53 protein-coding genes (2 of these 53 running past the window's edge) are annotated in these 54,928 nt (G+C 66.7%); 30 read left to right on the top strand and 23 right to left on the bottom strand.

The genetic code is table 11. The annotated features are described in order from the left end of the window. From QM470_RS04295 to QM470_RS04275, 5 genes are all read left to right on the top strand, one after another. Positions 1–261, top strand: the final stretch of a protein-coding gene (locus tag QM470_RS04295; protein WP_272971893.1) for an ABC transporter permease. The gene continues 660 nt to the left of window position 1, outside the view; only the last 261 of its 921 coding nucleotides appear in the window; its start codon lies off the left edge, out of view; it ends in the stop codon at positions 259–261. A gap of 47 nt (positions 262–308) precedes the next feature. Next, entirely contained in the window at positions 309–1,460 is a 1,152-nt protein-coding gene (locus QM470_RS04290; RefSeq protein ID WP_283338329.1) for a BMP family ABC transporter substrate-binding protein, read from the top strand. A 289-nt stretch (positions 1,461–1,749) separates the two neighbouring features. Further along, positions 1,750–2,898, top strand: a complete 1,149-nt coding sequence (locus tag QM470_RS04285) for a BMP family ABC transporter substrate-binding protein (RefSeq protein ID WP_283338328.1) — start codon at positions 1,750–1,752, stop codon at positions 2,896–2,898. 106 nt (positions 2,899–3,004) lie between these two features. Then, a complete protein-coding gene (locus QM470_RS04280; RefSeq protein WP_272971895.1) occupies positions 3,005–3,988 on the top strand; it encodes an aromatic ring-hydroxylating dioxygenase subunit alpha in 984 nt (327 codons plus the stop codon). A gap of 202 nt (positions 3,989–4,190) precedes the next feature. After that, a complete protein-coding gene (locus tag QM470_RS04275) occupies positions 4,191–5,240 on the top strand; it encodes an adenosine deaminase (RefSeq protein WP_066536625.1) in 1,050 nt (349 codons plus the stop codon). A 50-nt stretch (positions 5,241–5,290) separates the two neighbouring features. On the opposite strand, the gene QM470_RS04270 is transcribed toward QM470_RS04275, so the two are convergent. Then, complete coding sequence (locus QM470_RS04270; RefSeq protein ID WP_283338327.1) at positions 5,291–5,746, bottom strand: HIT family protein; 456 nt, start codon at positions 5,744–5,746, stop codon at positions 5,291–5,293. 259 nt (positions 5,747–6,005) lie between these two features. Between QM470_RS04270 and QM470_RS04265 the strand changes: the two genes are divergently transcribed. The 3 genes from QM470_RS04265 (at position 6,006) to dcd (ending at position 9,296) form a co-directional block, all read left to right on the top strand. Further along, positions 6,006–7,136: a BMP family ABC transporter substrate-binding protein gene (locus QM470_RS04265; protein WP_283338326.1), complete on the top strand. Its 1,131-nt coding sequence runs from the start codon at positions 6,006–6,008 to the stop codon at positions 7,134–7,136. A 236-nt stretch (positions 7,137–7,372) separates the two neighbouring features. Next, on the top strand, positions 7,373–8,665 hold the full coding sequence (gene guaD, locus QM470_RS04260; RefSeq protein WP_280013669.1) for a guanine deaminase: 1,293 nt from the start codon (positions 7,373–7,375) through the stop codon (positions 8,663–8,665). A gap of 64 nt (positions 8,666–8,729) precedes the next feature. Next, on the top strand, positions 8,730–9,296 hold the full coding sequence (gene dcd, locus QM470_RS04255) for a dCTP deaminase (RefSeq protein ID WP_066536613.1): 567 nt from the start codon (positions 8,730–8,732) through the stop codon (positions 9,294–9,296). Positions 9,297–9,395: 99 nt separating this feature from the next. Here dcd and QM470_RS04250 read toward each other — a convergent pair whose 3' ends face one another. Then, positions 9,396–11,216, bottom strand: a complete 1,821-nt coding sequence (locus tag QM470_RS04250) for a sensor domain-containing diguanylate cyclase (RefSeq protein ID WP_283338325.1) — start codon at positions 11,214–11,216, stop codon at positions 9,396–9,398. A gap of 2 nt (positions 11,217–11,218) precedes the next feature. After that, positions 11,219–12,211 carry a delta(1)-pyrroline-2-carboxylate reductase family protein gene (locus tag QM470_RS04245; protein WP_502846801.1) on the bottom strand — a complete coding sequence of 331 codons (993 nt, stop codon included), beginning with the start codon at positions 12,209–12,211 and terminating at the stop codon, positions 11,219–11,221. Between the two features lie 170 nt (positions 12,212–12,381). Between QM470_RS04245 and QM470_RS04240 the strand changes: the two genes are divergently transcribed. The 3 genes from QM470_RS04240 to QM470_RS04230 all read left to right on the top strand — a co-directional run bounded on the left by QM470_RS04240 (position 12,382) and on the right by QM470_RS04230 (position 15,220). Continuing rightward, positions 12,382–12,612 (top strand): hypothetical protein, encoded by a 231-nt coding sequence (locus QM470_RS04240; protein WP_218333680.1) that lies wholly within the window; start codon positions 12,382–12,384, stop codon positions 12,610–12,612. A 56-nt stretch (positions 12,613–12,668) separates the two neighbouring features. After that, positions 12,669–13,553, top strand: a complete 885-nt coding sequence (gene ypfJ, locus QM470_RS04235) for a KPN_02809 family neutral zinc metallopeptidase (RefSeq protein WP_283338323.1) — start codon at positions 12,669–12,671, stop codon at positions 13,551–13,553. A 182-nt stretch (positions 13,554–13,735) separates the two neighbouring features. Beyond that, positions 13,736–15,220: a DEAD/DEAH box helicase gene (locus QM470_RS04230; protein WP_283338322.1), complete on the top strand. Its 1,485-nt coding sequence runs from the start codon at positions 13,736–13,738 to the stop codon at positions 15,218–15,220. A gap of 141 nt (positions 15,221–15,361) precedes the next feature. Here QM470_RS04230 and QM470_RS04225 read toward each other — a convergent pair whose 3' ends face one another. Then, positions 15,362–16,207, bottom strand: coding sequence for a symmetrical bis(5'-nucleosyl)-tetraphosphatase (locus QM470_RS04225; protein ID WP_283338321.1), 846 nt, complete (start codon positions 16,205–16,207; stop codon positions 15,362–15,364). A gap of 326 nt (positions 16,208–16,533) precedes the next feature. Between QM470_RS04225 and QM470_RS04220 the strand changes: the two genes are divergently transcribed. Next, entirely contained in the window at positions 16,534–16,824 is a 291-nt protein-coding gene (locus QM470_RS04220; protein ID WP_280013674.1) for an H-NS histone family protein, read from the top strand. A gap of 293 nt (positions 16,825–17,117) precedes the next feature. Further along, positions 17,118–18,326 (top strand): FAD-dependent monooxygenase, encoded by a 1,209-nt coding sequence (locus QM470_RS04215; RefSeq protein WP_283338320.1) that lies wholly within the window; start codon positions 17,118–17,120, stop codon positions 18,324–18,326. A 194-nt stretch (positions 18,327–18,520) separates the two neighbouring features. Here QM470_RS04215 and QM470_RS04210 read toward each other — a convergent pair whose 3' ends face one another. Then, positions 18,521–19,717, bottom strand: coding sequence for an MFS transporter (locus QM470_RS04210; protein WP_283338565.1), 1,197 nt, complete (start codon positions 19,715–19,717; stop codon positions 18,521–18,523). Between the two features lie 198 nt (positions 19,718–19,915). After that, on the bottom strand, positions 19,916–20,800 hold the full coding sequence (gene kynA / locus QM470_RS04205) for a tryptophan 2,3-dioxygenase (protein WP_283338319.1): 885 nt from the start codon (positions 20,798–20,800) through the stop codon (positions 19,916–19,918). A 131-nt stretch (positions 20,801–20,931) separates the two neighbouring features. Here kynA and QM470_RS04200 point away from each other — a divergent pair, with 131 nt between their 5' ends. Both QM470_RS04200 and QM470_RS04195 read left to right on the top strand, forming a co-directional pair. Further along, positions 20,932–21,834 (top strand): methylated-DNA--[protein]-cysteine S-methyltransferase, encoded by a 903-nt coding sequence (locus QM470_RS04200; protein ID WP_283338318.1) that lies wholly within the window; start codon positions 20,932–20,934, stop codon positions 21,832–21,834. A 47-nt stretch (positions 21,835–21,881) separates the two neighbouring features. Next, positions 21,882–22,913 carry a DNA-3-methyladenine glycosylase 2 gene (locus tag QM470_RS04195; protein ID WP_283338317.1) on the top strand — a complete coding sequence of 344 codons (1,032 nt, stop codon included), beginning with the start codon at positions 21,882–21,884 and terminating at the stop codon, positions 22,911–22,913. 22 nt (positions 22,914–22,935) lie between these two features. On the opposite strand, the gene QM470_RS04190 is transcribed toward QM470_RS04195, so the two are convergent. The 6 genes from QM470_RS04190 to QM470_RS04165 form a co-directional block, all read right to left on the bottom strand. Beyond that, positions 22,936–23,577: a 3'-5' exonuclease gene (locus QM470_RS04190; RefSeq protein ID WP_283338316.1), complete on the bottom strand. Its 642-nt coding sequence runs from the start codon at positions 23,575–23,577 to the stop codon at positions 22,936–22,938. Positions 23,578–23,581: 4 nt separating this feature from the next. After that, the gene (gene kynU, locus QM470_RS04185) at positions 23,582–24,886 is read right to left on the bottom strand and encodes a kynureninase (RefSeq protein ID WP_283338315.1); all 1,305 of its coding nucleotides are present in this window, start codon (positions 24,884–24,886) and stop codon (positions 23,582–23,584) included. 85 nt (positions 24,887–24,971) lie between these two features. Further along, a complete protein-coding gene (gene kynB, locus QM470_RS04180; RefSeq protein WP_283338314.1) occupies positions 24,972–25,613 on the bottom strand; it encodes an arylformamidase in 642 nt (213 codons plus the stop codon). Positions 25,614–25,692: 79 nt separating this feature from the next. Next, positions 25,693–27,057, bottom strand: coding sequence for an amino acid permease (locus QM470_RS04175; protein WP_283338313.1), 1,365 nt, complete (start codon positions 27,055–27,057; stop codon positions 25,693–25,695). A gap of 124 nt (positions 27,058–27,181) precedes the next feature. Beyond that, positions 27,182–27,979: an AraC family transcriptional regulator gene (locus QM470_RS04170; protein WP_283338312.1), complete on the bottom strand. Its 798-nt coding sequence runs from the start codon at positions 27,977–27,979 to the stop codon at positions 27,182–27,184. A gap of 10 nt (positions 27,980–27,989) precedes the next feature. Next, positions 27,990–28,634: a LysE family translocator gene (locus QM470_RS04165; RefSeq protein ID WP_283338311.1), complete on the bottom strand. Its 645-nt coding sequence runs from the start codon at positions 28,632–28,634 to the stop codon at positions 27,990–27,992. A gap of 218 nt (positions 28,635–28,852) precedes the next feature. On the opposite strand from QM470_RS04165, the gene QM470_RS04160 reads away from it, so the two are divergent. The 3 genes from QM470_RS04160 to QM470_RS04150 are packed head-to-tail and all read left to right on the top strand — an operon-like array spanning position 28,853 to position 31,327. Next, positions 28,853–29,143, top strand: a complete 291-nt coding sequence (locus QM470_RS04160) for a FeoA family protein (protein WP_066536565.1) — start codon at positions 28,853–28,855, stop codon at positions 29,141–29,143. Then, the gene (feoB, locus tag QM470_RS04155) at positions 29,140–31,116 is read left to right on the top strand and encodes a ferrous iron transport protein B (RefSeq protein WP_283338310.1); all 1,977 of its coding nucleotides are present in this window, start codon (positions 29,140–29,142) and stop codon (positions 31,114–31,116) included. The genes QM470_RS04160 and feoB overlap by 4 nt, the downstream gene beginning before the upstream one ends. 13 nt (positions 31,117–31,129) lie before the next feature. After that, on the top strand, positions 31,130–31,327 hold the full coding sequence (locus tag QM470_RS04150; protein WP_283338309.1) for a hypothetical protein: 198 nt from the start codon (positions 31,130–31,132) through the stop codon (positions 31,325–31,327). Positions 31,328–31,390: 63 nt separating this feature from the next. Here QM470_RS04150 and QM470_RS04145 read toward each other — a convergent pair whose 3' ends face one another. The 5 genes from QM470_RS04145 to QM470_RS04125 all read right to left on the bottom strand — a co-directional run bounded on the left by QM470_RS04145 (position 31,391) and on the right by QM470_RS04125 (position 34,854). Further along, positions 31,391–31,711, bottom strand: a complete 321-nt coding sequence (locus tag QM470_RS04145) for a YkgJ family cysteine cluster protein (RefSeq protein WP_066536558.1) — start codon at positions 31,709–31,711, stop codon at positions 31,391–31,393. 228 nt (positions 31,712–31,939) lie between these two features. Next, positions 31,940–32,305 (bottom strand): YkgJ family cysteine cluster protein, encoded by a 366-nt coding sequence (locus QM470_RS04140; protein WP_066536555.1) that lies wholly within the window; start codon positions 32,303–32,305, stop codon positions 31,940–31,942. A 111-nt stretch (positions 32,306–32,416) separates the two neighbouring features. After that, the gene (locus QM470_RS04135; RefSeq protein WP_283338308.1) at positions 32,417–32,677 is read right to left on the bottom strand and encodes a hypothetical protein; all 261 of its coding nucleotides are present in this window, start codon (positions 32,675–32,677) and stop codon (positions 32,417–32,419) included. A 37-nt stretch (positions 32,678–32,714) separates the two neighbouring features. Continuing rightward, entirely contained in the window at positions 32,715–33,638 is a 924-nt protein-coding gene (gene argF / locus QM470_RS04130) for an ornithine carbamoyltransferase (protein WP_280014005.1), read from the bottom strand. A 19-nt stretch (positions 33,639–33,657) separates the two neighbouring features. After that, positions 33,658–34,854, bottom strand: a complete 1,197-nt coding sequence (locus QM470_RS04125) for an aspartate aminotransferase family protein (protein WP_283338307.1) — start codon at positions 34,852–34,854, stop codon at positions 33,658–33,660. 278 nt (positions 34,855–35,132) lie between these two features. On the opposite strand from QM470_RS04125, the gene QM470_RS04120 reads away from it, so the two are divergent. Next, the gene (locus QM470_RS04120) at positions 35,133–35,450 is read left to right on the top strand and encodes a DUF3579 domain-containing protein (protein ID WP_066536546.1); all 318 of its coding nucleotides are present in this window, start codon (positions 35,133–35,135) and stop codon (positions 35,448–35,450) included. Positions 35,451–35,703: 253 nt separating this feature from the next. On the opposite strand, the gene rpsT is transcribed toward QM470_RS04120, so the two are convergent. Beyond that, positions 35,704–35,994 carry a 30S ribosomal protein S20 gene (gene rpsT / locus QM470_RS04115; RefSeq protein ID WP_066536543.1) on the bottom strand — a complete coding sequence of 97 codons (291 nt, stop codon included), beginning with the start codon at positions 35,992–35,994 and terminating at the stop codon, positions 35,704–35,706. Between the two features lie 181 nt (positions 35,995–36,175). On the opposite strand from rpsT, the gene murJ reads away from it, so the two are divergent. After that, positions 36,176–37,735 (top strand): murein biosynthesis integral membrane protein MurJ, encoded by a 1,560-nt coding sequence (murJ, locus tag QM470_RS04110; RefSeq protein ID WP_283338306.1) that lies wholly within the window; start codon positions 36,176–36,178, stop codon positions 37,733–37,735. Between the two features lie 30 nt (positions 37,736–37,765). Next, positions 37,766–38,614 carry a SirB1 family protein gene (locus tag QM470_RS04105; RefSeq protein ID WP_066536540.1) on the top strand — a complete coding sequence of 283 codons (849 nt, stop codon included), beginning with the start codon at positions 37,766–37,768 and terminating at the stop codon, positions 38,612–38,614. Positions 38,615–38,886: 272 nt separating this feature from the next. Here QM470_RS04105 and QM470_RS04100 read toward each other — a convergent pair whose 3' ends face one another. Further along, positions 38,887–39,954 carry an AI-2E family transporter gene (locus QM470_RS04100; RefSeq protein ID WP_066536538.1) on the bottom strand — a complete coding sequence of 356 codons (1,068 nt, stop codon included), beginning with the start codon at positions 39,952–39,954 and terminating at the stop codon, positions 38,887–38,889. 33 nt (positions 39,955–39,987) lie between these two features. Next, positions 39,988–41,040: a phosphoribosylformylglycinamidine cyclo-ligase gene (gene purM / locus QM470_RS04095; protein ID WP_283338305.1), complete on the bottom strand. Its 1,053-nt coding sequence runs from the start codon at positions 41,038–41,040 to the stop codon at positions 39,988–39,990. A 334-nt stretch (positions 41,041–41,374) separates the two neighbouring features. Here purM and hda point away from each other — a divergent pair, with 334 nt between their 5' ends. From hda to QM470_RS04070, 5 genes are all read left to right on the top strand, one after another. Further along, positions 41,375–42,076, top strand: a complete 702-nt coding sequence (gene hda, locus QM470_RS04090; RefSeq protein ID WP_066537343.1) for a DnaA regulatory inactivator Hda — start codon at positions 41,375–41,377, stop codon at positions 42,074–42,076. A 42-nt stretch (positions 42,077–42,118) separates the two neighbouring features. Beyond that, positions 42,119–42,820: an HAD family hydrolase gene (locus QM470_RS04085; protein ID WP_283338304.1), complete on the top strand. Its 702-nt coding sequence runs from the start codon at positions 42,119–42,121 to the stop codon at positions 42,818–42,820. Further along, entirely contained in the window at positions 42,817–44,403 is a 1,587-nt protein-coding gene (pcnB, locus tag QM470_RS04080) for a polynucleotide adenylyltransferase PcnB (RefSeq protein WP_283338303.1), read from the top strand. The genes QM470_RS04085 and pcnB overlap by 4 nt, the downstream gene beginning before the upstream one ends. 2 nt (positions 44,404–44,405) lie before the next feature. Further along, positions 44,406–44,945: a 2-amino-4-hydroxy-6-hydroxymethyldihydropteridine diphosphokinase gene (gene folK, locus QM470_RS04075; RefSeq protein WP_283338302.1), complete on the top strand. Its 540-nt coding sequence runs from the start codon at positions 44,406–44,408 to the stop codon at positions 44,943–44,945. 369 nt (positions 44,946–45,314) lie between these two features. Continuing rightward, the gene (locus tag QM470_RS04070; protein WP_283338301.1) at positions 45,315–46,640 is read left to right on the top strand and encodes an aspartate aminotransferase family protein; all 1,326 of its coding nucleotides are present in this window, start codon (positions 45,315–45,317) and stop codon (positions 46,638–46,640) included. A 179-nt stretch (positions 46,641–46,819) separates the two neighbouring features. Here the strand turns inward: QM470_RS04070 and QM470_RS04065 are convergent, their stop codons facing one another. Next, positions 46,820–47,800, bottom strand: a complete 981-nt coding sequence (locus QM470_RS04065; RefSeq protein ID WP_218333808.1) for a Bug family tripartite tricarboxylate transporter substrate binding protein — start codon at positions 47,798–47,800, stop codon at positions 46,820–46,822. Positions 47,801–48,035: 235 nt separating this feature from the next. Continuing rightward, on the bottom strand, positions 48,036–49,082 hold the full coding sequence (locus QM470_RS04060; protein WP_283338300.1) for a CDP-6-deoxy-delta-3,4-glucoseen reductase: 1,047 nt from the start codon (positions 49,080–49,082) through the stop codon (positions 48,036–48,038). A 100-nt stretch (positions 49,083–49,182) separates the two neighbouring features. On the opposite strand from QM470_RS04060, the gene QM470_RS04055 reads away from it, so the two are divergent. The 3 genes from QM470_RS04055 to ppk2 all read left to right on the top strand — a co-directional run bounded on the left by QM470_RS04055 (position 49,183) and on the right by ppk2 (position 53,374). Next, positions 49,183–50,145, top strand: coding sequence for an SDR family oxidoreductase (locus QM470_RS04055; RefSeq protein WP_283338299.1), 963 nt, complete (start codon positions 49,183–49,185; stop codon positions 50,143–50,145). 474 nt (positions 50,146–50,619) lie between these two features. Continuing rightward, positions 50,620–51,699 (top strand): branched-chain amino acid ABC transporter substrate-binding protein, encoded by a 1,080-nt coding sequence (locus tag QM470_RS04050; protein ID WP_502846800.1) that lies wholly within the window; start codon positions 50,620–50,622, stop codon positions 51,697–51,699. A gap of 565 nt (positions 51,700–52,264) precedes the next feature. Continuing rightward, positions 52,265–53,374: a polyphosphate kinase 2 gene (gene ppk2, locus QM470_RS04045; RefSeq protein ID WP_280013481.1), complete on the top strand. Its 1,110-nt coding sequence runs from the start codon at positions 52,265–52,267 to the stop codon at positions 53,372–53,374. Between the two features lie 118 nt (positions 53,375–53,492). Here the strand turns inward: ppk2 and QM470_RS04040 are convergent, their stop codons facing one another. Next, positions 53,493–54,434 (bottom strand): LysR family transcriptional regulator, encoded by a 942-nt coding sequence (locus tag QM470_RS04040; RefSeq protein ID WP_283338297.1) that lies wholly within the window; start codon positions 54,432–54,434, stop codon positions 53,493–53,495. Positions 54,435–54,552: 118 nt separating this feature from the next. Here QM470_RS04040 and QM470_RS04035 point away from each other — a divergent pair, with 118 nt between their 5' ends. After that, positions 54,553–54,928, top strand: the 5' portion of a protein-coding gene (locus QM470_RS04035) for an NAD(P)-dependent oxidoreductase (RefSeq protein ID WP_283338296.1). 287 nt of this gene lie beyond the right edge of the window; the window shows 376 of its 663 coding nt (coding positions 1–376); its start codon is at positions 54,553–54,555; the stop codon falls past the right edge of the window.

Here is a 54,928-nt window from a genome sequence, read left to right as displayed (position 1 = left end):
CGTGGCTGGATTGCCCTTGCGCTGACCACCTTCGCCACCTGGCGACCGGCCCGCGTGCTGCTGGGCGCCTACCTGTTCGGCGGCGTGACCATGCTGCAGTTCCACCTGCAGGCCACGGGCGTGCAGGTGGCCAGCCAGCTGCTGTCCATGCTGCCTTATCTGGCCACCATCGTGGTGCTGGTTATCATCTCGCGCAATCCGGCCTGGATCCGCGCCAATATGCCGGCTTCCCTCGGCAAGCCGTTCTATCCCGGCTCCTGAGGCCAGATTCCCCTTTTTCACAGAACTCCCACCAGAGGAACACTCGCATGAACGCACTGCGCAAGCGCACTTTGCTCAAGATGATCGGCCTGTCGGCCGTGTCCGTGGCGGCCCTGACGGCCTGCGGCAAGAAGGAAGAAGCACCGGCTCCGGCCGCTGTCCCTGCTGCCCAGGCACCTGCGGCCGACAAGCTGAAGGTCGGTTTCATGTACGTCAGCCCCATCGGCGATGGCGGCTGGACCTTCCAGCACGAGCTGGCGCGCAAGGCGATTCAGGAGAAGTTCGGCGACAAGATCGAAACCTCCATGGTGGAAAGCGTGCCCGAGTCGGCCGACGCCGAGCGCGTGATGCGTGACATGGCCGGCCAGGGCAACAAGCTGGTCTTTGCAACCAGCTTCGGCTACCAGGAATTCGTGCAGAAGGCCGCCGCCGATCTGAAGGACGTGAAGTTCGAGCACGCCACCGGCTACAAGCAGGCCGACAACGTGGCCGTGTACGACAGCAAGACCTTCGAAGGTGCCTACCTGGCCGGTCTGGTGGCCGGTGCCATGACCAAGACCAAGACCGTGGGTGTGGTGGCTTCTGTGCCCATCCCCGAAGTGGTGCGCAACATCAACAGCTTTGTGCTGGGCGCCCAGGCCATCGATCCCTCGATCAAGGCCAAGGTGGTGTGGGTGAACGAATGGTTCAGCCCCCCCAAGGAATCGGAAGCCGCCACCAGCCTGCTCAACGGCGGTGTGGACGTGATGTACCAGAACACCAATTCGCCCGCCGTGCTCAAGACCGCCGAAGAGCGCGGTGCCTATGCCTTCGGCAAGGACGGCGACATGAGCGCCTTCGCGCCCAAGGCCCACCTGGGCTCGGCCGTGATCAACTGGACGCCTTACTACACCAAGGTGGTGGAAGACACGCTGGCCGGCAACTGGCAGGGTGGCAACTACTGGTGGGGCGTCAAGGAAGGCGCCATGGATCTGGTGAAGATCGCCGACCAGGTGCCCCAGGACATCAAGGACAAGGTCGAAAAGGCCAAGGCCGGCATGAAGGACGGCAGCTTCGCCGTCTGGACCGGTCCCATCAAGGACAACACCGGCAAGGAAGTGCTGGCCGCCGGCCAGGTGGCCGATGACGGCTTCCTGCGTGGCATCAACTTCTACGTCAATGGCGTGGAAGGCAAGGTGCCGGGCGCAGGCGGCAAATAAGCACGGGCCCGCAAGCCCCTGATGCAGGCCTCCTTCGGGAGGCCTTTTGCATGCGGTGCGCGGTCGCCGCCGCACGGCACCGCGCCATGGTGCGGTTTTTGCATGTGTAACATGCCCGCCGGACGAACGTCGCCTGCAGCGTTGTGCCACAGGCACAGTGCGGCAAGGCGATGGATCGCAGGCAGAATCTGCGCCGGAACTGTGCAAACATAGTGCACCCCGCCGACCGGCACGGGCACTGTGCGTGCGTGTCGCAAATCACCTCTTTTTTCCTCCAGAAGGAATATTCATGACAGACCTGAAGAAACGCTCTTTGTTCAAGATGGCGGCCATGTCCGCTGTGGCAGCGGCCGTGTTGGCTGGCTGCGGCAAGAAGGAAGAGCCGGCACCGGCCGCTCCCGCAGCCGAACCCGCACCCGCCGCCAAGGCCGAGCCGCTGAAGATCGGTTTCGCCTACGTCGGCCCGGTGGGTGACGGCGGCTGGACGTTCGCGCACGACCAGGCCCGCAAGAAGCTGGAAGCCGAATTCGGCGACAAGATCCAGACCTCCTTCGTGGAAAGCGTGCCCGAAGGTCCGGACGCCGAGCGCGTGCTGCGTGACCTGGCTTCCCAGGGCAACAAGGTGGTCTTCGGCACCACCTTCGGCTACATGGACAGCATCCAGAAGCTGGCCGGCGACTTCAAGGACGTGAAGTGGGAACACGCCACCGGCTACAAGACCGCCGAGAACGTGCGCACCTATGACAGCCGCACCTATGAAGGCGCCTACCTGGCCGGCATCATCGCCGGCTCGATGACCAAGTCCAACACCCTGGGCATCGTGGGCTCGGTGCCCATCCCCGAAGTGATCCGCAACATCAACAGCTTCACGCTGGGCGCGCAGAGCGTGAACCCCAAGGTCAAGACCAAGGTGGTCTGGGTCAATGAATGGTTCAGCCCTCCCAAGGAAACCGAAGCTGCCACCAGCCTGATCAACGGCGGCGCCGACATCCTGTTCCAGAACACCGATTCGCCTGCCGTGCTGAAGACCGCCGAAGAAAAGGGCATCCGTGCCTTTGGCTGGGACTCGGACATGACCGCCTACGGTCCCAAGGCCCACCTGGGTTCGTCCATCATCAACTGGGCGCCTTACTACTCCAAGGCCATCAACGATGTGCTGAACAACACCTGGACCACGGGCAGCAGCTGGTGGGGTGTGAAGGAAGGCGCCATCGATCTGGTGTCCATCGCCGAAGACGTGCCCGCTGAAGCCAAGGCCAAGGTGGAAGAGGTCAAGAAGGGCCTGAAGGAAGGCACGTACGTGATCTGGAAGGGCCCGATCGCTTCCAACGACGGCAAGGAAGTGCTGGCAGCCGACAAGGCCGCCGACGACGCTTTCCTGCAAGGCGTCAACTTCTACGTCAAGGGCGTGGAAGGCAAGGTGCCCGGCGCCAAGTAAAGCGGTATATGCCTGGCGTTATGACGGGTATCAAGCCCGTCAATACTGCTCGGTTATGCAAAGGCTGCCCTCCGGGCAGCCTTTTTGTTTGGAATGATCGCGCCCCATGATGGAAAAAAACCAGTGGCACCCGCTTGCCCTCTCCCACGATGTGATTGATGCTCCCCTGGCCGTGCGGCTGCTGGAGCAGGACCTGGTGCTCTGGCGCGACACCAGCGGTCGCGCCCAGGCCTTTATCGACCGCTGCCCGCACCGCGGCGCACGCCTGTCGCTGGGCCGGGTCAACGAAGGCAACCTGGAGTGCCCCTACCATGGCTGGCAGTTCGCCGACAACGGCCAGTGCGTGAAGGTGCCGGCGGTGCCCGGTTTCACGCCGCCACCGCAGCACTGCGTCAAGTCCTTCAATGTGCAGGAAGCCTATGGCCTGGTCTGGGTGCAGCTGCAAGCACCGGAAGGTGCCGACGTGCCGCTGCCGGTGTTCGAGGCGGAGGCCAACGACCAGCTGCGCAAGCTCAACTGCGGCCCGTACGACGTGGCCGCCAGCGCGCCGCGCATCATCGAGAATTTCCTGGACATGTCGCACTTCGGCTTTGTGCACGAAGGCTGGCTGGGCAGCCGCGATGCCACGGCCATGGCGCCTTACCAGGTGGAGCCCACGCCCACCGGCGTCAAGGCCACCGGCTGCAAGGCCGTGCAGCCCCAGTCGAACCTGCATTCCACCAAGCCGGCCGAAGTGGAATACACCTACGAAGTGACGGCACCCTACACCGCGCTGCTGACCAAGATCCCGGAAGAGGGCAGCAGCAAGCAGGGCTGGCACGAAGCCATCGGCCTGTTCATCTGCCCGGTCACGCCCGACACCAGCCGCGTCTGGTTCCGCCTGGCGGTGGCGGACTTCGAGTCCACCGACGCCCAGTTGCAGCAGTTTCAGCACACCATCTTCACGCAGGACCAGCCGGTGCTGGAGTCGCAGCTGCCCAAGCCGCTGCCGCTGGACCCGCGCGCCGAGCTGCATTCGGCCGCCGACCGCATGTCGTCCGCCTACCGCCGCTATCTGAAAGCCAGTGGCGTCAGCTTTGGCGTGTGCTGACCTCTACCAGGCCCCGGGCCGCTATCGCGGCCTGTGCCATTCCGGGGGAGTGAAGGCCCGGCTGCAGGGCGGTTCCCGGGCAGGATCCGGCGGCGTACAGGCGGCGGTGGCGTACGGTTTTTTGCGCACGGTTCTTGCACCAGGGCCTGGGCGTGCCATATTCGCAGTCTGAGAGCGGCGCGCAGCGCCATAGAGGATTGAAATGCATACTGTGCCCGTCGTGGAAACTTCCCGTCTGCCCCTGTTGCTGCGCGCCATGCCCAAGGCGGAGCTGCACATCCACATCGAGGGCTCGCTCGAGCCCGAGCTGATCTTTGCCCTGGCCGAACGCAATGGCGTGGATCTGCCCTATGCTGACGTGGAGGCGCTGCGTGCCGCCTACGCCTTCACCGATCTGCAGAGCTTTCTGGACATCTACTACGCCGGCGCCAGCGTGCTGCTGCAGGAAGAAGACTTCTACGACATGACCATGGCCTACCTGCGCCGCGCGGTGCAGGACAACGTGGTGCGGGCCGAGATCTTCTTTGACCCGCAGACCCACACCGAGCGCGGCGTGGCCATGGGCACCATCATCCACGGCCTGACGCGGGCCTGCCGCGATGCGCATGCGCAATGGGGCATCAGCGCCGAGCTAATCCTGAGCTTCCTGCGCCATCTGAGCGAGGAGGACGCCATTGCCACGCTGGAAGCGGCCCTGCCGTTCCGCGACCAGTTCATCGGCGTCGGGCTGGACAGCAGCGAGCTGGGCCACCCGCCCGAAAAGTTCACCCGCGTGTTCGCCCGCGCCAAGCAGCTGGGTCTGCGGCTGGTGGCCCATGCCGGAGAAGAAGGGCCGCCCGCCTATGTGTGGGGCGCGCTCAATGCGCTGGCGGTGGAGCGTATCGACCACGGCGTGCAATCGGAAAAAGATGCCGCGCTGATGCAGCACCTGGTCGAACGCGGCATTCCGCTGACCGTGTGCCCGCTGTCCAACCTGAAGCTGTGCGTGGTGGATGACCTGACCCAGCACAATCTGCCGCGCATGCTGGATGCGGGGCTGAAGGTGATGGTCAATTCCGACGATCCGGCCTATTTCGGCGGCTACGTCAACGACAACTATGTGCAGCTGTTCGCCGCCACCGGCATGGGGGCCGAACACGCCTACCAGCTGGCGCGCAACAGCCTGGAAGCCACGTTCGCCAGCCCGCAGCAGCAGGCCGCCTGGGTGCAGCAGCTTGACGCCTGCTTTGCCCGCTTTGCGAACCGCAACTGACACCCTCTGAGGCGCCGCGCCGCGCTCCCGGCGGGCGGCGCCCTGTGTGATCAGCCCGCCTTCTGCGCCGCCAAGGACGTGCGCAGTTTGTCGGCATAGGCCTGCAGTACAGCCATGCCGGGCTCCTTGCGCGGCCAGGTCAGGTGCATGCCGTCGTCCACATGGCGCGGCAGCATGTGCAGGTGGAAGTGGAACACCGTCTGCCCTCCGGCCGCGCCATTGGCCTGGAACAGGGTGATGCCGTCCGGCCCGAAGGCCTGCTCGGCCGCCTGGGCGACGCGCTGGGCGGTCTGCATCACGGCGGCGCATTCGGCGGGCGTCAGCTCCAGCAAGGTGACCGCGTGGCGCTTGGTGGCCACCAGCACATGGCCGGGGTTGACCTGGCCGATGTCCATGAAGGCAATGGTCAGCGCGTCCTCATAGATGGTGGCAGCGGGAATCTCGCCGGCCACCAGCTTGCAGAAGATGCACTGGCCGGGCGGGGAGGTGTCGACAAACATGGGCATGGAACCGTCTCCGAAGACATGACAGCGGGGCGCCGCGCGGCACCGGTGCGAGGCCGGTTGCGCTGCGTTCTATGCGCCCCATGCTACGCATGTGTGGTGCATCGCACCATCGGGGTGAACCGGGCTTGCCAAGCGCCTGCTTCGGGCAATAGCTGTGCTGCGGCAAGGCTTGGGCGATTGGGCCTACAATCCGCGCCTTCGCCCGCTGGACTGCCCCACCGGCTGGCGTTTTCAACTCCGGGCCATGTAGAGGACTACCATGTATAAAAACCTCGCAGCCGCACTCGCGGCCGCTTGCTGTTTGGCCCCTGTCTGGGCTGCATCCCCCCCGACCCCCGCTTCCACTGCCAGCACGCCAGCCAAGGCGGTGCCGCTGCAACGCCCGGTCAAGGCCGCCTTTGTCTATGTGACGCCCGTGCTGGATGCCGGCTGGACCACCCAGCACGATGCCGGCCGCCGCCAGCTGCAGACCCAGCTGGGCGACCAGGTGCAGACCACGGTGGTGGCCGATGTGGCAGAGGGGCCGGATGCCGAGCGTGTCATCCGCGATCTGGCGGCCAATGGCAACGACATCATCTTCACCACCAGCTTCGGCTATATGGAGCCCACGATGCGTGTGGCGCGCGACTTCCCGCAGGTGAAGTTCGAATCTATCACCGGCTACCAGCGTGCCGCCAATGTGGCCACGGCCAATGCGCGCTATTACGAAGGGCGCTACCTGTCGGGCATTGCTGCGGCGCGCCTGAGCCAGACCGGCGTGGCCGGCTTTGTGGCGGGCTTCCCCATTCCCGAAGTGATCCAGGGCATCAACGCTTTTGTGCTGGGCATGCGCAGCGTCAACCCCAAGGCCCAGGTCAAGGTGGTGTGGCTCAATGCCTGGTTCGACCCACCACGCGAACGTGAAGCCGCCATGGCACTGATGAACGAAGGCGCCGACGTGCTGTCCTTCCAGGTGGCATCGACCGCGGTGATGGGCGCTGCCCAGGAGCGCGGCAAGATGGCCATTGCTTTCCACAGCGACATGCGCAAGGCCGGGCCCCAGGCCCAGTTGCTGGCCGTGACCCACCAATGGGGCGGCTACGACACGGCCCGCGTGCGTGCCCTGCAGAAGGGCGAATGGAAAAGCCAGGACACCTGGGGCGGCGTGCGCGAAGGCATGATCCGTGTGGACAGCTTCGGTCCGCGCGTGCCCAAGGACGTGCGCATGGAAGTGCAGCAGCGCCAGGACGAAATGGCCCACGGCAAGCTGCACGCCTTCCGCGCCGGTGCCACACCCATTCGCGACAACCTGGGCCAGGTGCGCATTCCGGCCGGCAGCACGCTGCCGGACGCGGACATTCTGCAGATGAACTGGCTGGCCGAAGGCGTGGTCGGACAGCTGCCGCGCTGAGCCCAGCGGTCCCGCGCCACAGGCCCTGCGATCGTGGGGAGGGGCGGATGACGGCCTCCCCGCAGGCATGGCATATGCTTGGAGCCATTCCCACACCGGAGTGTGTGCGGCGTGCGCGGCAGGGTCTGCAAGGCTGATGGGGCCTGCACGGATTGCTGCGTGTGCACCACAGGCTCCGGTGTGGTGATGGGCGACCCGCTGCACAGGGCAGCGGGTGCCCGTTAAGCTCCCAGCCTATGAAGATCTACCGCAGCGCCTTGCTCCGCTTTGCCTCCGACGGCAGCCCCTTGTACGACAGCGATGGCCTGCTGGCCACCGCTCCCGATGCCCAGGGGCAGGAACGTGTGGTGGCTGCCGGCAGCTGGCAGGCACTGCAGGCGCAGTACACCCAGCAAGCCGGCGCGCAGGTGCAGCACCTGCCCGGCCGGCTGATCGCCCCGGGCTTTGTGGACATGCACATCCACTACCCGCAGACCGATGTGATCGGCGCCCCGGCCGATGGTCTGCTGCCCTGGCTGGAACATTACACTTTTCCCCACGAGGCGCGTTTTCACGATCGTGCTTATGCCGACGGCGTGGCGGAATTCTTTCTGGACGAGCTGCTGCGCAACGGCGTGACCACGGCGCTGACGTTTGCCACCTCCCACCCCAACTCGGTGGATGCCATCATGACCGCCGCTCAGCAGCGCGGCATGCGCATGATTGCCGGCAAGGTGCTGCAGGACCGTCACAGCCCGGACGGCGTGCGTGACGACACCGAGCAGGGGCTGATCGATACCGAAACACTGATCCAGCGCTGGCATGGCGTGGACCGGCTGGGCTATGCCATCACCCCGCGCTTCGCGCCCACCAGCACGCCGGCCCAGCTGCGGGGCGCAGGGGAACTGGCGGCCCGATACCGCGATGTGTGGATCCAGTCCCACGTGTCCGAGAACCTGGACGAGATCCGCTGGGTGCGCGAGCTCTTTCCTGCCGCGCGCAGCTACCTGGGTGTGTACGACGACTTCGGTCTGATGCGCGAACGCGCGGTCTATGCCCACTGCATCTGGCTGGACGATGAAGACCGCGCGCTGCTGCGCGAAAAGCACACGGCGGCGGCTGTCAGCCCCACCAGCAATCTGTTTCTGTCCAGCGGTTACTTCGACTACCAGAAGGCCGATGCAGCGGATTTTCGCTACGGCCTGGCCAGTGATGTGGGCGGCGGCATGAGCTTTTCACCGTTTCGCACCATGCAGGCGGCCTATGTGGTGGGGCGCGAGGGCCATGCCAAGCAGGGTTTCAGCCTCAAGCCCGGCGCCCTGTGGTGGCAGCACACGGCCGGTGCCGCGCAGGCGCTGGGCCTGGGCGGCGTGATCGGCAATCTGCAGCCGGGCTGCGAGGCGGACTTCGTGGTCCTCAACCCGGCCTGCACGCCGCTGCTGGCACGCAAGACGGCCCAGGCCGAGACGCTGGACGAGCTGTTGTTTGCCATGATCGTGCTGGGTGATGACCGCCTGATTGAGCAAACCATTGTTTCTCAAGCAAAATAGCGGAATTGCGCTGGTTGTATAGCCGCATGGCGCTATCAAAAAACAAGCGAACAGGATTTTCCCAATGAGCATCAAGAGCGACAAATGGATCCGCACCATGGCGGAGCAGCACGGCATGATCGAGCCCTTCGAGCCCGGCCAAGTGCGCCAGGTCGACGGCAAGAAGATCATCAGCTACGGCACCAGCAGCTACGGTTACGACATCCGCTGCGCGCGTGAATTCAAGGTCTTCACCAACATCCACAGCACGGTGGTGGACCCCAAGAACTTCGACGAAAAGAGCTTTGTCGATTTCGAAGGCGACTACTGCATCATCCCGCCCAACAGCTTTGCGCTGGCCCGTACGGTGGAGTATTTCCGCATTCCCCGCGATGTGCTGACGGTGTGCCTGGGCAAGAGCACCTATGCCCGCTGCGGCATCATCGTCAACGTGACGCCGTTCGAGCCGGAGTGGGAAGGCTATGTGACGCTGGAGTTCTCCAACACCACGCCGCTGCCCGCCAAGATCTATGCCGGTGAAGGCTGCGCCCAGGTGCTGTTCTTCCAGGGCGACGAGCAGTGCGAGACCAGCTACAAGGACCGCAACGGCAAGTACCAGGGCCAGCATGGCGTGACCCTGCCCAAGGCCTGACGCAGCGGCTGCTGCCCCCATCAAAAAAGCGCGGATCTCCGCGCTTTTTTTATTGGTAGGAACGCTGCGGTGCGTGCATCCAGGTGGATCGGGTCCGTATCAGGGGATGTAGTGCACCAGATTGCGTCCGGCATTCTTGGACTGGTAGAGCGCATCGTCGCTGCGGCGTAGCAAGGCGGTGTCGTTGTCTTCGGTGCCGTTCTGCAGCGTGGGACGCAGCGCGGTGATGCCGGCGCTCAAGGTGAGCCGGCCCACCAGTGGCCACTGGTGCTGTTCGATGGCCGCCAGAATTTCGCGCGCAATGCGCTGGGCGGCTTCGGGCGGGGTGTCGGGCAGCAGCACCACAAATTCCTCGCCCCCAAAGCGGGCGATCACGTCCGAATCACGCAACCGGCTGCGCAGCTGGTTGGCCACGCTTTTGAGCACCAGATCGCCCACTTCGTGGCCGTAGTTGTCGTTGACCTGCTTGAAATGGTCGATATCCAGCGTCGCCAGGCACAGCGGGCGGCCGCTGCGGCGGGCCAGCGCCATCGCAAACTGCACCTGGGCATCGAAGCCGCGGCGGTTGAGCAGGCCGGTCAGGGGGTCGGTGCTGGCCTGGCGGTCCAGCTCGCGGTTGGCGTCATACAGTTCCTGCGTACGCATTTGCACCTCATGCTCCATGGATTCGTTCGCGGCCAGCAGACGCTGTGTCATGGCGTTGAAGGACTGCGACAGCAGCTGGACTTCGCGGTTGCTCTGCAGCTCGGGAATGGGCACCTGGCGTTCCCCGGCGTCGATGCGGCGGGCGGTCTGGGCCAGGGTGTTGAGCTCGCGCACCATGCGGCGGGACAGCCACCACACCAGCCAGGTGGCCATGATGGCGGCCAGCAGACCGGCCCCCATCACGTACAGCATCTGCTGCTGGGCATCGGCATAGGCGCTGGCCACCGGCTGGCGCGCCACCACGTACCAGCCCAGGTCGCTGGGGGCATTGCGGGCGGGCAATTGGGCCACGGCGGTCAGAAAATCGTCGCTCTGGTCGTTCCAGCGCACCACGCTGGCCTGGACGCGGGGCTGGCGGTGGTCCGCCTGCAGCTGTTCCGGGCGCAGGGGCAGGGTCTGGTCGACGGCGATGAAAGGCGATAGCTTGCCGCCCGGGGCAAAGATCAGCTTGCCCTGGCGGTCGAAGATGAACAGCGAGATCTGGTCCTCGCGCGAGAAGGTGGGCAGCAGCTCCTGCACCATCTCGCGTGCCCAGTCCCAGCTGGTGTGCATGCCCAGTACGCCGATCAGCTGCCCATCCACCCGGATGGGGGCCGAGAAATCCACCAGCCGCAGCGGCTCGCCCGAGGCGCTGGGGGGCAGCAGCGGCGCCAGCAGCTTGGCGGGCACCACGTCGGACACATAAGGGCCGGAAGCCCCGGCGGTGAACCAGGTGTTGTCGCTGATGTTGCGGCCCACCAGCTGGTTGCCGGTGGCATGCACCACCGTGCCCTTGGGGTCGGCAACGCCCACCCAGACGCAGTAGGGGCGGGTCAGCCGGATGCGGGCGAACAGGGCATTCACCTCGGCGGAGGTCAGGCCGTTGCGCCACAGGTCGGGGGAGTGGGCCAGTGCCTGCACCAGCCGGCTGTGGTCGAACAAGGCATCGGAGAGCTGCTTGGCGGCACTGCTGGACACCACCTGCAAGGCCGCGCCGGCTTCCCGCTGCATGCGGCTTTTGAGTAGCTCGCCAAAGGCGAAGGACAGCATCAGCACCAGGGCTGCCGTCAGACCGCCAAACACCCAGGCGAGCTGGGTCCGCAGGCTGCGCTTGCGCGAGGCCGACGTCTTGGCGGGCGGGGCCGGCGGCTGCGAACGCGGCGCAAACGGCCCGGCGGGCGGTGCCGTGCCTGCCGGCGGGGTGGTGACCGGAGGTGCCCAATCCGTCTCTTGCATGGTCATGGCTCCTGGAGGGGAGGATCGTCGTTGGCGTGCAATGGCTGGTGGTGCATGCGGGCTGCCAGGCGCGCTGCAGCCAGGTCCCAGCCGCCCCAGCCGCAGCTCTTGAACAGCACCGGGCCGGTGGGGCGGGGCCGGTGCCGCGCCAGGCTCTGGGCCAGCGTGGGAAAGCTTTGCACATCCAGGCCCGCCTGCAGCAGGTCGCCGGCTTCGTGCACGGCCTCGGCCGTGTCGACGATCACCTGGCCTTGCCGGGCGATGTGCTGGCACAGGCTGGGGGCCAGCTCCACCATCTGCGGCGTGAAGGCGCCCACGGCAGCAATGAAGGCGTCGGGCCGGGGGGCGTGCTGCAGCACCACTGCCTGGGCACTGGTGCAGGTGACGATATTCGGGCAGTGGGCCGCCGCCTGGGCCAGGTCGGTGGCCGCATAGGCCTGCAGGCCCAGCGCATGGGCATGGTCCAGCAGCTGGCGCACGCTGTCCAGGCTGCGCGATGCCACCCAGACTTCGCGCGTGCCGGCGCCGGCCGCAAAGGCCTCCAGATGGGACTTGCCCTGCACGCCCGCACCGATGATGAGCAGCGGACCGCTGGGGTTGGGGGCATGGTGCTGGGCGGCCAGCAGCGACACGGCCGCGGTGCGCCGTGCGGTGACGGTGGGCCCGTCGATGATCAGCTGGCGCTGGCCGGTGGCAATGTCAAAAATCGTCACATCGCCCTGGATGGTGGGGCGCGCCGTTGCAGCATTGCCAGGGGTGAAGGTGATGAGCTTGGTCATTGCCACCTGGGCATCACTGGCCGGCATGCAAAACAGGCTGCCGCCCTGCGGCAAAGGCATCACAATGCGGGGCGGCACCTGCACACTGCCGTCCTGCAGCACGGCTTCCAGTTCGGCAGCCAGGGCTTTCCAGGGCAGCAGGGCCTCGGTGGCCTGCGGGGTGAACAGTCCTTGCATGGTGTGCACGGCAGAGGGAGCGGTAGGGGGCACAGACATCACTTGCATGTGGCTTTATACCGTGGGCGTTTGCGATGGGCTAGGTGGTCTGTCCGGGCCTTGTGTCAAGGTGTGGCGTGTTCTCCTACAAAGCCTGGCGCTAAAGTGAGTTCGCACTCTCGCGTTGGCTGCGTAGCATCCAGCGCTTATGGTTTTGTGGGCATGTACATATGGAATCTGGTCAGGAAAAAGGAAGCGCTCACCGTACGGCGGCACGCTGGCAATGGGCGGTGGTGGGTGTGGGCATCGCCACCATTGCGCTCCTGCTGTGGACCTTTGTCGGGACGCTGGACGATCACATGAGCCAGTCCCGAGAAATGAGCCGCAATGCCCAGTGGCATGTGCACGCCCCGGTCGAAGGCGCCCAGGCGGCCGTGTTGCTGCAAGGCGGCGAACCCTGAGCAGGCGTGCTGGCGCGACTTCATAATGGCGCCCCACAGCGCATCAGGAGCAGACCATGAAGTGGGAAGGTAACCGCGAGTCGGACAACGTCGAAGATCGCCGCTCGGACGGCGGCGGTGGGGGAGGCCCCATCTTCGGTGGCCGCAGCATCGGCATTGGCACCATTGTGGTGGCCCTGGTGGGCGGCTGGGTGCTGGGTGTCAACCCGCTGACGATTCTGAGCCTGCTCAGCGGCGGCGGCGGCGGCGGCGGGCAGATCGTGCAGCAGCAGTCGCCTGCACAGGCACCACCGGCCCATGACACCATGGCCCGTTTCGTCTCGACCGTGCTGGCCGATACCGAAGACGTGTGGGCCGACATCTTCCGCCAGGGCGGCAGCCAGTATCGGGATCCCAAGCTGGTGCTGTTCCGGGGCGCCGTGGGCACGGCCTGCGGCACCGGCCAGTCGGCCATGGGCCCGTTCTACTGCCCGGGCGACCAGAAGGTCTATATCGATCTGTCGTTCTACGACCAGCTCAAGAACCAGCTGGGCGCCCCCGGTGACTTTGCCCAGGCCTATGTGATCGCCCATGAGGTGGGTCACCATGTGCAGAACCTGCTGGGGATCAGCGGCAAGGTCGACGAGATGCGCGGCCGCGTCAGCAAGGTGGAATACAACCGGCTGTCCGTGAAGCTGGAGCTGCAGGCCGATTGCCTGGCCGGCGTCTGGGCCCACCATGCCCAGAATGCACGCCAGATCCTGGAGCAGGGCGATGTGGAAGAAGCCATGAATGCGGCGGCCAAGATCGGTGACGACGCGCTGCAGCGTGCCCAGACCGGCCAGGTGGTGCCGGACAGCTTCACCCACGGCACCAGTGCCCAGCGCCAGCGCTGGTTCATGACTGGGCTCAAGAGCGGCAGCGTCAATTCCTGCGACACCTTCTCGGCGGCATCGCTGTAACTGGGGCGCAGCAGGCGCAGGTGTTGGCATGGCGCCACATCTGCGCTATCAAATTCTGCATGGGGCGTACGCCCTCCCGGTGTTCCCGGCGTAAGAGGGTCGGGCGGGTGACCGCTGTCGCAGTCCGGATTTGTAGAGCGCCAACAGCTGTCAATGCGGGCAGTGCGACAATAGCGGTATCCATGACAAGTTCTTTTTCCTCTCTCCTCTTGGCGGAGCCTCTGGCACGCGCTGTGGCCGAAATGGGCTACGAGTCGATGACCCCCATCCAGGCGCAGGCGATCCCCGTGGTCCTGACCGGCAAGGATGTGATGGGTGCAGCCCAGACCGGCACCGGCAAGACAGCGGCTTTTTCGCTGCCCCTGCTGCAGCGGCTGATGCGCCATGAGAACAGCTCGGCATCGCCTGCGCGCCATCCGGTGCGGGCGCTGGTGCTGCTGCCCACGCGCGAGCTGGCCGATCAGGTGGCCCAGCAGATCGCGCTGTACGCCAAGCACACCAAGCTGCGCAGCACCGTGGTGTTCGGCGGCATGGACATGAAGCCCCAGACCCTGGAGCTGAAGAAGGGCGTGGAAGTCCTGGTGGCCACCCCCGGCCGCCTGCTGGACCACATCGAAGCCAAGAACGCCGTGCTCAACCAGGTGGAATACGTGGTGCTGGACGAGGCGGACCGCATGCTCGACATCGGTTTCCTGCCCGATCTGCAGCGCATCCTGTCGCACCTGCCCAAGAACCGCACCACCTTGCTGTTCTCCGCCACGTTCTCGCCCGAGATCAAGCGCCTGGCCGGCAGCTACCTGCAAGACCCGGTGACCATCGAAGTGGCCCGCCCCAACGAAACCGCTTCCACCGTGGAGCAGCGTTTCTACAGCGCCAACGACGACGACAAGCGCCGCACCATCTGTGCCGTGCTCAAGGACCGCGGCATCCGCCAGGCCTTTGTGTTTTCCAACAGCAAGCTGGGCTGCGCCCGCCTGACCCGTGCGCTGGAACGCGACGGTCTGCGCGCTGCCGCCCTGCACGGTGACAAGAGCCAGGACGAACGGCTCAAGGCGCTGGAAGCCTTCAAGGCCGGCGAAGTGGACCTGCTGGTGTGCACCGACGTGGCGGCACGCGGTCTGGACATCAAGGATGTGCCGGCCGTGTTCAACTACGACGTGCCGTTCAATGCCGAAGACTATGTGCACCGTATCGGCCGCACCGGTCGTGCCGGCGCCTCCGGCCTGGCGGTGACCCTGGTATCCAATTCGGACGGCAAGCTGGTGAGCGATATCGAAAAGCTCACCAAGAAGAAGATCGACGTGGAGAACTATCCGCTGCCGTCGTTCCAGCGCCGCGACCGCAGCGAGCGCGAACAGGGCAGCCGCGAAGGCCGGTCGGAGCACAGCCGTGACCATGGTCGCAGCCGCCGTGGCCACGACGAGGGCGATACCGGTTACGGCTCGGCCCATTCCGCCGGCTACCGCCCGGTGGGCCGTGGCATGGCACGCCCGCTGCGCGCCGCCTCGTCCGATCCCTTCTTCGACAAGCCCTACGAGGCCCCGACCGGAACGGCCGCACCGGCGGCCTGGGATGCGGCTTCCGCACCCGTGGCGCCGGGCCGCAGCCCCAGTATCCGTACCAAGCGCAAGGTGGCGGCGCTGTTCAAGCCCGCAGGCAGTTTCTGATGCCGCAGGGCGTTGGAGGCCACTCCAACGCCTTCGCTCTGCGGATACGCCTGCAGAGCCCTTCGCACCACAGTGCCAAGCCAGCAACCCTGCTGGCTTTTTTCATGGGAGCGGGCTGTTTGTGGGGGTCTGTGCAGACGGTCAGCCGGGACGCTGGGCCTGCTCGCAGTCGATCTGGATCAGCTCGCGCACCTGCAGATCATCCTCCACGCGCACGGCGGTCAGCTGCCCGCCCCAGACACAGCCGGTGTCCAGTGCCATCAGCTGCGGCTGGTTGATCAGTCCCAGCGTCGACCAGTGGCCAAAGGCCACCACATGCTGCGCCGTCTGGCGGGCAGGGCAGGTGAACCAGGGCATCAGGCCTTCGGGAGCCTGTGCGGCCGATTCGGTGCTCTCAAAGTCCATGCGGCCTTCGGGCGTGCAAAAGCGGATGCGCGTCAGGGTGTTGACGATGGCGCGCAGGCGGTCGGCGCCGGTCAGGGCCTCATCCCACTGATCGGGCAGGTTGCCATACATCTGCTGCAGAAAGTCCGGCAGCGCCGGGCTGGTCAGCACCTGCTGCACCTCAGCGGACAGGGCCAGTGTCTGCTCCAGCGTCCAGCTGGGCTGCACACCAGCGTGCACCATCAGCACCTGCCTGCCTTGTGCATCGGTCCAGCTGCGCGCCAGCGGCTGCTGGCGCAGCCAGTCCAGCAGGGCCGCGCGGTCGGGCGCCTCCAGCACGCTGGCCAGGGTGTCGCGGCGCGACGATTTGCGCATGCCGTGTGCGGCGGCCAGCAGGTGCAGGTCGTGGTTGCCCAGCACGGGCTGTACGGCGTCGCCCCAGGCCATGCACTGGCGCAGCACGCCGGCGGAGTCGAGCCCCCGGTTGACCAGGTCACCCAGCAGGTACAGGGTATCGCGGCTGGGCGAGAACTCCACCTGCTGCAGCAGGTTCAGAAAGGCGCTGTGACATCCCTGGATGTCACCAATGAAATAACGGGCCAATGCAAACTCCGAAAAAATCGATTCCCTGGGTGCCGGCAGACACAGCGGTCGCCCGGTGCAAGGCATATGGCCGCGATTATCGGCCCACAGCCCATACCCCAGGGCGGGGCATTGTGGCGACAACACAGATATGCAGGCAAAGGAAATCAACTTGCAAGGCGCTTTGTCGGTACCATTTCTCGGAAAACCCGGGTGTTACATTTCTCTTGCAATATGGCTGCACAGAATTTTTATAATATGCACTTGTGGATACTGCGTACCCACAAAAAAACCCAGATTGCGTATTTGTTTTTATAATCCTCCCAATTATTGAAAGGATGCAATCCATGACCTCTTACAAAGAGCTACTGCAGCAGCGCGAACAGCTGGAACAGAAGATTCAAGAAGCACGCAAGAGCGAACTGAGCGACGCAGTTGCCAAGGTGCGCGCCCTGGTGGCCGAATATGGCCTGAGCGCCGACGACGTGTTTCCGCCTGCCAAAGCCAGCCGTGGTGCCGGTCAAGGTGGCAAAGTGGCTCCGAAGTACCGCAACCCCGAAACCGGCCAGACCTGGACCGGCCGTGGCAAGGCGCCCAAGTGGATTGAAAACCAGGATCGCGAAAAGTTCGCTATCTAAGCCTTTATGGCAGACAACAGCCCGCTTTCAGCGGGCTTTGTTTTTTGTGGCTTGAATCTGCTGCGTCGCCGCGGTATTGCGGCATGGTGCTGCTGCGGATAAGCCTGTCCGGTATGCGCGGGGCTTATGCCAGGCCCGCAAAGTGCGGACACAACATATTCCATTTCGGCCAGTGGTAATGCCAGGGTTTCGCCGTATGGCGATTTCAGGGACAGAATCAACGGACTGCGTTGCATCAATTTCTGCGCAGTTCCAACCAACCACCGCCCCAGTCCGGCGGACAATAGCCAGCCATGAGAAAACAGGTCTTGATTGCGGGGGGCGGTATTGGCGGCTTGGCGGCTGCACTGGCCAGCTCCCATGCCGGTTGGGATGTGCGCCTGTTCGAGCGCGCGCCTTTGTTCAGTGAAGTCGGTGCCGGCGTGCAGCTGGGGCCCAATGTGGTGCGCCGGCTCCAGGCCTGGGGCCTGCAGCGTGCCCTGGTGGACGTCGCGGCCATTCCTGCCCGGTTGCGTGTGCGCAGTGCCTTGAGCGGCGCCGAGCTGGCCTGCATGCCACTGGGCGCCGCCATGGTGGAGCGCTACGGTGCCAACTACCTGTCCATCCACCGCGCCGATCTGCACGGGCTGCTGCTGCAGGCCGTGGGGGAGCGTGCCGAGATGCACATCAACGCCGGCCAGGCGGTGGAGTCCGTGGTGCAGACGCCCCAGGTGGTGACCATCACCACCTCCGCCCGCAAGACCGTGGAGGGCGACGCACTGATCGCGGCCGACGGGGTCTGGAGCCGGCTGCGCGCCCAGTTGCTCAACGACGGCAAGGCGCAGCCTACCGGCCACCTGGCCTACCGTGCGGTGGTGCCCCAGGCCCAGCTGCCGGCCGCCATGCGCAGCGACGGCGTGACCACCTGGCTGGGCCCGCACATGCACGTGGTGCAGTACCCGCTGCGCCGTGGCGAGCTGATGAACATCGTGGCCATCATCGAAGGTCCGGCGCCGGCCGACATGGAAACCTGGGACCATGCTGCCAATGCGGTCGATCTGGAAGCCGCACTGGCCCGCTACTGCACGCCGCTGCAGGACCTGATCCGTGCCGTGCCCGCTGCGGGCACGCAGTGGCGGCTGTGGCCGCTGTCCGACCGTGACCCGCTGTCCAGCGCCGACCAGATGGCCCAGGGCCTGGTAGGCCTGCTGGGCGACGCCGCCCATCCCATGCGCCCCTATCTGGCCCAAGGGGCTGGCATGGCCATCGAGGACGCGGCGGAGCTGCAGCGCGCCCTGGCCATGGACGATCTGGACGTGCGCCTGCGCCTGCGCCGCTATGCACTCAACCGCTGGCAGCGTGCGGCCCGGGTCCAGGCCCGTTCGCGCCGCAATGGCCGCATCTTCCATGCCAGCGGGCCCATGCGCTGGGGGCGCGATCTGTCGCTCAGGCTGCTGGGCGCACGCATCATGGACCTGCCCTGGCTGTACCGCGGGGATGGCTCCAGCGCCACCACGCTGTAGCGGAACGCGTCACCCAGCTAACCAGCCCATCCGCTGCAGGAAACCCCGCTGCTGCGTAGCAGCCCCTAGCGCCACACGGTGGCTGGTGGGAACTGTTTTGCGGCGGTGGTGCGGAAACAGTCACCAGTGTGTTCCATCCAGCGCGGGGGCGCTGCCTGCAGGGCGCGCGGGCGCCCGGGGTGTACGGCCCCGGCTCAGGCCTTGCTGGTCTGCAGCAGCGGCGAGCTGGGCAGAAAACGGAAGGCCGTGGATGCCGTGGCCAGCATGGCGGCAATGCTGAACATGACCGCCTGGTAGGGCTCGATGCCGCGCCCCTCGGCCCAGGCCGCCACAATGCCGGTGAGCCACTGCATCAGCGCCACGCCCAGAAACATGGCCATGGTGAACAGCGACAGTGCGCGGCCGGTCAGCTCCGGAGGGTAGGAAGAGCGCACATCCGCGTACTGCAGGATGCTGTAGCCCGACACCAGACCCATCAACAGGATCAGCGCCACATTGGCGGCGGCATGGTGCAAAAAGGCCATCAGCAGAAACAGCGCGGCCATCAGCAGCGAGAAATTGTTCAGCCAGCGGCGGCGGCGGGCCGGCCCGGGGTCCATGCGGCCGAACATGGCCGGGGTGAACAGCGAGATCAGCGACACCAGCAACGCCACGTTGCCGCTTTCCACCAAAGAGAACTGGTAGCGCCCGATGAGCATGGGGCCCAGCCACAGTCCGCGCAAGGTCAGAAAAGCCGCATAGCAGCTCATGCCCAGAATCAGGATGCCCACGGTGTGCGGCAGCTGGAACAGCGCACCCATGCGGCGGAAGGCCTGGCCCCAGCTTTCACGCGTCTGCTGCGCGGTGTGGGCGGAAGCCGGTTCGTGCACGCGCCAGGCAATCAGCAGCCACGACAGCAGCGACAGCACGGCCAGCAGCCCGAAGCCGGTGCGCCAGCCCCAGTGCTGCACCACCCAGGCCAGCGGTGTGCCGGTGAACAGCAGGCCCAGTCCCCCCACGCCCATGCCCAGGCCGGAGAAGAAGGCAAAGCGCTCGCTGGGAAAGTGGCGCGAGATAAACACCGTGCTGGCCAAAAACACCGGCGCGCAGCCCACGCCGATCAGCAACTGCCCCAGCATCAGCCAGCCATAGCTGGGCGCCAGCGCCGACAGCGCTGCACCGACCACGGCCAGCGGAAAGGACAGCAGCACCGTGCGGCGCAGGCCGTACACATCCATGCCGATGCCCATCAGCAGCTGGGCCACCCCGAAGGACAGGCCGAACAGCCCGGCGAAGGCGCCCAGCGACTGGGAAGAAATGCCGAAGTCCGCCTGCAGTCCCGTGGCGATGATGGCGGTGACGGTGCGGTAGGCCTGGCTCAGCGCAAAGGCCGACAGCAGGGACACCAGCATCACCCACAGGCGCTGGTCGGGGGCAGGGCGGGGAGCGGGCAAGGGCGCAGGGGATGCGCTAGAGGCGGTATCGGCAGGCACGGGTGGGGAGTCTCCTGGGACGCAAGCCTAGCGAAATCCGCGCCTGCGTGCTGTCGCGCACAGGCGAAAAACGGGGGGGCAGGCCGCGTGGGCCGCAGCGGCGCCTGCCTGCCCGGGTCACAGCTCGGTGCGCAGGCTCCAGATTTCCGGAAACAGCACCACATCCAGCATCTTTTTCAGATAACTCACGCCGCCGGTGCCGCCCGTGCCGCGCTTGAAGCCGATCACGCGTTCCACCGTGGTGAGGTGGCGAAAACGCCACAGACGGAAGGCGTCTTCGATATCGGCCAGCTTTTCGCCCAGCTGGTACAGGTCCCAGTGCTGCTGCGGGTTGCGGTAGACGGTCAGCCAGGCCTGCTTCACGCCTTCGCTGGCTTCGTAGGGCTGTGTCCAGTCGCGCTGCAGCCGGTCGGCCGGCACGTCCAGGCCTTCGCGTGCCAGCAGTTGCAGGGCCACGTCGTACAGCGAAGGTGCCTGGTAGGCGGCCTGCACCTGTTCCAGCAGATCGCTGCGGTGGGCGTGGGGCTGCAGCATGGCGGCATTCTTGTTGCCCAGCGAAAACTCGATGCTGCGGTACTGGTAGCTCTGAAAGCCGCTGGAGTTGGCCAGGTAGGGGCGCATGGCCGTGTACTCCGGCGGCGTCATGGTCGAGAGCACGGTCCAGGCGTTGACCAGCTGCTCCATGATGCGGCTCACGCGGGCCAGCATCTTGAAGGCCTCGGGCTTGGTGTCGGCCTGCGGACTGGCCAGCGCGGCGATGGCGGCCCGCAGTTCGTGCAGCATCAGCTTCATCCACAGCTCGCTGGTCTGGTGCTGGACGATGAACAGCATTTCATCGTGCGCGGGCGACAGCGGTTTCTGTGCCGTGAGGATCTGGTCCAGCTGCAGGTAGTCGCCGTAGCTCATGTCCCGGCTGAAATCCAGCTGGGCTTTTTCTTCGTGGACGATGGAGGCCGGGCGGCCGCTGCCGTGCATCGGGCAGCCGGAGGATTCGGTGGTCATGGGGCAGTCGCAGTCGTGGGCAATCGGCAAAACAGCGCGCAGCGTAACCGAAAGCGCAGCCTGCAAGAATGTGGAGGCGCGATGGCGCGCCACGCTTTAGAGTGCAGCCATCCCCCGGAAAACCTGTTGCCATGTCTGCCATCCGCCCTGCCGCCGTCTCTTCCGCTGCTGTCAGCGACACCGCTGCCCTGGTGGCGCGCTGCTGCCGCTGGCTGGAAGGCGAGGCCCCGCCCGCGCTGCCTGCACTCGCCCAGCGCGTGGGGCTGAGCCCCTGGCAGTTGCACCGGCTGTTCAAGCAGGCCACGGGGTTGACGCCCAAGGCCTATGCCAAGGCCTACCGCACCCAGGCCGTGCAGGCCGCGCTGCAGCCCGGCCAGTCCAGCTCGGTCACCGATGCGCTCTACGGCAGCGGCTACGCGGCCAGCAGCAGCTTCTACAAGGACGCCCCGCGCATGCTGGGCATGGCGCCGGGGGCTTTCCGCGCCGGCGGCGCGCGCCAGACCATCCGTTTTGCCGTGGGCGAATGTTCGCTGGGCAGCCTGCTGGTGGCCGCCACCGAGCGCGGCGTGTGCTGCGTGCAGCTGGGCAACGATGCCGAGGCCCTGGTGCATGTGCTGCAGGACCGTTTTCCCCAGGCGGAACTGGTCGGAGGGGATGCAGCTTTTGAAGCCACCATGGCCCGGGTGGCGGCGCTGGTGGAGCGGCCGGCACAGGGGCTGGATCTGCCGCTGGATGTGCAGGGCACGGCCTTCCAGCAGCGCGTGTGGCAGGCGCTGCGCGCCATTCCGGCGGGCGACACCGTCAGCTACACCGAGCTGGCCCGGCGCATCGGTCAACCCAGCGCCAGCCGCGCCGTGGCCGGGGCCTGCGCCGCCAATCCGGTGGCGGTGGCCATTCCCTGCCACCGCGTGGTGCGCAATGATGGCAGCATCTCCGGCTACCGCTGGGGCGTGGAGCGCAAGCGCGCGCTGCTGCTGCGCGAAGCGGCCCAGGCTGGGCACGATGTGCGGGTCGCCTTGCCCGGATTGTTCTGAACCTTTTCCAGCAACGCAGCCGCCTGCGGGCCGGGCTGCCACACAAGATGCCTTCCTTATCTGCCCAGAAAATCCCGGTGGCACTGCACCATGTGCAGCCGCTGCCTGCGCTGTACCGGCCGCAGGAAGTGCTGTCCTTCCACCAGCGCGATGCCGAGCAGCTGGCGGAGCAGATCACGCAAGGGGCCGACGGCCTGCCGCGCCTGCGCAAGGGGCTGGACTGGGAAGGCCAGGCGGCCTGGATGGAGCTGGTGTGGGAGGCCGCAGCCCCGTCTGCAGCCCCGTCCACGGCCGGCCCGCTGCAGGTGCGTGCCACCTTGCACCTGCCTGCGCACCAGCGCACCGACGCCGGCACCCAGGCCCGCTGGGCCGCCACCGTGCGCCGCATGCTGGGCCTGGCCTATCCGCCCGAGGCACTGGAAGCCGCCCATGCCGATCACCCGCTGCTGGGCCCGCTGCTGCGTTCCCAGCAGGGCCTGCATGTCCCGGCTGCCCCGACGGCCTGGGAGGCGCTGACCTGGGCCATCACCGGCCAGCAGATCAGTGTGGCGGCGGCAGTGGCGCTGCGCCGCCGCTTGATCCGCGCCGCAGGCACGCCGCTGGCGCAGGATGGCCATGGCGATGCGGGAGCGCCCGGGCTGTGGACCTATCCCAGCGCGGCCCAGGTGGCGCAACTGGGGCCGGATGGGCTGCGCGCTGCCGGCTATTCCCAGTCCAAGACCCGGGCGTTGCTGGCACTGGCCGCCGAGGTGGACCGCGGGGCGCTGCTGCTGGAAGACTGGGTGCAGGCCAGCGATGCCGGCGCGATGCGTGCGGCGGACGTGGACGCGGCCATGCAGCAGCTGCTGGCCGTGCCCGGCATCGGTCCCTGGACCGTGCACTACACGCTGCTGCGCGGTCTGGGCTGGCCCGATGGCAGCCTGCACGGCGATGTGGCCGTGCGCAAGGCCCTGGCCCGGCTGCAGGGCGTGGAGCGTGTCACCGAGGCCCAGGCGCGTGACTGGCTGGCGCCGTTTGCCCCCTGGCGCGCGCTGGTGGCGGCGCACCTGTGGGCCTCGCTGTCGGCCAAGGCCTATTAGGCCGGCAGAAAACCCGGGCCGCTTACAGGCCAGGCAGCTGCGGTTGCGTCTGTGCCTGCGATAGCCGCTGCAGCAGCAGCGCCAGGTGTTTCTTCTGGCAGACCTGCAGTTGCTGCAGCAGGGCGTGGTGGGCATCGGGGATGTGCCAGCGCTGCCGCAGATCGGCCTGCATGCGCAGCAGCAGGTGGGCGGTCATCTCGGCATCGGCCAGCGCGCGGTGGGCCTTGTCGGCAGGCGGCAGTTGCAGGTGGCGCACGATGCGGCCCAGCGAATGGCTGGGCGCTTCGGGGTAGAGGCGGCGCGACAGCAGCACGGTGCAGGCGAAGGGCTGTTGCGGTGGGATACCCAGGCGCTGCAGCTCGTCCGCCCAGAACTTGCTGTCGAACGAGGCGTTGTGCGCCACCATGGGGGCGTCACCCACAAAGGCGGCAGCTTCGCGCATCACGGTGTCGGCCGCAGGGGCGTCCTGCAGCATGGCATTGGTGATGCCGGTGAGCTGGGTGATGCTCCAGGGCATGCGCTGCCCGGTGTTCATCAGACTCTGGTAGCGGTCCACGATGCGCCCGCCCTCGATCAGCACAATCCCCACCTCGGCCGCCCGCGCACCGTGCGCCGGGCTCATGCCGGTGGTTTCAAAGTCGATGATGGCAATGCGTTGGGCCATGGGTTCAGGTCACCGCATGCACTTGGTTGAATTGCGGCTGGCGCCATTCCCCCGATTCCAGCACTTGGTGCAGGTGCTCCACGGCATGCCACACGTCTTCAAAACCCACATACAGCGGGGTGAAACCAAAGCGCAGAATGTCCAGGTGCTTGCCGCCGTCGCCCTTGCGGAAGTCGCCGATCACGCCGCGCGCGATCAGGGCCTGGACGATGGCGTAGGCGCCGCTGTCCTTGCCGTCGACCCCCAGGCCTTCGCTGCGGGTCAGGCAGACCTGGGAGCCGCGCAGGGCGTGATCGCCGGGCGTGGCAAAGCCCAGGCCGTGGCCCTGGCAGCGTTCCTGGACCAGCTGCATGAACAGATCGGTCAGTGCCAGCGACTTGCGGCGCAGCGTGGCCATGCCGCCATACGGCTCGGCCTCGGTGAACACATCCAGCCCGCATTGCAGCACGCTCAGGGACAGGGCCGACTGGGTGCCGCACAGATAGCGGTCGATGCCAGCGGCCGGCTGGTAGTCGGGTGTGAACTGGAAGGGGGCGGCATGGCCGAACCAGCCCGACAGCGGCTGCCAGAAGCGGTTGATCAGCCGTGGATGGGCCCAGACAAAGGCCGGCGCACCGGGGCCGCCGTTCAGGTATTTGTAGCTGCAGCCCACGGCAAAGTCGGCATTGGCGCCGTGCAGGTCCACCGGAACGGCACCGGCGCTGTGGCACAGGTCCCAGATGCACAGAATCCCCTGGGCGTGTGCAGCGGCGGTGACCTCCTGCATGGCGTGCATGGCGCCGGTGCGGTAGTTGACATGGGTGAGCATGCAGATCGCCACATCGGGCTGCAGGGCCGCGGCAATCTCTTCGGGCTCCAGCAGCACCAGCTCCAGGCCATATTCCTGGCAGACGGACTGGGCGATGTACAGATCGGTGGGGAAGTTGCTGCGTTCGCTGATGAGCTTCTTGCGCGCCGGTGCGTCTTCCTGGGCGATGCGGGCGGCGGCCGTCAGCACCTTGTACAGATTGATGGAGGTGGTGTCGGTGAACACCAGCTCGCCCGGGCCGACGCCGACCCAGGGGGCAAACTGGTCGCCCAGGCGCCGGGGCAGGTCGATCCAGCCGGCGCTGTTCCACGAACGGATCAGGCCCTGGCCCCATTCCTGTTCCACCACCCGCGCAGCGCAGGCGGCGGCGGCCTTGGGCTGGGCACCCAGGGAGTTACCGTCCAGGTAGATCACCCCTTCGGGCAGGGCAAAGCGCGCGCGCAGCGGGCGCAGCGCATCGTTGGCATCCAGGGTGCGGCAGTCTTGCAGGGTCAGGGGCATGGAACGTTGTCTCGTTTCGGATGGCAGCTTGCGCGCACGGGGGTGGCGCGAGCCGCTGATTCTCGCTGGAATGTGAAGGGGCAGATCACAGGGCGCGCAGCACGGCGCGCACCGGGGAGGCATCGGCTTCGGTGAGCTTGAGCGGCAGGGCAATCAGCTCGTAATCGCCTGCGGGCACCGCGTCGAGCACCAGGTTCTCCAGCACGCGCAGATGGCGCTGGCGGATGACCTGGTGGCTGTCCAGGGTCTTGCTGCTGGCCGGGTCGATGCTGGCGGTGTCGATACCGATCAGCTGCACGCCGAGGTCGGCCAGGCGCTGCACCGTCTCGGGTGCATAGGCGGCCAGCGCGCCATCCCAGGTGGCAGGGGCCTGCTGGTAGGTGCGCACCAGCACGCGCGCAGGCAGGTCGGGCGTGATGGCGTGCGCGATGTGCCGCCATTCGATCAGCGGGCCGCAATCGATGGCGTGGATCACGCGGCAGCGGCCCAGGAACGGGGCCAGATCGACCGCACCGATGGCAGCGCCCTGCGGGTCGTAGTGCAGCGGCGCATCGGCGTGGGCACCCACATGGGGACTCAGCGTGATGGCGCTGACATTCACCGGGCAGCCCGGGCCGATGGTGGCGCACCATTGCTGGCTGTACGGCGTGTCCCCCGGGAAGACCGGTGCAGCGGCATGGATGGCGGGGGAGATGTCCCACAGGGGGCGTTGGGTGTCAGCGGTCATGGCAGCAAACAAAAAAGCCTGCGACCGGAGGCGGACGCAGGCTGGGCAGTATGGTCGGTTTTGGGCCGGGCTGCAGCGTTCAGCCCTTGTTGCGGCGCAGCAGGTACAGGCCGGCCAGCACCGCCAGCCAGGGCAGACCGAAGGCCAGCGTCAGGCGGAACGCGGGGGTGAAGGCCGTGGTCAGCAGCACAGCGCCCATCAGCACGGCCCCCAGCAGCGTCAGCCACGGAAAGCCCCACATGCGAAAGGCAATGGCCGGAGCCCCTTCGCGCATGCGGCGGCGGCGGAACGCCAGGTGGGTGACAAACACCATGAACCAGGCGAACATGGCGCCGAACATGGCAATCGACATCATCCAGACGAACGATTCCTTGGGCCAGAAGGCATTGATGAACATGGCCACGGCCGCGCCCAGGCTGGACACCAGAATGGCGGCCACCGGCACGCCGTTGGCATTGGTCACACCGAACACGCGTGGCGCCTGGCTGGCGCGGGCCAGGCTGAACATCATGCGCGAGGTGGTGTAGAGTTGGCTGTTCATGGCCGACAGCGCGGCCACCAGCACCACAAAGTTCAGCACGCCGGCGGCGAACGGAATGTCCAGCACCTGCATCACCCGCACAAAGGGGCTGGTCTGGGTGGCAGCATCGGTCCAGGGCACGATGGCCAGCATCAGTGCCAGCGTCAGCAGATAGAACAGCACCAGGCGCAGCACCGTGGTCTTCATCGCGGTCTGCACCGCCTGCTGCGGGTGCTGGGCCTCGCCGGCCGCCACGGCAATGGCTTCCACGCCCAGGTAGCTGAACATGGCCACGATCACACCCAGCCACATGCCCCAGGCCCCTTTGGCCCAGAAGCCGCCGCCCAGCTGGTAATTGGCCAAGCCGATGCCGGGTGTGGACGTGCCGAACACCACATAGGCGCCGATCAGCACAAAGGCCACGATGGCCGCCACCTTGATGGCCGAGAAGCTGTATTCCACCGCGCCGTAGACCTTGACGCTGCGCAGGTTCACGCCGATCAGCACGGCCGAGAAGAGGCCCACCCAGACCCACTGGGGCACCTCCTTGAACCAATAGGCCATGTACATGCCCACGGCCGTCACCTCCATGCCCACGGCCAGCACCAGGGCGGCCCAGTAGGCATAGCGCACCACAAAGCCCGCCATCGGGCCCAGGTAGTACTCGGCGTAGGCCCCGAACGAGCCGGATGTGGGGTGGGCCACCGTCATCTCGCCCAGGCAGCCGATCAGCAGCAGGGCAATGAAGGCGCCAATCGCATAGCTGACCAGCACCGCCGGCCCGGCAAAGCCGATGGCAAAGGCGCTGCCCATGAACAGGCCCGTGCCCACGGCGCCGCCGATGGCGATCATCACCATCTGGGCGCTGGTCAGGTGTTGCTGCAAGCCGGTTTCGCGTTGCTGGATCTGCTGAAAATCGGCCATGCGTCGATTCCGTTCAAAGGGTGTGCCAAAACCCTCAAGTATCGGTGTGTTCGCGCCTGGCGACGGCGGGGCTCGCGGATTGCCGGGGTCTGCTGCGGTGGTTTAGCGTCGCAGCAGACCGGTTTCAGGGCCGGGCCCCCTGGGCATAGCGCCCCGGTGTCAGTGCATGGTGGGCCTTGAAGGCGCGCTGCAGATGGGCCTGGTCGGCAAAGCCCATGGCGTGGGCCGCATCGGCCAGCGCCGCCCCCTCGGCCAGCAGCCGGCGCGCACCGTTCAGGCGCAGATTCAAGCGGTAGGCACCGGGCGTGACGCCGGTGGCGGCCTTGAAGTGGCGGATAAAGCGCGAGGCGCTCATGCCTTCGGCCCGGGCCAGATCCTGCACGCTGGGTGTTGCATCCGGCTGGCGGTGCAGCTGCTGCAGGGCGTGGTGCACCGCCGCATCGCGGGCCGCAAGGGCCGGCGGTGCTGCCAGCGGGTGGGTGATGGCGGGCTGGCGCAGCAGGGCGGTCAGTGCCTGCGTCCAGGCCGCGGCATCGCCTTCCAGCAAGGTTTGGCACAGCCGCTGCACCGCCGCTGTGGTGGCCGCATCGTGCCGGGCGCGTTGCACAAAGCGCAGACCCTCCACCCCCAGCTGGGCGTGCAGCCAGTCGGCCTGCACATAGAGCATGCGGTAAGACCAGGCTGCCACCTGCGCCGGGTTGCAGGCATGCCAGACGCCGGGCTCGATCAGCACCACACTGCCGGCCGCCATGGGCTGCGCGCCATCGGCGTGCTGGAACACGGCGCTGCCGGCATCCACGATGCCCAGCGAATACTCCGCATGCGTGTGCAACCGGTAGCAGTGGGGGGACTGGCGGCTCACGCGCAGTTCGGCCCAGGGCAGGGCCGGGTGGCGGTGGAACTGGTGGGGCTGGGCCGTCATGTCCGGCGCATCATGCCAGCATGCCCAGTACGCTGGCCACCAGCAGGGCTGCCAGGGCATAGTGCAGTGCCTGCTGGCGCCGGGGCGTGGACAACCAGCCGGTCAGCGCCCGCCCCAGCAGCGCCCAGCAACCCACGCCCAGCAGGCAGGCCAGCAGCGAGATGGCACACAGCAGGTACAGCGCTGCGGGGCCGCCCCTTGCACTGGGCAGCGCAAACACGCCCACCGCCGACAGGGCAAACAGCCAGGCCTTGGGGTTGAGCGTCTGTACTGCCACACCCTGGGCAAAGGCCTGGGCGGCCGGGGTGGGCTGGACGGGCGGGGTGGTGCCATCGGCAGCAGCGGGGTGGGCGGCGGAGCGGGCCAGGCGCCAGGCCAGCCACAGCAAATAGGCTGCGCACAGCCATTGCGCGGTGCCTGCCAGGCGCGGCAACCCATCCACCAGTTGCCGGGCGCCCTGGCCCATGCACCAGACCACGGCGGCGTAGCTGACGCTGGCGCCCAGCACATACAGCAGCGCAATATGGCGCGGCGCCTGGCTGCCATGGCGCAGGGCCAGCACATTCACCGGGCCGGGTGTGATGGCGCCCACCAAGGCGAAACTGGCCATGGCCAGCAGCGAAGACAGCAGGGAGGGGGAAAGGAGTTCGGTCACAGCGGCGCACTGTGCGCGGCGGCGCTGGATCTGTATTGAACGCAATTGCGCACGGCCGGCCACGGTGGCTAGGGAGCGCACGCCCCGGGATGGGGCGCTCCCGCCCCTATGGCCCTGTTCACAGGATGGCCGCTGACACTCCAGTTCTGTCCTGGCGCAAGACAGAGCGGGGCGTTTGGAGTGAAAATGAGAATAAGTAGCGATTGATTGCGTGTTTCATGAATAGTTTTGCTTTGCCCTCCGGCGCAGCGGCCACCATTGGCCTGGACCAACTCGCGCGGCAGGTGCCGGCACGGGTGGTGGATTTGCTGGCCAGCGACGAACCTGCCAGCCAGGAAGCGCTGCTGCGCCTGATGGAAATCGGTTTTCTGCCGGGCGAGCCGGTGCGCATCATCGCCACCGGTTTTCCGCAGGGAGACCCGCTGGCCGTGCGCATTGGCCAGGCCACGTTTGCGCTGCGGCGCCAGGAAGCCGCGCTGGTGCGGGTGAGTGTGGAGGCCGCAGCATGAACGCGCGCGACGACAACACACCGCAAGGCGCCACCGTGCAGCCCATTGCCATCACCCCTATCACCCCCACTGCCGCGCCGTCCACCGGGGCACAGCCCCTGCGGGCAGCGTTGCTGGGCAACCCGAACTGCGGCAAGACCGCCTTGTTCAACCTGCTGACGGGCGCCCGCCAGAAGGTGGCCAACTACGCCGGCGTGACGGTGGAACGCAAGGAGGGCTGGTTGAACACCCCCGCTGGCCGGCGGGTGCGGGTGCTGGATTTGCCCGGCACCTACAGCCTGCATGCCCACAGCGAAGACGAGCGCATCACCCGCGACATCGTCACCGGCGAACATGCGCGCGAGGCGCCGCCCGAACTGCTGGTCTGCGTGACCGATGCCACCCACCTGCGCCTGAACCTGCGCCTGGTGCTGGAAGCCCGCGCCCTGGGTCTGCCCATGGTGGTGGTGCTCAATATGAGCGATATGGCGCGCCGCCAGGGCATTGTGGTGGACAAGGCCCGCCTCAGCGCCGCGCTGGGCGTGCCAGTGCTCGAAAGCGTGGGCGTGCGCCAGGACGGCGCCCAGGAACTGCTGGCCTGGCTGGACAGCGATGCCGCCCACCAGCTCCAGGCTCCGGCGCTGGACGGCCGTTCGCAGGCCCAAGCCGGTCACAACACCCGTGCCGGCCTGCTGGCTTTGCACCAGGAGGTGACCGCCATCCTGCAGGCCGCCGTGCAGGTGCCGCCGGTGGACAACCAGCGGGACGACCGCATCGACGCCGTGGTGCTGCACCCGGTGTGGGGCACGCTGCTGCTGCTGGCCACCTTGTTCCTGATGTTCCAGGCCGTGTTCAGCTGGGCAGAGCCCTTGATGGACGGCATCGAAAGCGCCGTGGGCTTTGTCGGCGAATGGGTGGGCAGCGTGATGCCCGAAGGCGTGCTGCGCAGCCTGCTGGTGGAGGGCGTGATCGCCGGCACTGGCGCGGTGCTGGTGTTCCTGCCGCAGATCCTGATCCTGTTCTTCTTCATCCTGGTGCTGGAAGACTCGGGCTATCTGCCGCGTGCCGCCTTTCTGCTGGACCGCATCATGGGCACGGTGGGCCTGTCGGGGCGTTCCTTCATTCCGCTGCTGTCCAGCTTTGCCTGTGCCGTGCCGGGCATCATGGCCACGCGCTCCATCCCCAGCTGGCGCGACCGCCTGCTGACCATCATGATTGCCCCGCTGATGACCTGCTCGGCCCGTCTGCCGGTGTATGCGCTGCTGATCGCGGCCTTCATCCCGGAACAGAGCGTGGGTGGCATCTTCAATCTGCAAGGCCTGGTGCTGTTTGCGCTGTACATCGGCGGCATTGCCAGTGCCATGGCGGTGGCCTGGGTGGCCAAGCTGGCCCGTACCGACAAGTCCCGCACGCCGCTGATGCTGGAGCTGCCGGCCTACCGCTGGCCCAGCCTGCGCAGCCTGGTGCTGGGGCTGTATGAACGCGCGCTGATCTTCCTGCGCCGCGTGGGCGGCATCATCCTGACGGTGAGCATCGTGCTGTGGTTTCTGGCCAGCTACCCGTCGGCGCCGGACGGGGTGACCGAGGCAGCCATCCGCTACAGCTTTGCCGGCCAGATCGGCGGCTGGCTGGAAGTGGTGCTGGCGCCCATCGGCTTCAACTGGCAGATCGCCATCGCCCTGGTGCCCGGCATGGCCGCGCGCGAAGTGGCCGTGGGTGCGCTGGGTACGGTGTATGCCTTGTCGGCCGCGGGCGACGACGCCATGGCCCAGCAACTGGGCCCGCTGATTGCCAGCAGCTGGTCGCTGGCCACGGCCCTGTCGCTGCTGGTCTGGTTCGTGTTTGCGCCCCAGTGCATTTCCACGCTGGCCATGGTCAAGCGGGAAACCAATGGCTGGCGCTATCCCTTGATCATGACGGCGTATTTGTTCGGCCTGGCCTATGCCGCCAGTTTCGTCACCTACCGGGTGGCGGTGGCGCTGGGCTGGGGTTAAAGGAGGTCAGGCCATGTGGCAGGAAATCATTGTGGGCATCATCGTCGCCGTGGCAGCTGGCTCGCTGCTGTGGCGCTATCTGCCGGCCCGCTGGCGCCAACGTGCCGGGCGCGTGCATCCGGCACTGGCGCCGGCCGCGTCCAGCGGCAGCTGCGGCGGCTGCAGCGCCTGTGGCGGAGACAGCTGCTCGGACACGCGCAAGCCCTCGTAAACCGCACCCCAGGGGCTTGCAGCCCCTGCAGTCCACCCTGCGGCGCAGCAGGGTGAGCGTGGCCTACAGCAGGCCGCTTTCCAGCGCCGGCAGGCCGATGCGCAGCCGCACGCGGTTGCAGGCATCGGAGCCGGCCGCAAATTCCCGGCAGGGCGAAGGGCGCCACTCGTAAATCCCGCAGTGGGCTTTTTCGCCCACCGTGCCCACCAGTGCGGCGCAGCGCGGGCGGGCGTAGTCCGTACCGCGCATGCGGCAGCTGTGCTCGGTGATCTCGTCGGCCAGCCCGGCCGGCACGCGTCCGCCATGGGCTTCGGATTCATAGACCGAAAAATCCACACGGAAGGCGGCGCAGCAGGCGCCGCAGGCAAGGCAGGGGTGGGTCATGGCAGGCGGGCGGCTACAAAAAGCGGGTGGCGGATTGTGCCTGCAGCGCGCCGCCGGCGCAGCCTGCGGGCACGCCAGTAAAGCGGCGTGGCAGGTTTTTCAAGAACACGAGCTGTCTGTGCCCACCGGCAGCGGCTTGCGGTGCAGAAAAGCACGGAAGTGACGGGAAAGCGGCTCCTGCCGCCACCTGCACCAACCAGGAGGCCGGCCAGTGCCGCGCCTGCGCCTTCAGGCGGTTTCCAGCCAGGGGGCCACGTCTTCCTCGCTCAGCGCTGGCAGGCCGAACTTGGCACGGGTGTCGTGGCAGCCGTAGGAGGCAAACGGGAAGTCGCGGCAGGGGCGTGAGCGCTGCTCGTAAATGCCGCAGCCCACGCAGTTCTCGCCCAGGTGGGGCAGGGCGGTCAGGGCCACGCAGCGCACCGGGTGTTTTTCGGTGCCGTTCATGCGGGCCCGGTTGCCTTTGCCGGGCACTTCATGGGCCAGGTGGTCGGGCACGGTGCCGCCCATGGATTGCAGCTCGTAGACGGAAAATTCCACGCGGTAATTGGTGCAGCACACGCCGCAGGTCACGCAAGGGTGGAGGGATTGGCTCATCGTGTTTCTTCAGGATCGGGGCACAGGCAACCGGCAGCCTTTCCGCGCCGGAAAGCCGCCTGTCACAGGGAAAGCAAAGGCCACGCCGGGGGCGTGACCGCTTGCGGCCCACTAGGTGTGGCCTTGAAGAAACTTCAGATAGAAGGTGTGGATGCGCACATAGAGCGCGCGCACCCGGGCCGCAAAACGCTTGCGCGGCCCATAGACGGAGGGCACGCGGCTGTGGCGTGCAATGTGCGGCTGGCGCAGGGCCTGTGCACCGCCGCACTGGCCGTAGCGTGCGTCCCCCAGGCTGGGGCGCAGCGGCCAAAAAAATACCGCCAGCCGGCGCAAGGCCTGCAGGCGGTGTGGTGTGCCGGGGCTCGAATGCATGGTGTAGGGGTATGCAGGTGAGCCCGGGCGTGGCGGATCAGCCGGGTTGGCGGCCCAGCAGCAGGTATTCCATCAGTGCTTTTTGCACATGCATGCGGTTCTCTGCTTCGTCCCAGACGACGGATTGCGGGCCGTCGATGACGTCGGCCTCCACTTCCTCGCCGCGGTGGGCGGGCAGGCAGTGCATGAACAGGGCGTCGGCCTTGGCGGCGGCCATCATCTCGGCGTCCACGCACCAGTCGGCAAAGGCCTTCTTGCGCGCTTCGTTCTCGGCCTCGTAGCCCATGCTGGTCCACACATCGGTGGTGACCAGGTCGGCGCCCTTGCAGGCGTCCAGCGGGTTCTTGAAGACTTCATAGCAGCCAGGGTGCACGGGCTTGCCGTTGAAGGCCAGCTGTTCGTCCACTTCATAGCCGCCGGGGGTCGACAGGTGCACCTTGAAGCCCAGCAGATCGGCCGCCTGCAGCCAGGTGTTGGCCATGTTGTTGCCATCGCCCACCCAGGCCACCACCTTGCCCTTGATGGAGCCGCGGTGCTCGATGAAGGTGAAGATGTCGGCCAGGATCTGGCAGGGGTGGAACTCGTTGGTCAGACCGTTGATGACGGGCACGCGCGAGTATTCGGCGAAGCGCTCGATCTTGTCCTGGCCGAAGGTGCGGATCATCACCAGATCGGTCATGCGGCTGATCACGCGGGCGCTGTCCTCGATGGGCTCGGCGCGGCCCAGCTGGCTGTCGCCCGTGGTCAGGTGCACCACGGAGCCGCCCAGCTGGTACATGCCGGCTTCAAAGCTCACGCGGGTGCGGGTGCTGGCCTTCTCGAAGATCATGGCCAGCGTGCGGTCGCTCAGCGTGTGGTGCTTCTCGTAGCCCTTGAACTTTTTCTTGATCAGGGCGGCGCGGGCCAGCAGGTAGTCGTACTCGTCGGCGGTGAAGTCGCTAAATTGCAGGTAATGCTTCATGCAGTCCATCCTAACGCGTTCAGGCTGCCAGCACGGCTTGCACCAGCGGCTTGAGGCGGGTGACGAGCTCGTCGGCTTCGGCGGTGGTCAGAATCAGCGGCGGCACCAGACGGATCACGGTGTCGGCGGTCACGCTGATCAGCAGACCGGCTTCGGCCGCCTGGCCGATCAGCTGGCCGCAGGACTTGGACAGCTCCACGCCGATCATCAGGCCCTGGCCGCGCACTTCCACAAAGCCGGGGATGCTGCCCAGTTCGGACTGCAGCTTGGCCTTCAGGTGTTCGCCCACGGCGGTCACATGGTCCAGCAGCTTGTCTTCTTCCATGATGCGGATGGTTTCCACACCGGCGCGCATGGCCAGCGGGTTGCCACCGAAGGTGGAGCCATGGTTGCCCGGCTGCAGCACGGTGGCGGCCTTGCCATGGGTGACCACGGCGCCCACGGGCACGCCCGAGCCCAGGCCCTTGGCCAGGGTCATCACGTCCGGCACGATGCCGGACCACTGGTGGGCAAACCACTTGCCGGTGCGGCCCATGCCGGCCTGCACTTCGTCCAGCATCAGCAGCCATTCGTTGGCGTCGCACAGGGCGCGCACTTCCTTCAGGTAGTCGGCGCGCATCGGGTGCAGGCCGCCTTCGCCCTGGATGGGCTCCATCATCACGGCCACGATGTTGGGGTTGCCGGCGGTGGCCACCTTCAGGGCTTCGATGTCGTTGGGGGCCACGCGGATGAAGCCATCCAGCAGCGGGCCGAAGCCGTTGCGAACCTTGGGGTTGCCGGTGGCGGTCATGGTGGCAATGGAGCGGCCATGGAAAGCATGGTCATAGACCACGATCACCGGCTTTTCGATGCCCTTGTCCACGCCGTACTTGCGGGCGATCTTGATGGCGGCTTCATTGGCTTCCAGACCGGTGTTGCAGAAGAACACATTGGTCATCTGGGCGCGCTCGGTCAGCATCTGGGCCAGCTGTTCCTGGCCGGGCACGTGGTAGTAGTTGCTGGTGTGGATCAGCTTGGCAATCTGCTCCTGCAGCGCAGGCACCAGCTTGGGGTGGTTGTGGCCCAGGGTGTTGACGGCAATGCCACCCAGACCGTCCAGGTATTCCTTGCCGTTCACATCCCACACGCGGCAGCCCTGGCCTCGTTCCAGCGCGATGGGAACGCGGCCATAGGTGTTCATTACGTGGGGCGAGGTTGCCTCGATGTGAGCGGTCATGAATACTCTCCTGACAAAGCAGTGGTGGCGCATATCTTGCTAGTATTTTGGATACTTGCTGCACGATGGAGCGCCAGGTTGGCAAAGCGCAATTCTAGAGTGCGCGTGCTGTGCGAGAGTTGAGGATTGCGCATCACAGCCATGCGAACGCACCCAGGTTCTGGTCGGGTAGCTGCCGCGCAATAAGGCCGGTCTTGTATAAGAGCTAGAATCCCAGGGCTTGGCACACCTGGCGGCGATCCTGCAGTTGTGGCCTGTCTCTCTTAGAAATCGATCCGATGGTCTCCCCTACCTCCAAAGAACTCTTTATCCAGGGTGTCACCCTGGATGGAAAAACCTTCCGCCCCAGTGACTGGGCCGAGCGCCTGGCAGGGGTGATGAGCCAGTTCCGGCCTGGTGGCGCCACGCGCGGCAGCCACCTCAGCTACTCGCCCTGGTGCGTGCCCACCTCGATCGACGGGGTCAAGTGCGTGATCATCCATTCCGACCTGCGCGCCCATGAGCCCATGGCCTGGGATTTCGTGCTGAACTTTGCCAAGGACAACCGCCTGCAGGTGGTGGAGGCGTGCACGCTGCCGGATGCGCCCGAGGCCTGACCACGGCCTTTTGAGGCGACAGAACAGACCGAGGGCTTCCGCAGGAAGCCTTTTTTTATGGCCGCAATTTTTTGAGGGGGAATGCCCTGCAGCCAGGGGAGGGTCACCATCCCAGCAGCCCTGGCCCATTGCGGACCCACAAAGCATGCAGGCACAAAAAAACCGCCCGAGGGCGGTTTTTTTGTTTCGCTGGCAGCGCACCGAAGCAAACAGCAGATGGCCGGAGCCATCCGTGCGATGCCTAAAGTGACTTTTAGGCGGCGGCCAGGGCCTTGACCTTGGCGGACAGGCGGCTCTTATCGCGAGCAGCCTTGTTCTTGTGGAAGATGCCCTTGTCGGCAATCGTGTCCAGCACGGATTGTGCCTTGGCGAACAGTTCGGTGGCCTTGGCCTTGTCGCCGGTCAGAACAGCCTTTTCGACGTTCTTGACAGCGGTGCGGTACTTGGAACGCAGCGAGGTGTTGGCTGCGTTCAGCTTGACGTTTTGGCGAGCGCGCTTGCGGCCGGAGGCCAGGCGGGGGTTCTTTTTGGCTTTGGTTGCCATGATCTATATTCCTTGAGTGTGTCTGGGATGATGCCAGCGAAGCCGAGCAGTATAGCATTCCCGGCGGTCCCCTGGGTTCCGCGCCTCCGAAGGGCCGGCGCCAGGCTGGTGGGCATGCACGGCGGCACGTGGCACAGCCCGGGTGCCGGCAGTGGGTGTGCGCTCTCGCTACACTGCCGGGGTGTCACTCTTCAAAGCTGCCTCCACCGTTTCCCTGTTCACGCTGGCCTCCCGCGTCACAGGCCTGCTGCGCGATCTGATCATGGCCTCCATGTTCGGGGCCAATGCCCTGACGGATGCCTTCAATGTCGCTTTTCGCATTCCCAATCTGTTTCGCCGGCTGTTTGCCGAAGGGGCCTTCAGCCAGGCCTTTGTGCCGGTGCTGGCCAGCACCAAGGCCCAGGAAGGCGAGGAGCGCACGCGGGCGCTGATCTCCGATGTGGCCACAGTGCTGTTCTGGGTGCTGCTGGTGGTGTGTGTGGTGGGCGTGGTCGGTGCCCCGGCGCTGGTGTGGTTGCTGGCCAGCGGGCTGGAGCAGGACCCCGGTGGCATGGATGCGGCCGTGCAGATGACGCGCTGGATGTTTCCCTATATCGGCTTCATGTCGCTGGTGGCGCTGTCGGCCGGGGTGCTGAACACCTGGCGGCGCTTTGTGGTGTCGGCGGCCACGCCGGTGCTGCTCAACCTCAGCATGATTGCGACGGCATGGTGGCTGGCACCGTACTTCCAGTCGCGCGGGATCGAACCGATCTATGCCATGGCCGCCGGGGTGATGCTGGGTGGCGTGCTGCAGCTGGGGGTGCAGATTCCCGCACTGCGCGGCCTAGGCCTGCTGCCGCGCATCGGCATGTCGTGGTCGGCCATACGCCAGGCCTGGAGCGATGCCGGGGTGCGCCGCATCCTGCGCCTGATGGGCCCAGCGCTGCTGGGCGTCGGCGTGGCGCAGATCAGCCTGATGATCAACACCCAGATCGCCTCGCACCTGGCGCCGGGCAGTGTGACCTGGCTGTTCTATGCGGACCGCCTGATGGAATTTCCCACGGCCATGCTGGGCGTGGCGCTGGGGGTGGTGCTGACGCCACAGCTGGCTGCCGCCAAGGCGGCGGGGGACAGCGAGAAATACTCCGCCATGCTGGACTGGGGCCTGCGCCTGGTGCTGCTGCTGGCCGTGCCCTGTGGCGTGGGGCTGCTGGCCTTTGCCACGCCATTGGTGGCCACCTTGTTCCACCGCGGCGCCCTGCATGCCAGCGATGTGGGACAGATTGCCATCGCCCTGATCGGCTATGGCGTGGGGCTGGTGGGGCTGGTGGCCATCAAGGTGCTGGCGCCGGGCTACTACGCCAGCCAGGACATCCGCACCCCGGTAAAGATTGCTATCTGTGTGCTGGTGTTGACGCAAATTTTCAATTTGCTGATGGTGCCCTGGTTGGCCCATGCTGGCCTGGCACTGTCGATAGGGCTGGCGGCGTTGGTGAATGCCGCCTGGCTGCTTGTAGGACTTATCCGACGCAAGGCCTTCGTGCCGGCGCCGGGCTGGGGCAAACTATTGATGCAGGTCACGGCGGCGGCCATTTTGCTGGCGGTACCCTTGCTGTGGTTTGCACAATCTTTTGACTGGCTGGCGCTGGGCGAATGGAAGCGCGCCGGCCTGATGGCGGGAGCGTTGGCGCTCTCCTCCTGTGTGTATTTCGGGGTATTGGCAGTGACTGGCTTGCCCTTGCGCAAGCTGTTGCGCCGGTGATCCCGTGTTCAGCAGCGTGAAGTGAATCGAATGACGCTTGATTTTGGACTGCCTACTCCCCTGGAATATTTTGAAACCCTGGTGCGCCGCGATGAGCCGCGCCTGCTGCTCGAGGCGGCCATCAGCCTGGGGCAGGATGCCGATCCGCAGCTGGATATCGAAGACGCGCTCTACCAGTACGAACGCACGCTCAAGCTGCTGCGCGACTGCGTGCCATGGGGTGCCAACGGCCTGCAGCGCCTGACCATCCTGAACCAGTTCTTCTACGAAGACCTGGGCTATGCCGGCAACCACAACGACTTCTTCCACCCGGACAACAGCTATCTGCACCGGGTGATGGACACGCGCCGCGGCATTCCCATCTCGCTGGGCGTGCTGTGGCTGGAGCTGGCCCATGGCATCGGCCTGACGGCGCACGGGGTGTCGTTCCCGGGGCATTTCCTGGTCAAGGTGCAGCTCAAGGAAGGCATCATCGTGCAGGATCCGCTGACCGGTCAGGGGCTGTCGCATGCCCAGCTGGGCGAGCGCCTGGAGCCTTTCAAGCAGGCCTGGGGCCTGGAGCAGGAGGACATGGCACCGCTGGCCATGTACCTGCAACCGGCCGGCCACCGCGGCATTCTGGAGCGCATGCTGCGCAACCTGAAGAACATCCACCAGCAGCAGGGTGATGAGGCCCAGACGCTGGCCGTGATGAACCGCCTGATCACGCTGACACCCACCGCCTGGGGCGAGTACCGCGATCGCGGTCTGGTGCGCATGGAGCGTGGTGAGCGCCGCGCCGCCATGCAGGATCTGCAAACCTATGCCCAGCACGCCGGGGCCGCGCAGGATCTGGACATGGTGGAAGAGCAACTGGCCCAGCTGCGTGCCAGTTCCTGAGTCGGTGCTGGCGAGTTGGTGGGCAGCCCTTGCACAGACGGCAAGGGCTGGAAGGTGAAAGCCTTGGACAGCAAAAGATAAAGAGCAGTGCACAGGCACTGCTCTTTTTTTGTGTGTGGGTGGTCCGCTCCCTCGGTGCGAGAAGGCGGGGTCGCAGCAAAAAACACGCTGCAGGCTCCGGTGCCACCGGCCCTGGTGGCGGAAAGGCGGCAGGAGGGATGGGACGTTGCTCTGTGCCCCGGCGTTGCAGGCAGCAGGGTGTGCGCGCTGCCTCAGATCATGCGCGCGTCGTGCAGCTCTTTTTTCAGGTAGGCGTAGAACAACGGAGCAGCCACCAGGCCGGCGGGGCCGAACACCGATTCGGCCACGAACATCACCGACAGCAGCTCCCACACGGCCATGTGGGTGCGCTGGCCGATGACCTTGGCGTTGATCACGTATTCGGCCTTGTGGATCAGGATCAGAAAGGCCAGGCAGGCGGCCGCGGCAATCGGGGAGACCGACAGGCCCACCACCGTCAGCACCACATTGCACAGCAGATTGCCCACGATGGGGATCATGCCGGCCACAAAGGTCAGGGTGATCAGGGCCGGGGTGTAGGGCAGGGACAGGTCCCACACCGGCAAGATGATCAGCAGGAACAGCGCCGTCAGCAAGGTGTTGAACAGCGCAATCCAGAACTGGGCGGCCACGATCTGGCGGAAGGACTCGCCCAGCAGCGTCACGCGGCGGTGCAGGGCCTGGGTCAGCGGATGGTGCGGCACGGTGCGCGGACGCACGGCGGCCAGGGCGCCGATCAGCAGCCCCACATAGGCGTGCAGCACGCCGGCCAGCCAGGCTTTGCCGGCCATGGCCAGGGTGCCGGCCTTGTTGGCCAGGTAGTTGGCAATGATGTGCTGGATCTCGGCCGCGCCCTGGGGCAGCTGGGCCGTCAGGTCATGGGGCAGCTTGTCGCGCAGTTCCAGCACCGTGCGTGCCAGGTAGTCCAGCAGTTCGCGGTACTGCTGGGGAGCGTCGACGATGTAGCTGCGGGTGTGGGTCAGGGCGCCGGTCAGCAGCAGCAGCGGCGCCAGCATGATGATGCCGGCCGCCAGGTTCTGGACCCAGCGCTCGGGCATGGCGCCCTGGGGGCGGCGCTGCAGCCGGGTGATGCCGCCGGCCAGCGCACGGGTGAGCAGAAAGCCCACGCAGGCGCACAGCAGGCCGGGCAGCAGGCCACGCCACATCACCAGCAGCAAGGCACCTGCCATCAGCAGATAGCTGGCGATCACTACGCCGCGTGGCGGCGTGGGGGGCAGGGAAGGACAAATGCTGGGAAGCTGGGAAGAGTTCTGGCCCATGGTGTCCGCGCCCTGCTGCTGTCTGCTGCGCGATCAGCGAACCTGAACGGCAGCGCCTTCGCTGCGCTCGACGATCTGGCCGATCTGGTAGACCGTCTCGCCCAGGCCGCGCAGCGTGGCCGCAGTGGCTTCAGCGTGTGCGGCGTCGATGACCAGCACCATGCCGATGCCGTTGTTGAAGGTGCGGTTCATTTCCACATCGTCAATGCCGGCGGTTGTCTGCAGCCAGGCAAACAGCTCGGTCTGGGGCCAGCTGCCGGCCTTCAGGTCGGCGCCCGTGCCTTCGGGCAGCACGCGGGGGATGTTTTCCAGCAGGCCGCCACCGGTGATGTGGGCCAGGGCCTTGATGGGGTGCTGCTCCAGCGCGGCCAGCACGTTCTTCACGTACAGGCGGGTGGGTTCCATGATGGCGGCCTTGAAAGGCTTGCCGTCCAGCGTGGCAGGCACCGTGCCGTTGGCTTCGGCGCGCTCGATGCACTTGCGCACCAGCGAGAAACCGTTGGAGTGCACGCCGTGCGAGGTCAGGCCCAGCACCAGGTCACCGGGCTTCACGTTCTGGCCGGTCAGGATCTTGGACTTTTCGACCGCGCCCACGGCAAAGCCGGCCAGGTCGTATTCGCCGTCGGGGTACATGCCGGGCATTTCAGCGGTTTCGCCGCCGATCAGGGCGCAGCCGGACAGCTCGCAACCCTTGGCAATGCCGCCCACCACGGCGGCGGCCGTGTCCACATGCAGCTTGCCGCAGGCAAAGTAGTCCAGGAAGAACAGGGGTTCGGCGCCTTGCACCAGCACGTCGTTCACGCTCATGGCCACCAGGTCGATGCCGACGGTGTCGTGCATATTCCACTCGAACGCCAGCTTGAGCTTGGTACCCACGCCGTCGGTGCCGGAGACCAGCACCGGTTCCTTGTAGCGCTTGGGCACTTCGAACAGGGCGCCGAAGCCACCGATGCCTGCCATCACGCCTTCACGCATGGTCTTCTTGGCCAGCGGCTTGATGCGCTCGACCAGGGCGTCGCCCGCATCGATGTCAACGCCAGCGTCTTTGTAGGAAATGGGGGTGGAGGCAGAGGTGGAGGAGCTCATGGGGTCGTCAGTGCAGGAGATGCCCTGGGGCGGGCTGAATCTGCTGATTCTAAGGCGAGACCCCATTCACCGGGCTGGAGGTACGGCGTTTGCAAGGCCTTTTGTCCTTGTCGCCAGCCCTGCGTTGCATGCCTTCTGTCCATGGGGTCGTGCGCTACGGTCTAAAATCCCCCAGCGCAGCCTTGTTACGGGTTGTGTGCAAGACGCTCTGCTTCGGTGGGGCGCACTGCCTGTCCCTTGTTCTGTCTGGAATGCTGCCACCCTTGTCTGTGCCTGCTTTGATCGTCTGGACCCTGTCGGTCCTTCCCCGGGAGGAGGCCTGCGCATGGCCGCGATGAAGCAGCTGGCTCTGGACATCGGCCTGGCGACCGGCCCTTCGCTGTCGCGTTTCTACGAAGGCAGCAACGCCGCCGTGGTGCAGCATCTGCGCACCTGGGTGGGCGAAGGCCTGTCCTCGGATGCCGCCCGCGCCCCGGTGCCCACCTACCTGTGGGGCGTCTCCGGTTCGGGCAAAAGCCATTTGCTCAAGGCGGTGTACGCAGCGCTGCGCGAGCAGGGCGCCGAAGTGGGCTGGATGGATGCCAGCACCGGCTTCCCCCCGGAATTCGATGAGCGCTGGGCCGCCGTCATCATGGACGATGTGCACCTGTACACCCCCATGCAGCAGTCCCGGGCCTTCAACTGGTTCGTCAATGCGATTGCTCCGCCGTCCGGCTCACCGCGCTGGGTGCTGGCCGCAGGCGATGCGCCGCCGGCCGATCTGACCTTGCGCGACGACCTGCGCAGCCGCCTGGGCTGGGGCCATGTGTTCCAGCTGCACCTGCTGGACGAGCCCGAACGCCGGGCCGTCCTGCGCCAGGAGGCCGATGCACGCGGCGTCTTCCTGAGCGATGATGTGATGGATTACATGCTCAATCGCTTCTCGCGCGATCTGGGCAGCCTGATGCAGCTGCTGGGCATGCTGGACGGTTTTGCGCTGCGCAACAAGCGCGCCATCACCATTCCGCTGCTCAAGACCATGCTGGAAACCGAGTAGGCCATGGCCATTTCGCCGCAACCTGCAACTTCTTTCGACACCATGTCCGCACCCACTGCACCGCAGCGCCCCCGGCTGGCGCTGTTCGATCTTGACCACACGCTGCTGCCGTTGGATTCTGACCACGGCTGGGGCGAATTCTCCATTGCCATCGGCTGGTGCGACCGCACCGAATTCGGCCGCCGCAACGACGAATTCTTTGCCGACTACCTGGCTGGCCGCCTGGATGTGCCCGATTACGTCCGCTTTGCCACCGCCGCCGTGGTGCAGCGCGGACCCGAAGCCGCTGCGGCGGCCCATGCACGTTTCATGGACGAGGTGATCCGCCCGGCCATGACGCCGGCCGCCCTGCAGCTGGTGCAAGGCCACCTGGATGCGGGCGATACCGTGGTCATCACCTCGGCCACCAATGAATTCGTCACCCGCCCCATCGCCGAAGCCTTTGGCGTGCAGGAGCTGGTGGCCACCTCGCTGGCGCGCGACGCCCAGGGCTGGTTCACCGGCGAGATCGACGGCATCCCCAATATGCGCGAAGGCAAGGTGGTGCGCATGGACGCCTGGCTGGCGGCACGGGGGCTGTCCTGGGGCGATGTGGAGACCACGTTCTACAGCGACTCCATGAACGACGTGCCCCTGCTTGAGAAAGTGGACCATCCGGTCGCCACCAATCCTGATACGCGCTTGCGCGCCCTGGCCCAGGAGCGTGGCTGGCGCGTGCTGGACCTGTTTACCGAGACACCATGATCAAAACCTTTATCGACAAACTGCTGGGCAAGGCCCCGGCCGCCACCCGTTCGCGCAAGCCGCAATTCGGCAAGCGCGAGGACGTGCCGGCCGAGGTGCACGGCATCGATCCCGAGCTGGTGGACCGCCGCGCCGTGGACGTGGTGCGCACGCTCAAGGATGCCGGCTACGAGGCCTACATCGTTGGCGGCGCCGTGCGCGACCTGCTGCTGGGCCTGCGCCCCAAGGACTTTGACGTGGCCACCGACGCCACGCCCGAGCAGGTGAAGAACCTGTTCCGCCGCGCCTTCATCATCGGCAAGCGCTTTCGCATCGTGCACGTGGTCTATGGCCGCGGCCGCGAGAACGAAGTGATCGAGGTCTCCACCTTCCGCGCCTTCCTGGACAACAGCCTGGCCGAGCAGGTCAGCGGCAACGAGCGCACCAGCAAGGCCGCGCTGGCCCACATGCAGCATGCGGTGGATGCCAGCGGCCGGGTGCTGCGCGACAACGTCTGGGGTCCGCAGGACCAGGATGCCACGCGCCGCGACTTCACCATCAACGCCATGTACTACGACCCGGAAACCCAGGTCGTGGTGGACTTCCACAAGGGCATCCAGGACGCGCAGAAGAAGATGCTGCGCATGATCGGCGACCCGGCCACGCGCTACCGCGAAGACCCGGTGCGCATCATCCGTGCCGTGCGCTTTGCCGCCAAGCTGTCGCCGCTGGGCTTCAAGCTCGAGCCCAAGACCGCCAAGCCGCTGCTCGAATGCGAGCCGCTGCTCAAGGAAGTGCCGCAAAGCCGTTTGTTCGACGAAATGCTCAAGCTGCTGCAGACCGGCCATGCGCTGTCGTCCGTCGAGCAGCTCAAGAAGCTGGGCCTGGAAAAAGGCATTTACCCGCTGCTGGATGTGGTGGTGGAGCGCGCCGCCCATCCCTTCGTCACCGCCGCACTGACCGACACCGACCGCCGCGTCGGCGAAGGCAAGCCCGTGGCGCCCAGCTTCCTGCTGGCCTGCGTGCTGTGGCAGGACGTGAAGACCGGCTGGGAAAAGCGCCTGAACAAGGGCTTCCACGCCTTCCCGGCGCTGCAGGAAGCCATTGACGAAGTGTTCGACCAACGTATCGGCGATGTCTCCGGCCGCGGCAAGCTGGCCGCCGACATGCGCGAAATCTGGGTCATGCAACCGCGTTTCGACAAGCGCACCGGGTCCACGCCGTTCGGCATGGTGGCCCAGGGCCGCTTCCGCGCAGGTTTCGACTTCATGCGCCTGCGCGCCGATGTGGGCGAGGTCGAGGAATCGCTGGCCAGCTGGTGGCAGGAGTTCCAGCAGGCCGACGATGCCCGCCGCGAAGACCTGGTGGCCCAGGCCCGTGAAGAACAACGCCAGCGCCAGAAGAGCCAGGCGCCCGCACCCGCCCGCCGTGCACCCAAGAAGGCCGCTGCGGCAGCCGAAGGCGGCCCCGCGGCCGCCCCGGCTGCTCCGGGCGCCGACACGCTGGATGCCCTGCTGGGCGACAGCGATGCCCCGGCCAAGAAGCGCCGCCGTCGCCGCCGCAAGCCCGCCGGCGCAGGCGGTGCCGAGGCCGCAGGCGAGTGAGCGTGGCGGCCGCCAGCCCGTCCCCATCCCCGTCCACCCAACCCGCGCAGCTCGCCTTCATCGGCCTGGGCGCCAATCTGGGGGACCGGGGCCAGGCCCTGGCCCAGGCCGTGCAGGCCATGGCCCTGTTGCCCGACACGCAGGTGGTCGGCGTATCGTCGCTGTATGTCAGTGCGCCGGTGGATGCCGGCGGGCCGGACTACCTGAACGCCGTGGTGGCGCTGCAGACAGCGCTGGCGCCCCTGGCCTTGCTGCACGCGCTGCAAGCCATCGAGCTGGCTGCCGGGCGCGAGCGCCCCTACCGCAACGCCCCGCGCACCCTGGATCTGGACGTGCTGCTCTATGGCGACCAGCAGATTGCCAGCCCGGTGCTGACCATTCCCCATCCCCGCCTGACCGAACGTGCCTTTGTGCTGCAGCCGCTGGCCGAGCTGGCGCCGGAACGTGTCTCCGCCGCTCAGCTGGCCGCCGTGGCGGAGCAGCGCATCGACCGCTTCCAGGCTGCGGCCGACTGGTGCCCGCAGGGGACCACACCGCACTGAAGCCCCCGCTTGCAGGCTCCATGGCTGCCCAAAGGCGCTCCGCGCCCTTGGGCAGCTTTTTTAGGGGAAATCCGGCGCCGGTGCGCGCTGCATGGTGTGCCTCCGGTGCTGGTTGGGCGCTGTCGCTGCCAGAGGGGCATGTGCCGTACGTCCGACCGCTACCGGAATACATAGCTGCTGGCACAGCGCAGGAGGGCCTTGCGCCCGATCCGGCCAGCAATGCCACGCCTGGCAGTGGGTGATTGGACAGGGGCCGACTGGCGCTGTGCGCCGCACAGGCGCCTAATGGCGGGAGATCGCGCAGGCGCCAGTGACGGGGCACGCCCCCACCGGCGGGCTGTGCCGGGTGCTGGCTTCAGGAGAATCACCATGTCTGTGCACAACGCTCTGGATGTGGCCCTGCACGCAGCGGTGGCCGACTATGTGGCTCACAACCCGCGCAGCCAGACCTTGTGCGAGGTGGCGGCCCATGTGCTGCCCGGCGGCAACACCCGCTCGGTGCTCTACCACCCGCCTTTTCCCCTGACCATGGTGCGCGGCGAAGGCTGCTGGCTCTGGGATGCGGATGGCCATGTCTACATCGACACCCTGGGCGAATTCACCGCCGGCCTCTTCGGTCACTCTGACAAGACCGTGCGCGCTGCCGTGCAGGAAGCGCTGGTGGGCGGGCTCAACCTGTCCTCCCACACGGCACGGGAGGCGCGGCTGGGGCAGGAGATCCAGCGCCGCTTTCCCTCCATGGCACTGATGCGCTTCACCAATTCCGGCACCGAAGCCAATCTGATGGCCCTGGCCGCCGCCACCGTGCATACCGGCCGGCGCAAGGTGATGGTGTTCGACGGCGCCTACCACGGCGGCGTGCTGAGCTTTGCGGGCGGTGGCTCGCCGGTCAATGTGCCCCACGACTGGCTGGTGGCGCCCTACAACGATCTGGAACACGCCACGGCGCTGGTGCGCCGGCATGGCGCCGATCTGGCCGCGATCCTGGTGGAGCCCATGCTGGGCTCGGGCGGCTGCATTCCCGGCACACCGGCCTTCCTGCGCGGGCTGCGGGATCTGGCCAGCGACTGCAATGCCTTGCTGATCCTGGACGAGGTGATGACCTCGCGCCTGTCCTTTGGTGGGCGGCAGGCGCTGCTGGACATCACGCCGGACCTGACCACCGCGGGCAAATACCTGGGCGGCGGGCTGTCGTTCGGCGTATTCGGCGGACGCGCCGACGTGATGGACCGGTTCGATCCGCGCCGCAGCGATGCGCTGGCCCATGCCGGCACCTTCAACAACAATGTGCTGAGCATGGCCGCAGGCCATGCCGCCCTGTCCCGGGTGCTGACGGCCGAGGCCCTGGATGCGCTGAACGCGCGGGGTGACCACCTGCGCGAGCGGCTGAATGCCCTGTTCGCCTACGAAGGCGTGGCCTTGCAGGCCACGGGCCTGGGGTCGCTGCTGACGCTGCATGCCACTGACCGGCCCATCCGCAACGCGGGCGACCTGGCTGGCTGCGACCCGCGCGTGAAAGATCTGCTGTTCTTCGACCTGATGGCGCGTGGCATCTTCCTGGCGCGGCGCGGGATGATGGCCTTGTCGCTGCCGCTGGGCGAGGGCGAATGCGACTGCGTGCTGGGCGCGATGCTGGAAATCGTGGAGCAGCGGCAGGCATTGCTGCCACAGCGCCATGCCGTGCAACTGATGTAGCCTGGCCGTTCGAGGCCGTGCTGCAGGTGCCTGCCTCTGCGCTCAGGCGGTGCGCAGAGGCCCGTGGCAGGGTACGGCACGGTACCTTACGCCGTACCTGCAAAAACGCCCTGCGGTGCGGGCACCCAGGGCGTTGTCTTTGAAGCAGCCGTGCAGGCTGCAGGGCAGAGGGCCGGAGTTCAGTCCACCTTGGCGCCGGAAGCGGCCACCAGGCCTTTGTACTTGGCGCGTTCGGCGGCCATGAAGTCCTCGAACTGCTTGGGTGTGGTGGCCACGGGCTCGGCCAGCAGGGTCTTGAAGCGGGTCTGGGTTTCGGGCGTGTTCAGGGCATCGGTGAAGGCCTTGTTCAGCTTGGCCACCACATCCTTGGGGGTGGCCGCTGGGGCAATCAGGCCCCACCAGGTGTCAATCGCAAAACCGCGCAGCGTGGCGGCCAGCGGCGGCACATCGGGCAGCATGGGCGAGGCCAGCAGCGACGTCACGGCCAGGGCCTTGAGCTTGCCGCTCTTGATGTTGGGAGCGGCAGCGGCCAGGTTGTCGATGTTGAAGTCCACTTCGCCCGCCAGCAAGGCCAGCTGGGCGGGGTTGGCGCCGCGGTAGGGAATGTGCAGGGCGTGGATGCCGGCACGCTGCTTGAGCAGCTCACCTGCCAGGTGGCCGGCGCTGCCATTGCCGCCGCTGCCGTAGTTCAGCTTGGCGGGATTGGCCTTGGCGTACTTGATCAGGTCCGCCACGGAATGGATGTTCAGCTGCTCGGCGCGGGCGGCATTCATCACCAGCACATTGGGCACGCGCACCATCTGGGTGATGGCGACAAAGTCCTTCTCGGCGTCGAACGGCAGCTTGGTGTAGAGCCAGGGGTTGACGGCGTTGGTGGCCGTGGTTGCCAGACCGATGGTCAGGCCATCGGGAGCGGCCTTGGCAATGGCGTCCACACCAATGTTGCCGCCGGCACCGGCCTTGTTCTCGATGATCACGGTGCCCAGGGTGTTGCGCACGCTTTCGGCCAGTGCGCGCGAGGTCACATCCAGCGGGCCGCCGGGTGCAAACGGCACGATCAGGCGGATGGGCTGTTGTTGGGTGCCAAAGGCTTGGGCCAGGGGGGCGAATGCGGTCGCAGCGAAAGCTGCGGTGGCCAGGGCAAGGGTTCTACGCTTCATCATGGTGACGGTATTGTGCAAAAAAATTGCGTGACCATGTTTCGCATGGTTGCATTTCTGCGTTTTCTTGCATGAATGGTGGTCATGCAGGTGCTGTGCGGCACAAATGCACTGCAGTGGTGCGGAATCGTGCGCGCTAACACAGAGCCCATTTCCGTGCACACCGGGCGAGGCCCAGGTGCCACAGGTCTGGCGCAGCCGGTCCGGGGTGCGTGCCCCGGCCGGGCTGCCGGGCTTACTTGTCGGCTTCCGAGGTGAAGGCGTCGGCGAAGAAGGCTTCCTCCGGCAGGCCGCGCTGGCTGGTGTAGCTGGCGCGGGCCGAATCCACCACGATGGGGGCGCCGCAGGCGTAGACCTCATGGCCGGACAGGTCGGCAAAGTCGTCCAGCACGGCCTGGTGCACAAAGCCGCTGCGGCCGGTCCAGGTGTCTTCGGGCAGGGCGTCGGAGACCACCGGCACATAGGTCAGCGTGGGCAGGGCGGCAGCCAGTTCCAGCAGCCAGCTGTGCATGTAGAGGTCGGCCGGGCGGCGACCGCCCCAGTACAGGGCCACAGGGCGGGTGATGCCCTGGTGCTGGATGTGTTCCAGCAGCGCCTTGATGGGCGCAAAACCGGTGCCCGACGCCAGCAGGACGATGGGCTTGGCCGAGTCCTCGCGCAGGAAGAAGCTGCCGAACGGGCCTTCCACCCGCAGGATTTCCTTTTCCTTCATGCCGCCGAACACATGGTCGGTGAACTTGCCGCCCGGCATGTGGCGGATGTGCAGCTCCACGCCGGGGGCCGTTTCCTGCAGGTGCGGGGCGGTGGCCATGGAATAGGCACGGCGGCTGCCGTCGCGCAGGATGAATTCGATGTACTGGCCGGCGTAGTAGCGGAACTTCTCGGCGGCCGGCAGCTGCAGCTTGAGCTGCATCACATCGTGCGACATCGGGGTCAGACCCGCCACGCGCACCGGCAGCTTCTTGATGGGGTAGGCATTCACGTCGGTGACCTGGCGCGACTCCAGCACCACATCGCTCAGGGGCGTGGCGCGGCAGGTCAGCACATAGCCATCGGCCTCTTCGGCCGGTGTCAGCGCCTTGTCGGAATGGGTGTCATGCACCACACTGCCGCTGAGCTTCTTGCACTTGCACGAGCCGCAGGCGCCGTCCTTGCAGCCGTAGGGCAGGCCCACGCCGCTGCGGATGGCGGCGGCCAGAATGGTCTCTGCACCCTGGGTGGCAAACTGGCGGCCACTGGGCTGGACGGAAATCTGGTGGGTGGAACTGGCGGTATCGGTCATGGGTTTTGGCTATCCTTGGCGGCTGTCACGGGCAGGGGCTGCTGCTGCGCCTGCCTTTTGCAATGCGTGAAAACCTCGCGCGAAAAAACAACCTTCCATTGTGCCTTCAAACCAAAATCCTCTCGGTGCGCTGCCAGCGCGCTTTCGCCGCCAGCGCCTGCTGATCGTGGGCTGTGGTGACGTGGGCCTGCGCGTGGTGCGTGCCCTGCAGGCCGGCGGCACGGGCCGCCACGGCCCGCGCGTGCTGGCGCTGACCAGCAGCAGCGACCGGGCGCCCCTGCTGCGCGCCGCCGGCGTGCAGCCCCTGGTGGGCGATCTGGACCAGCCGGCCACCCTGGCCCGGCTGGCCGGTCTGGCCCAGCGTGTGCTGCACCTGGCGCCGCCGCCCACGGAAGGGGCGGGCCCCCAGGCCTGGTGGCGCGATCCGCGCACCGAACACCTGCTGCAGGCCCTGGCACGGCGCACGCTGCCGCAGGCCCTGGTCTATGCCTCCACCACCGGCGTGTATGGCGACTGCGGTGGGGCCTGGATCGACGAAACCCGTGGCATCGCTCCCGGCAATGCCCGCGGTCAGCGCCGCGCCAATGCCGAACGGGCGGTGCGCGGCTGGGCGCTGCACAGCGGGGTGCGTGCCACGGTGCTGCGCGTGCCCGGCATCTACGCCCTGGACCGCGAAGGCGGCACGCCCGTGGGCCGGCTGCGCAAGGGTCTGCCGCTGCTGCAGGCCAGCGATGACGTCTACACCAACCACATCCAGGCCGACGACCTGGCCCGCGCGTGCGTGGCGGCGCTGTGGCGCGGCAAGCCCCAGCGCGTGGTGCATGCCAGTGACGACACCGAGATGTACATGGCCGACTACGTGGACCTGGCCGCCGACCTGTGCGGCCTGCCGCGTCCGCCGCGCATCAGCCGGGCCGAAGCCCAGGGCAGCCTGCCGGTGTCGCTGCTGAGCTTCATGGGCGAGTCGCGCCGCCTGCGCAACCGGCGCCTCAAGACCGAGCTGCGTGTGCATCTGCGCTATCCCACGGTGGTGCAGGGCCTGGCGGGGCTGACGGCGGATTGAACGCGGCCCGTGTCCGCGGGGCGGGCGCCGGTGGTCGGAACCGCAGGCACCGCCGGCGGTCGTGCAGTCCTGGCGCAGCCGGGTCGGCCGGGCGCAAGCTGACACCCGGCTGAAGGCCGGTACTGCGGGGGCCGCCTGCGCAGCACCAGCGCTGTGCGCCATCTTGCGCTGCAGCAAGGGCGGCACAGCCCTGGTGCAGGCCTTGCTGTAGCGCAGCCGAAGACGGTGCGCACCCTGGGGTATCCCCGCGTTTCCGCGGCGCGACGCCGCACGTTGTGGAAGGCAGGAGCGAGGAAAAATGTCGCCCATGGGGCCAGAACAGCCGCCGCAGGCACGGTTTCTGCAAAGGGAAAGCACCGATGTGGAATCGCGGGCCAAGGCAATAGCTTGGCAACTTGTTTAACCAATGGAGATAGTCGCATGCGCGTTAAGGCAGTTTCGCTCGCAATCGTGGGCTTGGTAGGTGGTTTGGCAATGTCTGTGGCCAATGCCCAGGAAATCATCAAGATCGGCCACATCGGCCCTGTCTCCGGTCCCCAGGCCCACTTCGGCAAGGACGACGAAAACGGCGTGCGCATGGCCATCGAGGACCTGAACGCCAAGAACCCCGAAATCGGTGGCAAGAAGGTCAAGTTCCAGCTGGTGGCGGAAGACGACGGTGCCGATCCCAAGCAAGGCACGGCCGCTTCGCAGAAGCTGTGCGACAGCAAGGTCGCCGGTGCGGTGGCATTCGTGAACTCGGGCGTGGCCATCCCCTCGTCCAAGATCTTCAATGACTGCGGCATCCCCATGATCACGGGCGCTGCCACCAACCCCGCGCTGACCAAGCCCGGCTACAAGACCACCTACCGTGTGATCGCCAACGACAACGCCCTGGGCGCTGCGCTGGCCTCCTACGCTGCCAAGACCCTGGGTCTGAAGCAGGTGGCGGTGGTCGACGACCGCACCGCTTACGGCCAGGGTCTGGCGGATGTGTTCAAGAAGGAAGCCGAGAAGCTGGGCGTGAAGATCGTGGCCACCGAGTTCACGAACGACAAGGCCACCGACTTCATGGCCATCCTGACCTCCATCAAGGCCAAGAAGCCCGAAGCCATCTTCTACGGCGGCATGTACGGCCAGGCCGGCCCCATGCTGCGCCAGATGGCCCAGCTGGGCATGGGTGAAGTGAAGATGTTCGGCGGCGACGGCATGTGCGTGCCCGAACTGGCCAAGGTCGCAGCTGGCGCCAAGCCCCTGGACCACGTGGTCTGCGCGGACGGCGGCTCTTCGCTGGCCAAGATGCCTGGCGGCACCGATTGGAAGAAGCGCTACGACGCCAAGTTCCCCGGCCAGTTCCAGGTCTACAGCCCGTATTTCTATGACGCAACCATGCTGCTGGCCGACGCCATGAAGCGTGCCAATTCCTGGGATCCCAAGGTCTACATCCCCTTCCTGCAGAAGACCGACTACCAGGGCGTGACCTCCAAGATCGCCTTCGAGCCCAACGGCGAAATGAAAAACCCGACCTATACGCTCAGCCGCTTTGTGGGTGGCAACAAGACGGCCATCGAATAAGCCGCCGGTCGTGGCGGCGCGCAGCCCGCGCTGCCTGCCGCACAAGTCAGGGCCCGCTTCGGCGGGCCTTTGTTTTGGGCCGCTGAAAACACCAGCAGACCCCGGACATGGCAAGTGCTAAGGTCATTGCCAGAACCCGTGTGGCGACGGGCGGCGGCTGCCCCATGGCAGCCCGCCCCGCCACTGCCAGGAAAGCTGTATGACGACCCGAACCACCCACCGATCCACTTCGACCCCGGCCCGCACGGCGCGCGCCTCCGCCGCGCAGCCTGCCAGGACCCTGGCGGCCGCTATCGAGAAAAGCAGTGCCAGCACCGTGGTGGAACTGCCGCCGTCAGCCCCCAAGACCGTCCCCGGCAAGCGCAGTGCCTCTTCCCCGGCGGCCGCACCCGCCAAGCCCGCCACCAAGGTGGCGACCGGCAGCACCGTGGCAGGCAAGGCCACGGCAGGCAAGGCAGCCACCGTGCCCACAGTGACCGCACCTGCCGCGACCGTTGCTGCGGCGCCGGTGCCCGTTGCCACCGCGCAGAAGGTGCTGGGCAAGGCCCTGCACGGCAAAAAGCCCATGCATGGCCCGCGCCCGGCCGACCAGGGCGATGTGGCGCAGGGCATTCACAGCGGCAAGGCGCTGGAGGAATATGTGGCCGGTCAGGCCACCCAGGCCGCGCAGAAAAAACGCATTGCCGCCGTCATGGCGGTGCTCGATGGTCCGGGCTCCGAACAGGAGCGTGCCAAGGCGCTGCGCACCCTGCTGGAAGGTGCGGACGCCGACGACAAGCGTGCGCTGGCCAAGGCGCTGAACAAGCTGGGCAACGAGCCCGAAGGCAAGCCCAACCCCGACGAAGAGCTGGCCAAGGACTGGAAGGAGGGCGGCTACCCCTATGCCAACCTGCTGCGCCGCTCGGTCTATGAAAAAGAGAAATTCCGCCTGCAGGTGGAACTGCTCAAGCTGCAGGCCTGGGTCAAGGAAACCGGGCAACGCGTGGTCATCGTCTTCGAAGGGCGCGACGCGGCCGGCAAGGGCGGCACCATCAAGCGCTTCATGGAGCATCTCAATCCCCGTGGTGCGCGCGTGGTGGCCTTGGAAAAGCCCAGCCAGACCGAGCAGGGCCAGTGGTATTTCCAGCGCTATGTGCAGCACCTGCCCACGGCTGGCGAGATCGTGCTGTTCGATCGCAGCTGGTACAACCGCGCCGGCGTGGAGCGGGTGATGGGCTTTTGCTCCGACACGCAGTACCGCGAATTCATGCGCCAGGCGCCACAGTTCGAGCGCATGCTGGTGGGCAGCGGCATCCATGTGATCAAGTTCTGGTTCAGCGTCAGCCGCAAGGAGCAGCGCCGCCGTTTCAAGGAACGCGAGGCCCACCCGCTCAAGCAGTGGAAGCTGTCGCCCATCGATACCGCTTCGCTGGACAAGTGGGACGACTACACCCGCGCCAAGGAAGCCATGTTCTTTGAAACGGACACGGCCGATGCCCCCTGGACCGTGGTCAAGAGCGACTGCAAGAAGCGCGCACGCCTGAACGCCTTGCGTTATGTGCTCACCCGCCTGCCCTACACCCAGCGCGACGTCGCCCGCATCGGCCGTGTGGACCCGCTGATCGTGGGGCGTGCGCACGCCATCTATGAACGCGGCGAGCCGCACAGCCGCAACGACAACGAAAACGACGCCTGATGGCCGGTGAGGGACGGGGCGGCGGCGTCGCTGGCGGTGCCTGGGGCATGTCCCTTGCACATGCCAGCGTTGCTGGCGACCCGGCCCTGTCCTTTGGCGGACGGGTCGCCGCAGCGGCTCAGGCGGTGCGGACCACCCCTTCCAGCTGGCCAAAGTAGGCGCGCAGCACCTCCACGGCCTGGCGCACCTTGGCGGGCAGGGCGTCGCGCTGCGGGGTGACGGCCCACAGGTCCAGCAGGCCCATTTCCCAGTCGGGCAGCAGGCGCAGCAGCCGGCCTTCGCGCAGCGGCCGCACCACGTCCAGCAGCGTGAGCTGGGCCACGCCCAGGCCGGCTTCGCACAGGTGCTGCACCGTGCCGCGGTGGTTGCTGGTCATGCGTGGCTGGGCCTGCAGTGCGGCCACTTCACCGGTGGCCGTGTGGCGCCACTCCTGGGCCAGTTGCGGGGGCTCGGTGCGGGACTGCTCCAGCCAGGTGGCGGTGGCCAGGTCGGCCGGATGGGCGGGCAGGGCACCGGGTGCACGGCCGGCCTGCAGGTTCCAGGTTTCCAGCCATTGCGGCGCGGCGCACAGCACCGTGGGCGAGGCTCCCAGGTGGCGGGCCACCCAGCTGGAATCCTGCTGGGGGCCAAAGCGCAGCGCCAGGTCCACCCGGGCCTGGATCAGGTCAATCGGGGCGTCATCCACCAGCAGGCGCAGGCGCAACTGCGGGTGCTGGCCCAGCCAGGTGCCCAGTGCGGGTGCGGCATGGCGGGCAAAGCCCACGGGGGCGGACAGACGCAGCTCGCCGCTGGGCTGCTGGCGCTCGGCCGCCAGCTCGGCCCGGGCGCGGGTGGCGGCTTCGCTCAGGGCCGCGCACTGGGTGTAGAAGCGCTGGCCCGCATCGGTCAGGCCGAGCTGGCGCGTGGAGCGGTGCAGCAGGCTGACGCCGGCTTCGCGCTCCAGCTGGCGGATGTGCTGGCTGACGGCCGAGGGGCTCATGTCCAGCAGGCGTGCCGCCGCGCTCATGCTGCCCTGCTGCACCACGGTGGCAAAGATGGCCATGCGTTTGAGGTCTTCCATGGTGTTTGATTATGAAGCTGTGCTTCAAAGTAATGGTGGTCCAGGGGGCTGTTTCAGGCGCAGGCCGCGGCGTAACCTTGCATCCTGTTGAAACAAACCACTCTCAAGGAGTTCTCTCATGCAAGTCGCTCTGATCGGTGCCACGGGTTTTGTCGGCGCCGCCGTGTTGAAGGAATTGCTGCAGCGCGGCCACCAGGTCGTGGCCCTGGTGCGCGACCCGGCCAAGCTGGCCGCCGAGCCCGGGCTGAAGGTCGTGCAGGCCGATGTGCTGGACGCCCAGCAGGTGCAGCAGGCAGTGGCCGGCAGCGATGCCGTGCTCAGCGCCTACAACGCCGGCTGGACCAACCCGAACATCTATGAGGACTTCCTGCGTGGCTCGCGCGCCATCGTCCAGGGGGTGAAGGCTGCTGGCGTGGCCCGCTACCTGGTGGTGGGCGGTGCCGGCAGCCTGTATGTCTCCCCCGGCGTGCAACTGGTGGACACCCCGGAATTCC

Source organism: Comamonas sp. 17RB, from assembly GCF_030056555.1.
GTDB lineage: Bacteria > Pseudomonadota > Gammaproteobacteria > Burkholderiales > Burkholderiaceae_C > Comamonas > Comamonas terrigena.
The sequence above is the reverse complement of the archived record's forward strand: the minus strand, read 5'-3'. Positions and strand labels throughout refer to the sequence as shown.

What these genes read in the sequence shown, in the direction of transcription:
- QM470_RS04245 (WP_502846801.1), bottom strand. Translation starts at nt 12,211, where the DNA reads ATGTCTGTGCCCCCTACCGCTCCCTCTGCCGTGCACACCATGCAAGGA.
- rpsT (WP_066536543.1), bottom strand. Translation starts at nt 35,994, where the DNA reads ATGGCAACCAAAGCCAAAAAGAACCCCCGCCTGGCCTCCGGCCGCAAG.
- dcd (WP_066536613.1), top strand. Translation starts at nt 8,730, where the DNA reads ATGAGCATCAAGAGCGACAAATGGATCCGCACCATGGCGGAGCAGCAC.
- guaD (WP_280013669.1), top strand. Translation starts at nt 7,373, where the DNA reads ATGAAGATCTACCGCAGCGCCTTGCTCCGCTTTGCCTCCGACGGCAGC.
- kynB (WP_283338314.1), bottom strand. Translation starts at nt 25,613, where the DNA reads ATGACCGCTGACACCCAACGCCCCCTGTGGGACATCTCCCCCGCCATC.
- ypfJ (WP_283338323.1), top strand. Translation starts at nt 12,669, where the DNA reads ATGAAGTGGGAAGGTAACCGCGAGTCGGACAACGTCGAAGATCGCCGC.
- QM470_RS04285 (WP_283338328.1), top strand. Translation starts at nt 1,750, where the DNA reads ATGACAGACCTGAAGAAACGCTCTTTGTTCAAGATGGCGGCCATGTCC.
- QM470_RS04105 (WP_066536540.1), top strand. Translation starts at nt 37,766, where the DNA reads ATGACGCTTGATTTTGGACTGCCTACTCCCCTGGAATATTTTGAAACC.
- pcnB (WP_283338303.1), top strand. Translation starts at nt 42,817, where the DNA reads ATGATCAAAACCTTTATCGACAAACTGCTGGGCAAGGCCCCGGCCGCC.
- QM470_RS04120 (WP_066536546.1), top strand. Translation starts at nt 35,133, where the DNA reads ATGGTCTCCCCTACCTCCAAAGAACTCTTTATCCAGGGTGTCACCCTG.
- QM470_RS04195 (WP_283338317.1), top strand. Translation starts at nt 21,882, where the DNA reads ATGCCTTCCTTATCTGCCCAGAAAATCCCGGTGGCACTGCACCATGTG.
- QM470_RS04140 (WP_066536555.1), bottom strand. Translation starts at nt 32,305, where the DNA reads ATGAGCCAATCCCTCCACCCTTGCGTGACCTGCGGCGTGTGCTGCACC.
- QM470_RS04050 (WP_502846800.1), top strand. Translation starts at nt 50,620, where the DNA reads ATGTCTGTGGCCAATGCCCAGGAAATCATCAAGATCGGCCACATCGGC.
- QM470_RS04215 (WP_283338320.1), top strand. Translation starts at nt 17,118, where the DNA reads ATGAGAAAACAGGTCTTGATTGCGGGGGGCGGTATTGGCGGCTTGGCG.
- QM470_RS04060 (WP_283338300.1), bottom strand. Translation starts at nt 49,082, where the DNA reads ATGACCGATACCGCCAGTTCCACCCACCAGATTTCCGTCCAGCCCAGT.
- QM470_RS04125 (WP_283338307.1), bottom strand. Translation starts at nt 34,854, where the DNA reads ATGACCGCTCACATCGAGGCAACCTCGCCCCACGTAATGAACACCTAT.
- QM470_RS04040 (WP_283338297.1), bottom strand. Translation starts at nt 54,434, where the DNA reads ATGGAAGACCTCAAACGCATGGCCATCTTTGCCACCGTGGTGCAGCAG.
- QM470_RS04220 (WP_280013674.1), top strand. Translation starts at nt 16,534, where the DNA reads ATGACCTCTTACAAAGAGCTACTGCAGCAGCGCGAACAGCTGGAACAG.
- QM470_RS04175 (WP_283338313.1), bottom strand. Translation starts at nt 27,057, where the DNA reads ATGGCCGATTTTCAGCAGATCCAGCAACGCGAAACCGGCTTGCAGCAA.
- QM470_RS04070 (WP_283338301.1), top strand. Translation starts at nt 45,315, where the DNA reads ATGTCTGTGCACAACGCTCTGGATGTGGCCCTGCACGCAGCGGTGGCC.
- kynA (WP_283338319.1), bottom strand. Translation starts at nt 20,800, where the DNA reads ATGACCACCGAATCCTCCGGCTGCCCGATGCACGGCAGCGGCCGCCCG.
- QM470_RS04250 (WP_283338325.1), bottom strand. Translation starts at nt 11,216, where the DNA reads ATGCAAGAGACGGATTGGGCACCTCCGGTCACCACCCCGCCGGCAGGC.
- hda (WP_066537343.1), top strand. Translation starts at nt 41,375, where the DNA reads ATGAAGCAGCTGGCTCTGGACATCGGCCTGGCGACCGGCCCTTCGCTG.
- QM470_RS04210 (WP_283338565.1), bottom strand. Translation starts at nt 19,717, where the DNA reads ATGCTGGTGTCCCTGCTGTCGGCCTTTGCGCTGAGCCAGGCCTACCGC.
- QM470_RS04170 (WP_283338312.1), bottom strand. Translation starts at nt 27,979, where the DNA reads ATGACGGCCCAGCCCCACCAGTTCCACCGCCACCCGGCCCTGCCCTGG.
- QM470_RS04145 (WP_066536558.1), bottom strand. Translation starts at nt 31,711, where the DNA reads ATGACCCACCCCTGCCTTGCCTGCGGCGCCTGCTGCGCCGCCTTCCGT.
- QM470_RS04265 (WP_283338326.1), top strand. Translation starts at nt 6,006, where the DNA reads ATGTATAAAAACCTCGCAGCCGCACTCGCGGCCGCTTGCTGTTTGGCC.
- QM470_RS04065 (WP_218333808.1), bottom strand. Translation starts at nt 47,800, where the DNA reads ATGAAGCGTAGAACCCTTGCCCTGGCCACCGCAGCTTTCGCTGCGACC.
- QM470_RS04085 (WP_283338304.1), top strand. Translation starts at nt 42,119, where the DNA reads ATGTCCGCACCCACTGCACCGCAGCGCCCCCGGCTGGCGCTGTTCGAT.
- QM470_RS04290 (WP_283338329.1), top strand. Translation starts at nt 309, where the DNA reads ATGAACGCACTGCGCAAGCGCACTTTGCTCAAGATGATCGGCCTGTCG.
- QM470_RS04150 (WP_283338309.1), top strand. Translation starts at nt 31,130, where the DNA reads ATGTGGCAGGAAATCATTGTGGGCATCATCGTCGCCGTGGCAGCTGGC.
- QM470_RS04160 (WP_066536565.1), top strand. Translation starts at nt 28,853, where the DNA reads ATGAATAGTTTTGCTTTGCCCTCCGGCGCAGCGGCCACCATTGGCCTG.
- QM470_RS04135 (WP_283338308.1), bottom strand. Translation starts at nt 32,677, where the DNA reads ATGCATTCGAGCCCCGGCACACCACACCGCCTGCAGGCCTTGCGCCGG.
- kynU (WP_283338315.1), bottom strand. Translation starts at nt 24,886, where the DNA reads ATGCCCCTGACCCTGCAAGACTGCCGCACCCTGGATGCCAACGATGCG.
- QM470_RS04240 (WP_218333680.1), top strand. Translation starts at nt 12,382, where the DNA reads ATGGAATCTGGTCAGGAAAAAGGAAGCGCTCACCGTACGGCGGCACGC.
- ppk2 (WP_280013481.1), top strand. Translation starts at nt 52,265, where the DNA reads ATGCATGGCCCGCGCCCGGCCGACCAGGGCGATGTGGCGCAGGGCATT.
- QM470_RS04200 (WP_283338318.1), top strand. Translation starts at nt 20,932, where the DNA reads ATGTCTGCCATCCGCCCTGCCGCCGTCTCTTCCGCTGCTGTCAGCGAC.
- purM (WP_283338305.1), bottom strand. Translation starts at nt 41,040, where the DNA reads ATGAGCTCCTCCACCTCTGCCTCCACCCCCATTTCCTACAAAGACGCT.
- argF (WP_280014005.1), bottom strand. Translation starts at nt 33,638, where the DNA reads ATGAAGCATTACCTGCAATTTAGCGACTTCACCGCCGACGAGTACGAC.
- feoB (WP_283338310.1), top strand. Translation starts at nt 29,140, where the DNA reads ATGAACGCGCGCGACGACAACACACCGCAAGGCGCCACCGTGCAGCCC.
- QM470_RS04100 (WP_066536538.1), bottom strand. Translation starts at nt 39,954, where the DNA reads ATGGGCCAGAACTCTTCCCAGCTTCCCAGCATTTGTCCTTCCCTGCCC.
- QM470_RS04190 (WP_283338316.1), bottom strand. Translation starts at nt 23,577, where the DNA reads ATGGCCCAACGCATTGCCATCATCGACTTTGAAACCACCGGCATGAGC.
- QM470_RS04230 (WP_283338322.1), top strand. Translation starts at nt 13,736, where the DNA reads ATGACAAGTTCTTTTTCCTCTCTCCTCTTGGCGGAGCCTCTGGCACGC.
- QM470_RS04280 (WP_272971895.1), top strand. Translation starts at nt 3,005, where the DNA reads ATGATGGAAAAAAACCAGTGGCACCCGCTTGCCCTCTCCCACGATGTG.
- QM470_RS04275 (WP_066536625.1), top strand. Translation starts at nt 4,191, where the DNA reads ATGCATACTGTGCCCGTCGTGGAAACTTCCCGTCTGCCCCTGTTGCTG.
- QM470_RS04270 (WP_283338327.1), bottom strand. Translation starts at nt 5,746, where the DNA reads ATGCCCATGTTTGTCGACACCTCCCCGCCCGGCCAGTGCATCTTCTGC.